This is a genomic window from Pseudomonas endophytica (assembly GCF_001411475.1).
Lineage (GTDB): Bacteria > Pseudomonadota > Gammaproteobacteria > Pseudomonadales > Pseudomonadaceae > Aquipseudomonas > Aquipseudomonas endophytica.
In genome coordinates, this window is record NZ_LLWH01000124.1 from 1 (window position 1) to 47,746 (window position 47,746).

42 protein-coding genes are annotated in these 47,746 nt (G+C 54.9%); 10 read left to right on the forward strand and 32 right to left on the reverse strand.

The window, feature by feature from the left end:
- Both AQS70_RS09490 and AQS70_RS09495 read left to right on the forward strand, forming a co-directional pair.
- On the forward strand, nt 1–1,103 hold a 1,103-nt coding region (locus AQS70_RS09490), incomplete at its 5' end, for an MFS transporter (protein ID WP_055102552.1).
- Between the two features lie 20 nt (nt 1,104–1,123).
- Nucleotides 1,124–2,173 (forward strand): alkene reductase, encoded by a 1,050-nt coding sequence (locus AQS70_RS09495; RefSeq protein WP_055102553.1) that lies wholly within the window; start codon nt 1,124–1,126, stop codon nt 2,171–2,173.
- A gap of 608 nt (nt 2,174–2,781) precedes the next feature.
- Here the strand turns inward: AQS70_RS09495 and rpoS are convergent.
- The 8 genes from rpoS to AQS70_RS09535 all read right to left on the reverse strand — a co-directional run bounded on the left by rpoS (nt 2,782) and on the right by AQS70_RS09535 (nt 9,963).
- Nucleotides 2,782–3,786 (reverse strand): RNA polymerase sigma factor RpoS, encoded by a 1,005-nt coding sequence (gene rpoS, locus AQS70_RS09500; protein WP_055102554.1) that lies wholly within the window; start codon nt 3,784–3,786, stop codon nt 2,782–2,784.
- A 108-nt stretch (nt 3,787–3,894) separates the two neighbouring features.
- Nucleotides 3,895–4,722, reverse strand: coding sequence for a peptidoglycan DD-metalloendopeptidase family protein (locus AQS70_RS09505; protein WP_055102555.1), 828 nt, complete (start codon nt 4,720–4,722; stop codon nt 3,895–3,897).
- A 208-nt stretch (nt 4,723–4,930) separates the two neighbouring features.
- The gene (locus AQS70_RS09510) at nt 4,931–5,566 is read right to left on the reverse strand and encodes a protein-L-isoaspartate(D-aspartate) O-methyltransferase (protein ID WP_187331803.1); all 636 of its coding nucleotides are present in this window, start codon (nt 5,564–5,566) and stop codon (nt 4,931–4,933) included.
- A 41-nt stretch (nt 5,567–5,607) separates the two neighbouring features.
- Nucleotides 5,608–6,357, reverse strand: coding sequence for a 5'/3'-nucleotidase SurE (surE, locus tag AQS70_RS09515; RefSeq protein ID WP_055102557.1), 750 nt, complete (start codon nt 6,355–6,357; stop codon nt 5,608–5,610).
- Nucleotides 6,345–7,403: a tRNA pseudouridine(13) synthase TruD gene (gene truD, locus AQS70_RS09520; protein ID WP_055102558.1), complete on the reverse strand. Its 1,059-nt coding sequence runs from the start codon at nt 7,401–7,403 to the stop codon at nt 6,345–6,347. The genes surE and truD overlap by 13 nt, the downstream gene beginning before the upstream one ends.
- A complete protein-coding gene (gene ispF, locus AQS70_RS09525; RefSeq protein WP_055102559.1) occupies nt 7,400–7,873 on the reverse strand; it encodes a 2-C-methyl-D-erythritol 2,4-cyclodiphosphate synthase in 474 nt (157 codons plus the stop codon). Before ispF ends, truD begins: the two co-directional genes overlap by 4 nt.
- Before the next feature lie 41 nt (nt 7,874–7,914).
- Nucleotides 7,915–8,760: an S-formylglutathione hydrolase gene (fghA, locus tag AQS70_RS09530; protein WP_055102560.1), complete on the reverse strand. Its 846-nt coding sequence runs from the start codon at nt 8,758–8,760 to the stop codon at nt 7,915–7,917.
- A 90-nt stretch (nt 8,761–8,850) separates the two neighbouring features.
- On the reverse strand, nt 8,851–9,963 hold the full coding sequence (locus AQS70_RS09535) for an S-(hydroxymethyl)glutathione dehydrogenase/class III alcohol dehydrogenase (RefSeq protein ID WP_055102561.1): 1,113 nt from the start codon (nt 9,961–9,963) through the stop codon (nt 8,851–8,853).
- A 108-nt stretch (nt 9,964–10,071) separates the two neighbouring features.
- Between AQS70_RS09535 and AQS70_RS09540 the strand changes: the two genes are divergently transcribed.
- Entirely contained in the window at nt 10,072–10,968 is an 897-nt protein-coding gene (locus AQS70_RS09540) for a LysR family transcriptional regulator (RefSeq protein WP_055102562.1), read from the forward strand.
- A gap of 141 nt (nt 10,969–11,109) precedes the next feature.
- Here the strand turns inward: AQS70_RS09540 and ispD are convergent, their stop codons facing one another.
- The 23 genes from ispD to rpsB all read right to left on the reverse strand — a co-directional run bounded on the left by ispD (nt 11,110) and on the right by rpsB (nt 37,257).
- Nucleotides 11,110–11,820, reverse strand: a complete 711-nt coding sequence (gene ispD, locus AQS70_RS09545) for a 2-C-methyl-D-erythritol 4-phosphate cytidylyltransferase (protein WP_055102563.1) — start codon at nt 11,818–11,820, stop codon at nt 11,110–11,112.
- Nucleotides 11,817–12,095, reverse strand: a complete 279-nt coding sequence (ftsB, locus tag AQS70_RS09550) for a cell division protein FtsB (protein WP_003440483.1) — start codon at nt 12,093–12,095, stop codon at nt 11,817–11,819. Before ftsB ends, ispD begins: the two co-directional genes overlap by 4 nt.
- Nucleotides 12,096–12,263: 168 nt before the next feature.
- Nucleotides 12,264–13,553, reverse strand: coding sequence for a phosphopyruvate hydratase (gene eno, locus AQS70_RS09555; RefSeq protein ID WP_055102564.1), 1,290 nt, complete (start codon nt 13,551–13,553; stop codon nt 12,264–12,266).
- A 153-nt stretch (nt 13,554–13,706) separates the two neighbouring features.
- Entirely contained in the window at nt 13,707–14,552 is an 846-nt protein-coding gene (kdsA, locus tag AQS70_RS09560; RefSeq protein ID WP_055102565.1) for a 3-deoxy-8-phosphooctulonate synthase, read from the reverse strand.
- A 5-nt stretch (nt 14,553–14,557) separates the two neighbouring features.
- The gene (locus AQS70_RS09565; RefSeq protein ID WP_055102566.1) at nt 14,558–16,189 is read right to left on the reverse strand and encodes a CTP synthase; all 1,632 of its coding nucleotides are present in this window, start codon (nt 16,187–16,189) and stop codon (nt 14,558–14,560) included.
- 272 nt (nt 16,190–16,461) lie between these two features.
- Nucleotides 16,462–17,778 carry a tRNA lysidine(34) synthetase TilS gene (tilS, locus tag AQS70_RS09570; RefSeq protein WP_055102567.1) on the reverse strand — a complete coding sequence of 439 codons (1,317 nt, stop codon included), beginning with the start codon at nt 17,776–17,778 and terminating at the stop codon, nt 16,462–16,464.
- Between the two features lie 140 nt (nt 17,779–17,918).
- A complete protein-coding gene (locus tag AQS70_RS09575; protein WP_055102568.1) occupies nt 17,919–18,866 on the reverse strand; it encodes an acetyl-CoA carboxylase carboxyltransferase subunit alpha in 948 nt (315 codons plus the stop codon).
- A 184-nt stretch (nt 18,867–19,050) separates the two neighbouring features.
- Nucleotides 19,051–22,572 (reverse strand): DNA polymerase III subunit alpha, encoded by a 3,522-nt coding sequence (dnaE, locus tag AQS70_RS09580; protein WP_055102569.1) that lies wholly within the window; start codon nt 22,570–22,572, stop codon nt 19,051–19,053.
- Between the two features lie 78 nt (nt 22,573–22,650).
- Entirely contained in the window at nt 22,651–23,277 is a 627-nt protein-coding gene (gene rnhB, locus AQS70_RS09585) for a ribonuclease HII (RefSeq protein ID WP_055102570.1), read from the reverse strand.
- Between the two features lie 14 nt (nt 23,278–23,291).
- Entirely contained in the window at nt 23,292–24,419 is a 1,128-nt protein-coding gene (gene lpxB / locus AQS70_RS09590; RefSeq protein WP_055102571.1) for a lipid-A-disaccharide synthase, read from the reverse strand.
- Nucleotides 24,420–24,421: 2 nt separating this feature from the next.
- A complete protein-coding gene (lpxA, locus tag AQS70_RS09595; RefSeq protein WP_055102572.1) occupies nt 24,422–25,198 on the reverse strand; it encodes an acyl-ACP--UDP-N-acetylglucosamine O-acyltransferase in 777 nt (258 codons plus the stop codon).
- Nucleotides 25,195–25,635, reverse strand: a complete 441-nt coding sequence (gene fabZ / locus AQS70_RS09600) for a 3-hydroxyacyl-ACP dehydratase FabZ (RefSeq protein WP_019411583.1) — start codon at nt 25,633–25,635, stop codon at nt 25,195–25,197. The genes lpxA and fabZ overlap by 4 nt, the downstream gene beginning before the upstream one ends.
- 109 nt (nt 25,636–25,744) lie before the next feature.
- Nucleotides 25,745–26,800 carry a UDP-3-O-(3-hydroxymyristoyl)glucosamine N-acyltransferase gene (lpxD, locus tag AQS70_RS09605; protein ID WP_055102573.1) on the reverse strand — a complete coding sequence of 352 codons (1,056 nt, stop codon included), beginning with the start codon at nt 26,798–26,800 and terminating at the stop codon, nt 25,745–25,747.
- A 2-nt stretch (nt 26,801–26,802) separates the two neighbouring features.
- Nucleotides 26,803–27,306: an OmpH family outer membrane protein gene (locus AQS70_RS09610; RefSeq protein WP_048368091.1), complete on the reverse strand. Its 504-nt coding sequence runs from the start codon at nt 27,304–27,306 to the stop codon at nt 26,803–26,805.
- A 45-nt stretch (nt 27,307–27,351) separates the two neighbouring features.
- A complete protein-coding gene (bamA, locus tag AQS70_RS09615) occupies nt 27,352–29,700 on the reverse strand; it encodes an outer membrane protein assembly factor BamA (RefSeq protein WP_055102574.1) in 2,349 nt (782 codons plus the stop codon).
- A 75-nt stretch (nt 29,701–29,775) separates the two neighbouring features.
- Nucleotides 29,776–31,128 (reverse strand): sigma E protease regulator RseP, encoded by a 1,353-nt coding sequence (gene rseP / locus AQS70_RS09620; RefSeq protein ID WP_055102575.1) that lies wholly within the window; start codon nt 31,126–31,128, stop codon nt 29,776–29,778.
- Between the two features lie 44 nt (nt 31,129–31,172).
- Nucleotides 31,173–32,360, reverse strand: coding sequence for a 1-deoxy-D-xylulose-5-phosphate reductoisomerase (gene ispC / locus AQS70_RS09625; protein WP_055102576.1), 1,188 nt, complete (start codon nt 32,358–32,360; stop codon nt 31,173–31,175).
- The gene (locus AQS70_RS09630; RefSeq protein WP_055102577.1) at nt 32,357–33,163 is read right to left on the reverse strand and encodes a phosphatidate cytidylyltransferase; all 807 of its coding nucleotides are present in this window, start codon (nt 33,161–33,163) and stop codon (nt 32,357–32,359) included. Before AQS70_RS09630 ends, ispC begins: the two co-directional genes overlap by 4 nt.
- Nucleotides 33,163–33,918: a polyprenyl diphosphate synthase gene (gene uppS / locus AQS70_RS09635; protein ID WP_055102578.1), complete on the reverse strand. Its 756-nt coding sequence runs from the start codon at nt 33,916–33,918 to the stop codon at nt 33,163–33,165. The genes AQS70_RS09630 and uppS overlap by 1 nt, the downstream gene beginning before the upstream one ends.
- Before the next feature lie 15 nt (nt 33,919–33,933).
- Nucleotides 33,934–34,491, reverse strand: coding sequence for a ribosome recycling factor (gene frr / locus AQS70_RS09640; protein WP_055102579.1), 558 nt, complete (start codon nt 34,489–34,491; stop codon nt 33,934–33,936).
- Nucleotides 34,488–35,231, reverse strand: coding sequence for a UMP kinase (gene pyrH, locus AQS70_RS09645; protein ID WP_048368099.1), 744 nt, complete (start codon nt 35,229–35,231; stop codon nt 34,488–34,490). The genes frr and pyrH overlap by 4 nt, the downstream gene beginning before the upstream one ends.
- Nucleotides 35,232–35,438: 207 nt before the next feature.
- Entirely contained in the window at nt 35,439–36,308 is an 870-nt protein-coding gene (gene tsf, locus AQS70_RS09650; RefSeq protein ID WP_055102580.1) for a translation elongation factor Ts, read from the reverse strand.
- Between the two features lie 205 nt (nt 36,309–36,513).
- Nucleotides 36,514–37,257, reverse strand: coding sequence for a 30S ribosomal protein S2 (gene rpsB / locus AQS70_RS09655; RefSeq protein ID WP_055102581.1), 744 nt, complete (start codon nt 37,255–37,257; stop codon nt 36,514–36,516).
- A 493-nt stretch (nt 37,258–37,750) separates the two neighbouring features.
- Between rpsB and map the strand changes: the two genes are divergently transcribed.
- From map to dapC, 3 genes are read left to right on the forward strand one after another with little or no spacing between them, the layout of a single operon-like run.
- A complete protein-coding gene (map, locus tag AQS70_RS09660) occupies nt 37,751–38,533 on the forward strand; it encodes a type I methionyl aminopeptidase (RefSeq protein ID WP_055102582.1) in 783 nt (260 codons plus the stop codon).
- 57 nt (nt 38,534–38,590) lie between these two features.
- Complete coding sequence (locus AQS70_RS09665) at nt 38,591–41,293, forward strand: [protein-PII] uridylyltransferase (RefSeq protein WP_055102583.1); 2,703 nt, start codon at nt 38,591–38,593, stop codon at nt 41,291–41,293.
- A gap of 23 nt (nt 41,294–41,316) precedes the next feature.
- Nucleotides 41,317–42,516, forward strand: coding sequence for a succinyldiaminopimelate transaminase (gene dapC / locus AQS70_RS09670; RefSeq protein WP_055102584.1), 1,200 nt, complete (start codon nt 41,317–41,319; stop codon nt 42,514–42,516).
- Between the two features lie 97 nt (nt 42,517–42,613).
- Here dapC and AQS70_RS09675 read toward each other — a convergent pair whose 3' ends face one another.
- Nucleotides 42,614–44,263, reverse strand: coding sequence for a Na+/H+ antiporter (locus tag AQS70_RS09675; protein ID WP_055102585.1), 1,650 nt, complete (start codon nt 44,261–44,263; stop codon nt 42,614–42,616).
- Between the two features lie 285 nt (nt 44,264–44,548).
- Between AQS70_RS09675 and AQS70_RS09680 the strand changes: the two genes are divergently transcribed.
- The 4 genes from AQS70_RS09680 to AQS70_RS09695 are packed head-to-tail and all read left to right on the forward strand — an operon-like array spanning nt 44,549 to nt 47,686.
- Nucleotides 44,549–44,938 carry an ArsC family reductase gene (locus AQS70_RS09680; RefSeq protein WP_187331802.1) on the forward strand — a complete coding sequence of 130 codons (390 nt, stop codon included), beginning with the start codon at nt 44,549–44,551 and terminating at the stop codon, nt 44,936–44,938.
- 47 nt (nt 44,939–44,985) lie between these two features.
- On the forward strand, nt 44,986–46,020 hold the full coding sequence (dapD, locus tag AQS70_RS09685; RefSeq protein WP_055102587.1) for a 2,3,4,5-tetrahydropyridine-2,6-dicarboxylate N-succinyltransferase: 1,035 nt from the start codon (nt 44,986–44,988) through the stop codon (nt 46,018–46,020).
- A gap of 59 nt (nt 46,021–46,079) precedes the next feature.
- Nucleotides 46,080–47,285, forward strand: a complete 1,206-nt coding sequence (locus AQS70_RS09690) for an aminotransferase class V-fold PLP-dependent enzyme (protein WP_055102588.1) — start codon at nt 46,080–46,082, stop codon at nt 47,283–47,285.
- Nucleotides 47,282–47,686: a SufE family protein gene (locus AQS70_RS09695; RefSeq protein ID WP_055102589.1), complete on the forward strand. Its 405-nt coding sequence runs from the start codon at nt 47,282–47,284 to the stop codon at nt 47,684–47,686. Before AQS70_RS09690 ends, AQS70_RS09695 begins: the two co-directional genes overlap by 4 nt.
- The last annotated feature ends 60 nt before the right edge of the window (nt 47,687–47,746 follow it).

Consider the following 47,746-nt stretch of genomic DNA (forward strand, 5'->3'; position numbering starts at 1 on the left):
TCATGGGTTTGTTGCCCGATGTCGCAGCCGACTTGAGCGTCTCCATTCCGGGCGCTGGCTGGCTGGTGACCGGCTACGCGCTGGGCGTGGCCATTGGCGCGCCGTTTATGGCATTGGCCACCGCCAAATTGCCGCGTAAGGCCGCTTTGGTGGCTTTGATGGGCATTTTTATTATCGGCAACCTGCTCTGCGCACTGGCCAGTGATTACAACGTCTTGATGCTCGCCCGGGTCATTACGGCCCTGTGCCACGGTGCATTTTTCGGTATTGGCTCTGTGGTCGCAGCAGGCTTGGTGCCCGCCAATAAGCGTGCATCAGCCGTGGCCTTGATGTTTACCGGTCTGACGCTGGCAAACGTACTGGGCGTGCCGTTGGGCACAGCCTTGGGCCAAGCCGCGGGATGGCGCTCTACATTTTTTGCCGTGACGGTGATTGGTGTGGTGGCGTTGATTGGTTTGATCCGCTTTCTGCCCGCTAAAAAAGACGAAGAAAAACTCGACATGCGTGCCGAACTGGCAGCCCTTAAAGGCGCTGGGATATGGCTTTCCCTGAGCATGACAGCGCTGTTTTCTGCCTCCATGTTCACTCTATTCACGTATGTCGCCCCATTACTCGGTGACGTGACGGGCGTGTCGCCCACTGGCGTGACCTGGACCTTACTCTTAATCGGACTGGGCCTGACGGTCGGTAACATCATTGGCGGCAAGCTCGCCGACAAACGTTTGGCTGCGACCTTGATCGGCGTCTTTATCGCCATGGCCGTGGTGTCGACGGTGCTGACCTGGACCAGCGTGGCTTTAATTCCAACCGAGATCACGCTGTTCTTGTGGGCCACCGCTTCGTTTGCCGCTGTTCCCGCCCTGCAAGTCAACGTGGTGACCTTCGGTAAAGCAGCCCCAAACCTGGTTTCAACGCTGAACATTGGCGCTTTTAACCTCGGCAACGCATTGGGCGCTTGGGTGGGCGGCAGCGTGATTGCTCATGGCTTCGGCCTCACTAGCGTGCCGCTTGCCGCTGCCGCATTGGCGGTGCTGGCGCTGCTGGTCACCCTGATTACTTTTCGCCAGAACGGTAACCCCGAGCTGGTTACTGCCACACATTGATCTCTGAGAAGGCTATATATATGACTACGATTTTTGATCCGATCAAACTAGGCGATCTCGAGCTTCCTAACCGCATCGTCATGGCGCCGCTTACCCGTTGCCGCGCCGATGAAGGCCGCGTTCCAAACGCGCTAATGGCTGAATACTACGTTCAGCGCGCTTCGGCAGGCTTGATCCTTAGCGAGGCCACGTCAGTCACGCCAATAGGCGTTGGCTACCCAGACACCCCCGGCATTTGGTCCAACGATCAGGTACGTGGTTGGAAAAACATCACCCAAGCGGTGCATAACGCCGGTGGGCGAATTTTCTTGCAGTTGTGGCACGTTGGGCGAATCTCCCACTCGCTGTACCTGAACGGCGAATTGCCGGTCGCGCCAAGCGCCATTGCGGCCAAAGGCCATGTCAGCTTAGTCCGTCCAAAAGTCGGCTTTGAGGTACCTCGTGCGCTGGAAACGGCAGAGATCGCAGACATTGTCGAGGCCTACCGCACGGGTGCAGAAAACGCCAAAGCGGCAGGTTTTGACGGCGTTGAAATACACGGTGCCAATGGGTATTTGCTCGATCAGTTCCTGCAAAGCAGCACCAACCAGCGTACCGACCAATATGGCGGCTCCCTAGAGAACCGCGCTCGACTCTTGCTTGAAGCCACTGATGCGGCGATCGACGTCTGGGGTGCTGGCCGCGTCGGCGTGCACCTGTCGCCACGCGCAGACTTGCACGACATGGGCGACGAGAACCTCGCTGAGACCTTCGGCTATGTGGCTAAAGAATTGGGCAAACGCGGCATCGCATTTATCTGCTCGCGTGAGCACGAAGCGTCTGACAGCTTGGGCCCACAGCTCAAAGCAGCCTTTGGCGGCCCCTACATCGTCAACGAAAGCTTCACCAAAGAAAGCGCCAACGCTTGGATCCAAGCTGGCAAAGCTGATGCTGTCGCGTTTGGTGTGCCTTTTATCGCCAACCCTGATCTACCTGCTCGCTTGAAAGCTGATGCACCGCTCAATGAAGCACATCCAGAAACCTTCTACGCAAAAGGACCTGTTGGCTATATTGACTACCCAACACTGTAAGTTGGCTTAGAGAACGGATTATTTGTAGACCGCTTCTCAACTAGCTAAAAAAACGCCCAAGGCATCACTGCCTCGGGCGTTTTTTTAAATATCGAAAAAGGCTTAAACGTTTAAGTCGCACATCCAAGCGATGTTTAGGGCAAAAAAGGGGCGGTTTGACCCGCCCACATTTTTTCCCTAATCCCTTTTGTTCCTTCTCATCATCCTGATGAATTGCATCCTGCAATGTCCTTAACGTTCCTCCTTGAACGCCGTGTCTATCCGTCGACACAGTTAAGATACTAGAGGCTTCTAAAATTGCTGCAAGCGCATCAGTTATAGATTTTTATTACGAAAAAAAGGCCAATAAAAACAAATAGTTCTTTATTTTCAACGACTTAAAAAATAAAAAAGGTAAGAAAAAGTCATCAGATACTGCGACTTTCGCTCTTGGCTTACAGAAAAAGTAAGTAAAGGCTTACAACCTATCGCAGATAAAATTCAACTTCGTACGTGACATTCCATTTCTAACCACAGGTTTTAAAGAACAGGCTGAAATTGAAGCGACGCAGAAAATAAAGTCCCATAAAAAAACCCCGAAATTTCGGGGTTTTTGTTATGAACTGTTCTTACTGGAACAGTGACTCGCTCGACAAACCATTACGTTCAAGTATCTCGCGCAAGCGCTTAAGACCCTCAACCTGAATTTGTCGTACACGCTCACGGGTCAGGCCAATTTCCAGCCCGACATCCTCAAGGGTGCTGCTCTCATGCCCGCGCAGTCCGAAACGGCGGATCACGACCTCACGCTGTTTGTCCGTGAGCTCGGACAACCACTCATCAATACTTTGCGACAAATCATCATCCTGAAGCAGCTCACAAGGATCTGTAGGGCGATCATCGGTCAGGGTATCAAGCAGGGTTTTGTCAGAGTCCGGGCCTAAAGAAACGTCTACTGAAGACACACGCTCGTTGAGCCCAAGCATACGCTTGACTTCAGAGACGGGTTTTTCGAGCAGGTTGGCGATTTCTTCAGGGGAGGGTTCGTGATCGAGCTTTTGCGTCAGTTCTCGCGCGGCTCGCAGGTAGACATTGAGTTCTTTAACAACGTGGATCGGCAGGCGGATGGTCCGGGTTTGATTCATGATTGCCCGTTCAATCGTCTGGCGAATCCACCAAGTGGCGTAGGTCGAGAAACGGAATCCACGTTCCGGGTCAAACTTCTCGACTGCCCGAATCAAGCCGAGGTTGCCCTCTTCAATCAGGTCCAGTAGCGATAGACCGCGATTGACGTAGCGTCGTGCGATTTTCACCACCAGTCGCAAGTTACTTTCAATCATACGTTTGCGGCCAGCAGGATCCCCACTTTGCGACAATCGCGCAAAATGGACTTCTTCAGCTGGGGAGAGTAACGGAGAGAAGCCAATTTCGTTGAGGTACAACTGAGTCGCATCAAGCGCCCGGGTGTAATCAATGTATTTGTGCTGTTTTGAAGCGTGTGCTTTTTTTGACTTGGTGCGAGCTGTAGGGGTTGAGTCGTTTTCTTCTGACATCAAGTCACTATCGATGCTGGCGTCCATAAGGAGCACCTCATCGTCGATGTCAAACCCCGGCGCTTCTTTGTTGAGAGCCATTGTTCTAGTCCTTTGGTGAGTTCGACCTCAAGCTCAAGCATCGCCTTTATCCCTGGCAACGCTGGAGCCTGTTCCTTTCGTCTACATCAGGAACAGGCTGGTAACTGATCAACGGCGTGGAAGGAATTGCAGTGGATCTACAGGCTTACCTTGACGGCGAATTTCAAAGTGAAGTTTCACCCGGTCTGTACCAGTTGACCCCATTTCGGCAATTTTCTGTCCGACCTTGACCTGCTGCCCCTCCCGAACCAAAAGCCTGCGGTTATGACCGTAGGCACTAACGTAGGTGTCGCTGTGTTTGATGATGACTAATTCGCCGTAGCCCCTCAATCCACTGCCAGCGTAAACCACTGTCCCATCTGACGCAGCTAAAACAGGCTGTCCCAAATCTCCGGCAATATCAATACCTTTATTCAAACTACCGTTTGAAGAGAATTTACCGATCAAAATCCCGTCTGCTGGCCATCCCCAGCCTTTAGGCGCTGGGCCTGCTGGCAAGGGAGCTGTGGTCACTGGTCTAGACGCACTGGCTACTGGGCGCTTAGTCACGGTGGTTTTACTGCCGGATGAAGACGACACCACTGTCGTCGTTGTGCCCCCTGCCGGAACTGTCCCTGCGCGCCCATCGAAGCGGATTGATTGCCCAGGCACGATCGTATACGGCGCGTTGATATTGTTTTTTGCAGCCAGCGCTTTCCAATCCCAACCGTAGCGAAAGGCGATCGAAAATAATGTATCGCCACGTTTAACGACGTACTGACCCGTGGTCACTGCCGGACGCTGGGCGACCCCATTACGATCAACGACACTTGCACCATTCCTTGACGCGCTGGAACACGCCGCCAACATAGCCAGGGAGGCACTTAACACCAGCCCGACCACTATTCTTTGATAGCTTTTGGCCCCCATACGCTGCGTAATGACTGTGAGACTCACCCGCCGCTCCCTTTGAAGATGGCAAAAAATTAGAACGCCAGTCACGGCGCTCATTGGCCGCAAGTATAACCGGCTGTACGGCTTTGCAGACTGCAAAGCGCTATCGCACACGTGCTGTTTAAAATCTAAACAGACGTTAGGCTGATCAGCCCATTGCGCTGTATGACCCGCACCCGGCTCTATAATTCAGCCGGTTCGCGTTAAAGAATCAGGCCAGAGGCCCATTAAGCAGCGGTACAAAACGAACATTGCCAATCACACGCCGAGCATAACCATGCTCTTCCCGTACAATCAGCATCAGTTGCTGGACGTCCCCGGCCCCCACTGGAATCACCAAACGCCCGCCCGGCGCCAATTGATCCAACAACGCTTGCGGCACATCCGTCGCTACTGCGGTCACGATAATGCCGTTATAAGGTGCAAGTGCTGGCCACCCTTCCCAGCCATCTCCCCAGCGAAAGACTACGTTGCGCAGGTTGAGTTCGAGCAAGCGCTCTTTGGCCTTGTCCTGCAACACCTTAATACGCTCAACCGAGAAGATCCGCTCAACCAGTTGCGACAGTATCGCCGTCTGATAACCCGATCCGGTGCCGATCTCCATGACCTTGTCCAGTGGGCCGTCCTCAAGCAGCAGCTCGCTCATGCGCGCAACCATGTAAGGCTGAGAAATAGTCTGGTTGTTACCAATGGGCAGCGCCGTGTCTTCGTAAGCACGGTGGGCCAAGGCTTCGTCAACGAACAGGTGACGGGGGGTGCGCCGAATGACCTCCAGCACTTTCTGGTTAACGATGCCCTCCTCACGCAAGCGCTGTATCAGGCGCTCACGTGTACGCTCCGAGGTCATGCCAATGCCACGATGCATCAGGCCGTCCTGCTCACGCGCCATCAGCCCAAGCCCTCCAGCCAGCCATTAAGGCTTTTAAAAGCATCACCCAAGGTGCGATCCAAGTGCAGCGGCGTGATCGACACGTACCCCTGCATCACGGCATGAAAGTCGGTGCCCTCGCCGCCGTCTTCAGCATTGCCCGCTGCCGCAATCCAGTAACCGGCCTTGCCCCGCGGGTCGACCATGCGAACTGGCGCCGCCGCACGCGCACGATGCCCCAAACGGGTTAGTTGGATCCCGCGGATTTTATCCAGCGGCAAATTAGGGATATTGACGTTAAGCACGGTACGCGGTGGTAGTTCAAGCTGACCATGAGCCTCTACCAGCTTGCGCGCAAAATACGCTGCGGTCGGCAAATTATCGACCTGGCGCGACACCAGCGAAAAAGCGAATGAGGGGTGCTGAAGAAAGCGGCCCTCTAGCGCTGCCGCAACGGTGCCCGAATACAGCACGTCATCACCCAGATTGGCTCCCAGATTAATCCCTGACACCACCATGTCCGGCTGCTGTTCTAACAGGCCATTGAGCCCCAGATGAACACAGTCAGTCGGCGTGCCATTGATACTGATAAAACCATTGCTCAAAGTGTGTGGATGCAAGGGGCGATCCAGCGTCAACGAGCTGCTGGCGCCACTTTTATCTTGATCAGGGGCGATCACTACACACTCGCAATAGTCAGCCATAGCCTCGTAAAGCGCGACAATCCCCGGAGCGTTTACCCCGTCATCATTTGAAATCAGAATACGCATAGGCTGTCCGTTTGCCCCAAAGACACCAGATCAACAAGTTCACGCACTAGAACAGTGGCGAAGGTTCCGGCCGGCAGTACAAATTCCAGTTGCAAAATATCTGGCTGCGGATAATGCCACGTCAATCGGCCAATGGGCAGCCGAAGAATGCGGCGCTCGTGGCTCATCCCAGCCCGAACCAGCCAATCGCGCAACGCCGCCTCACGCTCGGCGATGGATTGCTCCAGCGCGTGTGTGGCGCCGGTGGTCGGAGAGTCACCCTCGCCCCACTGCGGGCCGGTCGGATGCAGGTCAAGGATAGCCAGTCGTGGGTCATTGCATTCAGCTTCGCCCGCCGGGAAAAAACTACGGCTGTCAGTGAAGGCCAGTAGATCGCCCACTTGAGCGCGCTGCCAAGTGCCATCAGCGACTCGGGCTGCCAACACTTGGTTAAACAGATAACTGCGCGCAGTGGAGAGCAACCGCGAACGGACGTTGCGCTGCTCAGGCAGGGCTTTACGCGCAGCATACTCTCGCGCCTCACCCAGGTTGCCACCTTCCCAGCCAAAACGCTGAATGCCGAAATAATTCGGAACCCCCTGTTTAACGATCTGTTCCAAACGGAGCTGCAATGCCTCTTTGTCGGCGTTCAGTTGCGTAAGGCGCAGCGTAAAACCATTTGCAGCATGAGCCCCGCGTTGCAATTTACGCTTGTGACGTGAAGTCTTGAGGATCTTCAGCGTGTCATTTTCGGCACCCGACAGGTCGGGGTCTGCCTTGCCCGGCAGTTGCACGCTGAACCATTGTCGGGTCAGCGCCTGACGATCTTTCAAGCCTGCATAACTCACCGTACGCAAAGGCACACCCGCGGCCTTGGCAATACGCCGCGCGGCTTCTTCAGTGTTCAGACCGCGCTTCTCAACCCACAACCACAGGTGCTCGCCGTCGCCAGATAAGGGGATGTCGAGCACTTCGTCGACCTGAAAGTCTTCAGCGGTCGCCTTGAGCACAGCCGTGCCCAACCGCTCGCCGTAAGCAGTCGGACCCAGCAGATCAAACTCGTTCATGCGCGAACCAACAACGCGATGGAGTGCACCGCGATACCTTCTTCACGGCCAACAAAACCCAGCTTTTCAGTGGTGGTGGCTTTTACGTTTACTTGATCCAAATCAACCTCAAGATCTGCGGCAATCAACGCACGCATCGTTTCGATGTGCGGGGCCATCTTCGGCGCCTGAGCAACGATAGTATTGTCGACGTTGCCGACTTTCCAACCTTTGGCATGGATCAAACCCACAACGTGGCGCAACAAGGCACGGCTGTCAGCGCCCTTGAATTGCGGGTCGGTGTCTGGAAAATGCTTGCCGATGTCGCCCATCGCCGCCGCGCCCAGCAATGCATCACTGAGCGCGTGCAACAGCACGTCGCCATCAGAGTGGGCCAACAGCCCGAATTTATGAGCAATACGCACGCCGCCCAAGGTTATAAAGTCGCCTTCAGCAAAACAGTGCACATCATAGCCGTGGCCAATACGCATAAAAAAACGCCCCGATTAAGTCAGGGCGTGATTCTACCTACTTAGGCGCTTAGTGCACGCGCATGATGACGCAAGTGATCGTCAATAAAGCTGGCGATAAAGAAATAGCTATGGTCGTAGCCCGGCTGTAGACGCAAAGTCAGCGGGTAATTCGCCAATTTGGCCGCCTGTTGCAGCGCCTCAGGCTTAAGCTGGACGGCTAAAAAGTCGTCCCGATCACCTTGATCCACCAGCAACGGCAACTGCTCAGTGGCCTCACTGATCAGCACGCAGGCATCCCACTCACGCCAACGCGCACGTTCGTCGCCCAAGTAATGGGTGAATGCCTTTTGCCCCCAAGGGCAGTCCATTGGATTGCTGATAGGTGCAAACGCTGACACCGATTGATAGCGACCTGGGTTACGCAATGCACACACCAATGCACCGTGGCCGCCCATTGAGTGGCCGCTGATGCTGCGTTTTTGCGATGCAGGGAAATGAGCCTCAACCAGCGCAGGCAATTCCTGCACTACATAATCGTGCATGCGGTAATGCTGCGCCCACGGCTGCTGGGTTGCATTCACATAGAACCCCGCACCCAGACCGAAATCCCATGCACCATTAGGGTCATCCGGCACACCTTCACCACGAGGGCTGGTGTCAGGGCACACAATAATCAGGCCCAACTCGGCGGCCATCTTCATGGCGCCAGCTTTGTGCATAAAGTTCTCGTCGGTGCAGGTCAGCCCCGACAACCAGTACAGCACAGGTAATTTAGCGCCCTGCTCCGCCTGCGGTGGCAAGTACACGGCAAACACCATGTCGCAACCCAGCACGTGCGAGCGATGCTTGTAACGTTTGTGCCAGCCGCCGAAACTTTTCTGGCAGGTAAGATTGGTTAAGGGCATACGGGCAGCTCCAAGCCGCAAGTTCCAAGCCACAAGTGCAAGCGGATGAATCCCGCTTGCAGCTTGAGGCTTATCGCTTACCGCTATTGGTCAGAATTTAATAACAGTACGAATGCTTTTGCCTTCGTGCATCAGGTCGAATGCCTTATTGATATCTTCCAAGCCCATGGTGTGGGTGATGAAGGTATCCAGCGGAATCTCGCCGGTTTGCGCCATGTCGACATAGCTTGGCAGCTCAGTACGACCGCGTACGCCACCGAATGCCGAACCGCGCCAAACACGACCAGTAACCAATTGGAATGGACGGGTCGCAATTTCCTGACCAGCGCCGGCCACACCAATAATCACAGACTCGCCCCAACCTTTGTGGCAGCACTCCAGAGCCGCACGCATCAGTTGCACATTACCGATGCATTCAAAGGAGAAATCGACACCGCCATCGGTCATGTCCACGATGACTTCCTGAATAGGGCGATCGAAATCTTTAGGGTTAACGCAGTCAGTGGCGCCCAATTGCTTGGCAATTTCGAATTTAGCCGGGTTGATGTCGATCGCAATAATCCGCGCAGCTTTGGCTTTCACCGCGCCAATCACCGCTGACAGACCAATTCCCCCCAAACCGAAGATCGCCACGGTGTCGCCGGGTTTAACCTTGGCCGTGTTGAGCACCGCGCCAATCCCGGTGGTTACGCCGCAGCCCAGCAGGCAGACTTTTTCCAGCGGTGCGTCTTTTTGAATTTTGGCGACAGATATTTCCGGGAGCACGGTGTACTCGGAAAATGTCGACGTACCCATGTAATGGAAAATTGGCTGGCCCTTGTAAGAGAAGCGCGTAGTGCCGTCTGGCATCAAGCCTTTGCCCTGAGTCGAACGAATGGCTTGGCACAGGTTGGTCTTACCAGACAGGCAGAATTTACATTGACGGCATTCTGGGGTGTACAACGGGATCACATGGTCACCGACCGCAACTGAGGTAACGCCTTCGCCAATGGCTTCGACAATGGCACCCCCCTCGTGGCCAAGGATCGACGGGAAAATACCCTCAGGATCAGCGCCCGATAAAGTGTAAGCATCGGTGTGGCATACACCCGAGGCTACAACGCGCACAAGCACTTCGCCTGCCTTGGGCATGGCGACATCCACTTCTACGATTTCCAGTGGCTTTTTGGCCTCGAACGCTACGGCAGCACGTGACTTAATCATCCATCGTCTCCAGCTAAATAAAAACAAGATGCCAAGTGTAAATCAGCACTGTGTGATTAATAATCCGGTCAAAAGCAAAACATTATTGCTCTGTAGGGATAATCAACCGTGAACGAAAATCGCTGGGAAGGTATAGACGAATTTGTAGCGGTGGCCGAGTGCGGCCAATTCACGGCGGCCGCTGAGCGTCTCGCAGTGTCGTCCTCGCATATCAGCCGTCAGGTGGCGCGCCTTGAAGAACGCTTGCAGACCCGCCTGTTCTACCGCAGTACCCGACGTGTCGCACTCACCGAAGCAGGGCAAACCTTTTTACAGCATTGTCAGCGCCTACAAGATGGTCGCGAAGAAGCGCTGCGCGCTGTAGGTGATTTAGCTAGCGAGCCTAAAGGGATGCTGCGCATGACCTGCGCAGTGGCCTACGGAGAGCGGTTTATTGTGCCGTTGGTGACGCGTTTTATGGGGTTGTACCCACAATTAAGAGTCGACATAGAACTGACCAACCGCTCTTTGGACTTGGTCCACGAGAGTCTCGACCTTGCAATCCGGCTGGGCCGATTACAAGACTCCAGCTTGGTTGCAGCCCGCTTAGCGCCCAGACGCATGTACGTATGTGCGTCGCCGTCTTATTTAGAGCGCTACGGTCGACCGCACAGCGTGTCGGAATTAAGCCGTCATAACTGCTTAATTGGCAGCAGTGACATCTGGCAATTGAAACAGGATGAGCGAGAGTTTTCGCAGCGGATTCAAGGCAATTGGCGTTGCAACAGTGGGCAAGCGGTGTTGGACGCAGCGCTATTGGGGGTTGGCCTGTGTCAGTTACCGGATTATTACGTGTTGGAACACCTAAAGAGCGGGACGTTGGTGTCTTTGCTCGAAGCTCATCAACCGCCCAACACCGCCGTTTGGGGCCTGTACCCGCAGCAACGCCACTTATCGCCAAAGGTCAGAAAACTGGTGGATTATTTGAAGGAAGGGTTAGCCAAACGCGAGGAATATTTGAGCTAATCAAAAGATCGCAGCCTGCGGCAGCTCCTACGCATTGCACAAGCCCCATAACGCCACCAAACATGCACAGCCTCCCCCGTAGGAGCTGCCGAAGGCTGCGATCTATTGGTCTTCATAAACAAAAGATCGCAGCCTGCGCAGCTATCGACGCGATGTCGTCCAACGCAGCCGCAGCCACTCGAGGTCTTCAGGGCGGGTGACTTTGATGTTGTCTGAACGGCCTTCGATCAGGCGTGGCGCCTGCCCTGCCCACTCTATCGCCGACGACTCATCGGTAATGTTCGCATCGGCCACCAAGCTGTCAGCCAAGGCGCGATGAAGTGCACCCAAACGAAACATCTGCGGCGTGTAAGCCTGCCAGATCAAGCTGCGGTCTACGGTTTCTACCGCTCGCCCGTTTTTGTCTACGCGTTTGAGAGTGTCGCGCGCAGGAACAGCCAGCAAACCACCGACCGGATCATCCGCCAACTCAGCGAGCAGTTTGTCGAGGTCCTCACGTGACAGGTTGGGCCTGGCCGCATCGTGCACCAACACCCAATCATCATCGCCAGCCCCTTGCGCATGCAGGTACAACAAAGCGTTCAACACTGAGTCTGCACGCTCGCGACCACCATCGACCCTGGCAATTCGCGGGTCAGCAGCACATTGCAAGGACGGCCAGAATGGATCATCAAACGCAAGACTGACCACCAGACCTTTAAGGCCAGGATGATCGAGGAAACAGCCAAGGCTGTGTTCAAGAATACTGCGCCCGCCCAGTTGCAAATATTGCTTGGGACGGTCCGCGGCCATACGGGCACCCACGCCCGCGGCAGGAATCACGGCCCAGAAGGCCGGTGATGAGTTACTCATTGAGCCAACTGGTAGAGAGTTTCACCCTCTTTAACCATACCCAACTCATGGCGAGCACGTTCTTCAACGGTCTCCATGCCTTTTTTCAATTCAAGCACTTCCGCGTCCAGCACACGGTTACGCTCCAACAGCACTTCATTTTCAGCATGCTGGTCAGCTATTTGCTGAGTTAGATCAGTCACTTGCGCCAAACTCCCATTCCCCACCCACAGGCGATACTGCAGGCCAGCCAGAAGCAAGAGCAAAATGAGGAACAACCAATTGGGACTGCGCATCGAATATCAGGTATCCAGTAAAAAGACAGCCATGCCGACAAACTTAAACAACCAACAGTACAAAGCCTGGATAACCAGGCTTGTACTTGATGAGCATCAGATTAGTGTCAAAAGCCCCACGATAGCGAGCTTTCTGACACAACCTGTTGTCTTTTTACCACCAACTGCTTAGCCGCGGAACTCGCCACGACCGTTGTACGTGGCTTTAGTACCCAGTTGCTCTTCAATACGCAGCAATTGGTTGTACTTGGAAACGCGGTCTGAACGGCACAGGGAACCGGTTTTGATCTGACCAGCCGAAGTGCCCACCGCCAAGTCGGCAATGGTGGAGTCTTCGGTTTCGCCGGAGCGGTGCGAAATAACAGCAGTGTAACCAGCTGCTTTGGCCATCTGAATGGCTTCAAGCGTTTCGGTCAGGGTACCGATCTGGTTGAACTTGATCAGGATCGAGTTGGCAATGTTCTTATCAATGCCTTCTTTCAGGATCTTGGTGTTGGTAACGAACAAATCGTCACCGACCAGCTGAACTTTCTCACCGATTTTGTCGGTCAGGATTTTCCAGCCATCCCAGTCAGACTCGTCCAGACCATCTTCAATGGAGATGATCGGGTAACGCTGAGTCAGACCTTTGAGGTACTCGGCGAAACCTTCGGAGCTGAACACCTGACCTTCGCCGGACAGATTGTATTTGCCGTCTTCGTAGAACTCGCTGGCCGCGCAGTCCAGTGCCAGGGTCACGTCTGTACCCAAGGTGTAACCGGCGTTGGCGATCGCTTCAGAGATCACTTTCAAGGCATCTTCGTTGGACGCAAGGTTCGGTGCGAAACCACCTTCGTCACCCACTGCAGTGTTCAGGCCACGAGCCTTGAGCACAGCTTTGAGGTGATGGAAAATTTCGGTGCCCATACGCAGCGCGTCAGAGAAGGTCTTGGCGCCAACTGGCTGAACCATGAACTCTTGGATATCAACGTTATTATCCGCGTGTTCGCCACCGTTGATGATGTTCATCATCGGAACCGGCATCGAGTAAACACCCGGCGTACCGTTGAGGTTGGCGATGTGCGCGTACAGCGGCAGGTCTTGATCCTGAGCCGCAGCCTTAGCAGCGGCCAACGATACAGCCAAGATCGCGTTAGCACCCAAGGAACCTTTGTTTTCAGTGCCGTCCAGCGCGATCATCGCGTGGTCCAGCTCTTTTTGATTCACTGGGTCTTTACCCAGCAGCAGGTCACGAATCGGGCCGTTGATGTTGGCAACAGCTTTCAGAACGCCTTTGCCCAGGTAACGGCTCTTGTCGCCATCACGCAGCTCCAACGCTTCACGCGAGCCGGTGGAAGCACCGGAAGGCGCACATGCACTGCCGATGATGCCGTTGTCGAGAAGCACGTCGGCTTCCACAGTGGGGTTGCCACGGGAGTCGAGAACTTCACGACCTTTGATGTCGACGATTTTTGCCATTGTTGTGAACACTCCAAAGTTGACGAAAACGACGCAGCTGAGGGAAATAGTGTCATCGTCTGCAAGGATCTTAAGCGGGCAGCCTTGCGGACGATAAAACGCGGGCCCCAAGGGCCCGAAAAAGTGTGCGGTATTTTACCGGAGAACTGCGGGTTAAGCGGTTTCTATTGTCGGAAAACTTTTAACCAACTCATCCAGCGACTTTAACTGAGCCAAGAATGGCTCAAGCTTGTCCAAACGCAGGGCGCAAGGGCCGTCGCATTTGGCGTTGTCTGGATCCGGATGCGCTTCCAAGAACAGCCCCGCTAGACCCTGGCTAATACCTGCCTTGGCGAGGTCAGTGACTTGGGCACGTCGGCCACCCGCGGAATCGGCGCGACCACCAGGCATTTGCAGCGCGTGGGTCACGTCGAAAAATACCGGGTACTCAAATTGCTTCATGATGCCGAAGCCCAGCATGTCGACCACAAGGTTGTTGTAGCCAAAGCTGGAGCCACGCTCACAGAGGATCAACTGATCATTGCCCGCTTCTTCGCACTTGCTCAGGATGTGTTTCATTTCTTGAGGCGCGAGGAATTGGGCTTTTTTGATGTTGATCACGGCACCGGTCTTGGCCATCGCCACGACCAGGTCAGTCTGACGCGACAGGAAAGCCGGCAGTTGGATGATGTCGCAGACCTCAGCGACCACGGCTGCTTGCGCAGGCTCGTGGACGTCAGTAATCACCGGCACACCAAATGCTTGCTTGATATCCTGAAAAATCCGCATGCCCTCTTCGAGGCCGGGGCCACGATAGGAGGTAACAGATGAACGGTTGGCCTTGTCGAAACTGGCCTTGAAGACGTAAGGAATACCGAGCTTTTCGGTAACCCGCACGTACTCTTCGCACACCTGCATGGCCATATCACGGCTTTCTAGCACGTTCATGCCACCGAACAAGACCATTGGCTTATCGTTGGCAATTTCGATATTGCCTACGCGGATAATTTTTTGCGCCATGCTGTTTAAGCCTTCTTCTCGTGTTGAGCCAGTGCAGCTTTAACGAAACCGCTGAACAGAGGGTGACCGTCACGTGGCGTCGAGGTGAATTCTGGATGGAACTGGCACGCGACGAACCAAGGATGATTCGGTGCTTCAACCACTTCTACCAACGCACCGTCACCGGAACGACCCGTCACTTTGAGCCCAGCTTCGATCAGTTGCGGCAGCAGGTTGTTGTTCACTTCATAACGATGGCGGTGACGCTCAACAATCACGTCCTTGGCATAGCAATCGTGCACCAGAGAGCCGGCCTGAAGCTGGCAGTCTTGTGCGCCCAGACGCATGGTGCCGCCCAAATCAGAGGTTTCGGTACGGGTTTCAACTGCACCGGTAGCGTCTTCCCACTCAGTGATCAGGCCCACAACCGGGTGGCCGCTGCTACGATCGAACTCAGTCGAGTTAGCATCTTTCCAGCCCAGCACATTACGTGCGAACTCGATGACCGCCACTTGCATCCCCAAGCAAATACCCAGGTAAGGCACCTTGTTCTCGCGAGCATACTGAACAGCGGTGATCTTGCCTTCTACGCCGCGCAGACCGAAGCCGCCCGGAACCAGAATGGCATCAACGCCCTCAAGCAATTCAGTGCCTTTGTTTTCGATATCTTCGGAGTCGATATAACGCAGGTTAACTTTGGTACGGTTGGAGATACCGGCGTGGCTCATCGCTTCGATCAGCGACTTGTACGCGTCCAGCAGTTCCATGTACTTGCCAACCATCGCGATGGTGACTTCGCGCTCTGGGTTGAGCTTAGCGTCGACCACTTTGTCCCATTCGGACAAGTCGGCGCCGTTGCATTGCAAGCCAAAACGCTCAACGACGAAATCATCCAAACCTTGAGCGTGCAGCATGCCCGGGATCTTATAGATGGTATCGGCATCTTCCAGCGAAATAACGGCACGTTCTTCAACGTTGGTGAACAGCGCGATCTTGCGACGCGAAGACACATCAACGTGGTGATCGGAGCGGCAGATCAGAACGTCTGGTTGCAGGCCAATGGAGCGCAACTCTTTAACCGAGTGCTGGGTTGGCTTGGTTTTGGTTTCGCCAGCAGTGGCGATATACGGAACCAGCGTCAGGTGCATCAGCATGGCGCGCTTGGCGCCCACTTCAATGCGCAACTGGCGAATAGCCTCGAGGAACGGTTGGGACTCAATGTCACCCACAGTGCCGCCAATCTCGACCATCGCTACGTCGGCATCGCCGGCGCCCTTGATGATCCGACGTTTGATTTCGTCAGTGATGTGCGGAATCACCTGGATGGTCGCCCCCAGGTAATCACCACGGCGCTCCTTGCGCAGGACGTGTTCGTAAACGCGGCCCGTGGTGAAGTTGTTGTTCTGGGTCATGGTCGTGCGGATGAACCGCTCGTAGTGGCCCAAATCCAGGTCAGTCTCGGCGCCGTCGTGCGTGACGAACACTTCACCGTGCTGGAACGGGCTCATGGTGCCCGGATCAACGTTGATGTAGGGGTCCAGCTTCAGCATGGTGACCTTAAGTCCCCGCGCCTCCAGGATGGCTGCCAATGAAGCCGAGGCAATGCCTTTCCCCAATGAAGAAACAACACCGCCCGTGACGAAGATGTAGCGCGTCATGAAAAACCCTAGAAGTCTGCGTTAAAGCGGTCAGAGCCGCCGGGGAAAGCGAAGGAAGGCCGAAGCCCCCAATCACCAGCATTAGTCACAGTGCATCTTTCGAAAAACTGCTGCGTTGAAACAGACCGATGGAAACCAACGGTTCGATACAAGCCACACATTTTTTAAAAATCGCCCAGCAAAGACTGCTTGGTAATCGGCAACATCTGCAATTCTGGTGAATCTACAGAAGTTGTATCAAGAAGGGAGCGTAGTCTACCGGAAAGCCCCTTTCAGCTCAAACCTTGATCGCTCGAAGTTGGTAACCACTGCAATTGCCAACGCCCACAAGGGCCGCAAGCCAATCCATCGAGGTTTGCCACTGCTAATAACTGCTCGTCACGGTACAGCAGCGGCAATCTGCCACGAACAAAAGCTGGCACACCGTGTTCGTTAAGTAAGCGCTTGAGATCACGATGCCCGCGCTCAGCGACTTTCATCACTTCGCCTCCTTGACGATAGCTCACGCGCAAAGGGCCGTTGGGAATCTCGCCTATCACACGCACGTGGCCATTACCCGGCAAGGTTAAAGGCGAAGCGGGTTGCTCCCACAATGAGGGTGCAAGCGGTTGGCGAAGCCAATCTGCGGCCAACCACCAGAGGCGACCGCCAGCACGATGCAATTCACCAGCCTCCAACGCCCAGACGGGGTGCGCATCACCACGCGCATCGCGCAGCGCATCCCAGCCTGCCCAATGATCGGTATCGGGCAGCCGAGTGAAACCTGCCAGCCAATGGCGCAGTGCATTGCGCTGGCGGATTTCAGTAAGCCCAACTATGGGCGCGAGCGCTAAAGACGGCAGGCCAAGCCAAGCAAACTCGGAACCTGAACGCGCTGCGCCAAGGTCCTGTTGCGCCAATTCTTCGAGCAAACGTTGAGCTTCTGCACAATGCGCAGCAGTGCGCGCCAAGCTGGCAGTTGCTTGTGGCCAGCGCTTGGTTAGCCTCGGCAAGACTTCATGGCGTAAGTAGTTACGCGAGAAGTCGGTCTGCGAATTGGAAGGGTCTTCGACCCACGTCAGGCCCTGCGCTCGCGCATATGCTTCAAGCTGCGCACGAGACACATCCAGCAACGGACGCGCCAAGTACCCCTGCCCCAGCGCACGCTCAAGCGGCATAGCCGCCAATCCGTTCACCCCGGCCCCACGCATTAGGCGAAACAGCAACGTTTCCGCCTGATCGTCACGATGCTGACCGGTTAACAACACTTCGTGCGCCTGCGTGACCGCTTCGAACACCTGATACCGCGCCTCTCGCGCCGCACGTTCAAGGCTTGCACCACTGCGCACTTGTACGTGAAACACCTGCAACGGCACCGCTAGCGAATCACACAGTGCCTGACACTGGGCTGGCCACGCATCTGCAGCCACTTGCAAGCCATGATGAACATGGACAGCCGTCAGCGCAGGCAGAGAATGGGTATGACGCAGTTGTACGAGAAGGTGCAGCAGGACCGTTGAATCAAGCCCGCCGGAAAGTGCGACGTGCCAAGCCTTCGCGTTGCGCCAAGGTTTTAAAGCGTGAAGCAGTTGGATTGAAAGGTTGGGCATCAAACAATCCTGCCGAAAAGGTCAAAAGCTGCGCGACCGGCTTTTCGTAGAAGCTGCCGCTGGCTGCGATCTTTTGATCTTTAAAAGATCGCAGCCTTCGTGCCTCGGCAGCTCCTACGAGCTTACCTGTACACCTTTAATCAGAGACCGTAGCTCATCAGGCGGTCATAGCGACGCTTGAGCAGGGTTTCGGTGTCGAGCTTTTTCAGCACGTCCAATTGCGAGGCAAGCTCACCACGAATCGTCGCAGAAGCCGCTGCCGGATCACGGTGCGCGCCGCCCAATGGCTCGGTGATTACTTTGTCAACAATACCCAGACCTTTCAGGCGCTCGGCGGTAATGCCCATGGCTTCGGCTGCGTCCGGCGCTCTTTCAGCGGTTTTCCACAGGATCGAGGCGCAACCTTCAGGCGAAATCACCGCGTAAGTCGAGTACTGAAGCATGTTCAGTTGGTCACAGACGCCAATCGCCAATGCACCACCCGAGCCGCCTTCACCAATCACAGTGGAGATGATCGGCGTTTTCAGGCGCGCCATCACGCGCAAGTTCCAGGCGATCGCTTCACTCTGGTTGCGCTCTTCGGCGTCGATACCCGGATAGGCACCCGGCGTGTCGATGAAGGTCAGGATCGGCATTTTGAAACGCTCAGCCATCTCCATCAAACGGCAAGCCTTACGGTAGCCTTCTGGACGTGGCATACCGAAGTTACGGCGCACTTTCTCACGCACTTCACGGCCTTTTTGATGGCCGATTATCATAACTGGCTGGTCATCCAGGCGGGCGATGCCACCCACGATGGCGGCGTCATCTGAGAAGTGGCGGTCACCGTGCAACTCATCGAACTCAGTGAAGATGTGATCAATGTAGTCAAGGGTGTAAGGGCGGCGCGGATGGCGGGCCAGACGAGCAATTTGCCAGCTGGTCAGCTTGCCGAAAATATCTTCAGTCAGCGTTTTGCTTTTGTCTTGCAGGCGAGAGATTTCATCGCCGATGTTCAGCGAATTGTCATTACCGACCAAGCGCAACTCTTCGATTTTGGCTTGCAGGTCAGCAATCGGCTGTTCGAAATCAAGAAAATTCGGGTTCATAAGCATCCGTCTTCGGTCGGCGGCAAAGCATGCCAGCGGGCTTGAAACCCAGCAATTGCTGGTGAGTCCAACCCGACTGGGGCAGCCGGTTGTCTGTATCGCGCCTACCTTAAGGGACAGGCGCTCTCAGGTCGAGATTAAAAATTCAGGTCGAGATCAGGGCGCGCGAATCGCTCCCTGACCGTCAACGGTATTGGAGGAAGACGTTGTCTCGCCCAAACTGGTCACGCAACGCTTGAATCAAGCTGTCTGCCGGATCAATCCGCCAGGTTTCACCAAACTGCAACAACGCCTTGGCATCAGCGCCGGTGTAGTCCATGGTGATCGGGCACGCCCCACGATGTTTCTTGAACAATTCGCCTAAAAAGCGTAATTGATCACCTTTGAGTGCCGCTTGCGTCACTTTCAGACGTAAGCTTTCGGCCAAGCTGGTGCGGGCTTCTTCCATGCTCATCACCCGTTTAACCCGCAGACGCAGGCCGCCGGAAAAGTCGTCATTACTGACCTCCCCCTCAACCACCACCATTGCATCAGTCTGCAACAACGATTGCGCCGAATGGAAGGCTTCAGCAAACAATGAAGCTTCAATGCGCCCGGAACGGTCGTCCAGCGTGATAAAGCCCATCTTGTCGCCTTTTTTATTTTTCATCACCCGCAGCGCAATGATCATACCCGCGACAGTCTGGGTGTCTCGCGCTGGCTTCAGATCAATAATGCGTTGACGGGCGAAACGGCGAATCTCACCTTCGTACTCGTCAATCGGATGGCCGGTTAAATACAGACCAAGCGTGTCTTTCTCACCCTTGAGACGCTCTTTGAGTGTCAGCTCTTTCGCCTTACGGTGGTTCGCGTAAACATCTGCGTCTTCTTCGACAAACAAGCCGCCAAACAAATCAGCATGCCCGCTATCGTGGGTTCGCGCTGTTTGCTCAGCCGCTTTGATCGCCTCTTCCATAGCGGCCAGCAACACCGCACGGTTTTGGTCGATATGGGCTTGGTAGGCTTTTGGCTCGTCATAGAAATAAGGCCCCAGACGGTCCAGCGCGCCACTGCGGATCAGGCCGTCTAAGGTGCGTTTATTAATGCGTTTAAGATCAACACGCGCACAGAAATCGAACAGATCAGCAAACGGGCCTTCTTTGCGCGCTTCAGTTATCGCCTCTACCGGCCCCTCGCCCACCCCTTTAATTGCACCCAGCCCATAAATAATGCGGCCTTCATCGTTAACCGTGAACTTGAATTCCGAGGCATTCACATCCGGCGCGTCGAGACGCAGCTTCATGGTGCGAATTTCTTCGATCAAGGTCACAACCTTGTCGGTGTTGTGCATATCCGCTGACAGTACCGCCGCCATGAACGGCGCCGGGTAGTGCGTTTTCAGCCATGCGGTCTGGTAGGACACCAAGCCGTAGGCTGCGGAGTGAGATTTGTTAAAGCCGTAACCGGCAAATTTCTCTACCAGGTCGAAAATATTACCGGCAAGGTCCGCATCAATATTGTTCTGACCGCAACCTTCGATGAAACCACCGCGCTGCTTGGCCATTTCTTCGGGTTTTTTCTTACCCATGGCACGACGCAACATGTCGGCGCCGCCGAGGGTATACCCGGCCATCACCTGAGCAATCTGCATCACCTGTTCTTGATACAAAATGATACCGTAGGTCGGCGCCAAGACGGGCTTTAGCCCCTCGTATTGGTAGTCCGAGTGCGGATACGCCAGTTCGGCGCGACCATGCTTACGGTTGATAAAGTCATCAACCATGCCTGATTGCAGCGGGCCCGGACGAAACAGGGCGACCAGTGCGATCAAATCTTCGAGGCAGTCGGGCTTGAGCTTTTTGATCAGCTCTTTCATACCTCGCGACTCAAGCTGGAACACCGCAGTGGTCTCAGCCTTTTGCAGTAACTGGTACGTTGGCTTGTCATCGAGCGGGATAAAGGCAATGTCCAGCGGCGGCTCATTGAGCTTAGCGCGGTCACGGTTGATGGTTTTCAGCGCCCAGTCGATGACCGTCAGGGTCCGTAGGCCGAGGAAGTCGAACTTCACCAAACCCGCTGACTCAACATCATCCTTGTCGAACTGGGTGACCAGACCATCACCCTCTTCATCACAATAAATAGGCGAGAAGTCAGTCAGCTTGGTCGGTGCGATAACCACACCACCGGCGTGCTTACCGACGTTACGCACCACGCCCTCAAGCTTGCGCGCCATTTCCCAAATTTCTGCGGCCTCTTCATCCACTTTGATGAAGTCGCGCAGCACTTCTTCCTGCTCATAGGCTTTTTCGAGGGTCATCCCGACTTCAAACGGGATCATCTTCGACAGACGGTCCGCCAAGCCGTAAGACTTACCTTGAACCCGAGCCACGTCGCGGATAACCGCCTTTGCAGCCATCGAACCGAAGGTGATGATCTGGCTAACGGCATTGCGGCCGTATTTTTCTGCCACATACTCAATGACTCGGTCGCGACCATCCATGCAGAAGTCGACGTCAAAGTCGGGCATCGAAACCCGTTCGGGGTTCAGGAAACGCTCGAACAGCAGGTCGTATTCCAGCGGATCCAGGTCAGTGATCTTCTGCACATAAGCCACCAGCGACCCGGCGCCCGACCCCCGGCCCGGCCCTACCGGCACGCCGTTGCTTTTAGCCCACTGAATAAAGTCCATCACGATCAGGAAGTAACCGGGGAACCCCATCTGGATGATGATATCCAGTTCGAAATTCAGCCGGTCGACATACACCTGACGCTTAGCGTCGTAATCGTCGGTGGTGTCTTTAGGCAGCAGAACAGACAAGCGCTCTTCTAGCCCCTCAAACGAGACTTTGCGGAAATACTCATCAATGGTCATGCCATCGGGAATCGGGAAGTTGGGCAGAAAGTGAGTACCCAGCTTCACATCAATATTGCAGCGCTTGGCGATTTCAACCGAGTTCGCCAGCGCTTCAGGCAGGTCACTGAACAGTTCGGCCATTTCTTCGGCGCTTTTCAGGTACTGCTGATCGCTGTAGTTCTTGGAACGACGCGGGTCATCAAGCGCGCGACCTTCACCAATACAAACACGAGTTTCGTGAGCCTCGAAATCCTCTTGCTTGATGAAGCGCACATCGTTGGTGGCGACCAACGGTGCGCCGATCGCATCGGCCAACGCAACGGCCGCATGCAGGTGCTCCTCATCGTTGGGACGATGAGTACGCTGAACTTCTAGATAGAAACGCTCTGTAAACACCGCCATCCATTCAAGCGCAAGGGCTTTCGCCTCTTCGGCGTTACCGCTGAGCAGTGCAAGGCCGATTTCACCCTCTTTGGCCGCTGAAAGCATGATCAAGCCTTCAGCGGCCTCAGCCACCCACTCGCGCTCGATAATCACCTGACCATTGCGCTGGCCGTCGATAAAACCTCGGGAGATCAGCTCAGTCAGATTGCGGTAACCCACGGCATTCATCGCCAATAGGCTGATACGGCTCAACGGGCTATCTGGATCTTTATTGGACAGCCACAGGTCAGCCCCACAAATGGGCTTGATGCCACCGCCCATGGCCGTTTTATAAAATTTAACGAGGGAACACATGTTGTTCTGATCGGTGACCGCGACGGCAGGCATATTCATGCTCGCCAAGGTTTTGATCAGCGGTTTGATCCGCACCAGGCCATCGACCAGGGAGTATTCAGTGTGCAGGCGTAGATGAACGAATGAAGCCGGCATGGTGATCCTGTCTCTCAGCTTTGGAAAACAACAAGGCCCGGATTGTACCGGGCCTTGGCAAAAACATCAGCCTGGCGACTATACCTTGGCAAGGGCTTCTTGAGCTTCATAGGCACGACGCACCGGACCAAACGAACGCCTGTGAATAGGCGTCGGCCCCAAACGCTCAAGGGCTTGCAGATGGACCGAGGTCGGATAACCCTTGTGACCGCCAATGCCGTATCCCGGATATTGCAATTCAAAGGCTGCCATCTCACGGTCACGGCTGACTTTGGCCAAGATCGAAGCGGCGGCAATGGCAGGCACCTTACTATCGCCTTTGACCACCGCCTCAGCGGGCATGGCCAACTTGGGGCAACGGTTACCGTCGATCATCGCCAACTTAGGGGTAATGCTCAGCCCCTCCACCGCACGCTGCATGGCCAGCATGGTGGCATGCAGGATATTCAGTTCGTCGATTTCTTCGACTTCAGCCCGCGCAATGCACCAGCTCAAGGCTTTTTCACAGATCTCATCGAACAGTTTTTCACGACGCGCTTCGGTGAGCTTTTTCGAGTCGTTGAGCCCAGTAATGGGGCGCATCGGGTCAAGAATGACCGCTGCGGTAACCACCGCGCCGCACAATGGGCCACGGCCAACCTCGTCAACGCCGGCAACAAGGTCTTCGACCTGATTGACTAGGTTGAAGTCCAATCCGATTTGCATATTCACCGTTCTCATTAAGATTTTGCGATCAGACCCAGTACCGCGTCTGCGGCCTGATTGGAGGCATCGAGACGCAATGTGCGATGGATCTCATCGAAGCCTTGCGTCTGCTCTTCACCACCGTCTAGTAAAGGCAACAGTGTTTTGGCCAGCGCATCCGGGGTGGCCGCATCCTGCAACAACTCAGGCACCAAAAGCCGTTGAGCCAACAGGTTGGGCAATGACACGTACGGACTTTTAACCATACGCTTGAGTATCCAGAACGTCAGCGACGACAAGCGGTACGCAACCACCATCGGGCGCTTATACAGCAGCGCTTCTAGGGTGGCTGTACCGGACGCGATCAATACCGCATCGCAACCCGCCAGCGCCACATGCGACTGCCCGTCGAGCAACGTCAAGGGCAAGTCACGGCCTACCAGCAGGTGTTCAAGCTGGATACGACGTGCGTTGTTGGCACAGGGCAATACAAAACGCACGTCAGGACGTGCTTGATGAATTTTCTGTGCCGCGTCCAGAAATAATCCGCCCAACTTACCGACTTCACCGCCACGGCTGCCTGGCATCAACGCAACCAGCGGGCCATCTGGCAAACCCATCTCGGTGCGTGCTGCTGCACGGTCAGCTTCAAGCGGGATTGCATCTGCCAAAGGGTGGCCGACAAAGCGTACCGGCACGCCTTTCTCTTCATAGAATTTGGCTTCAAACGGAAACAACGCGAGCATCAAATCGCAGCCTTCGCGAATTTTGAGTACCCGCTTCTGGCGCCACGCCCAAACGGACGGACTGACGTAATGCACCGTTTTGATCCCGGCGCGGCGCAATTGCAGCTCGATATTGAGAGTAAAGTCAGGCGCGTCGATGCCAATAAATACATCGGGCTTTTCGGCAATCAGCGTCTGAACAAGCGCTTTGCGACGCTTGAGCAACTCTCGCAAGCGACCCAATACCTCAACCAGGCCCATCACTGACAGACGTTCCATCGGGAAGTAGGAGGTCATGCCCTCAGCTTCCATCAATGGACCGCCCACGCCTATAAATTCGATGTCCGAGTGACGAGCCTTGAGCGCACGCATTAGCCCTGAACCGAGAATGTCACCAGAAGCTTCACCTGCCACCAGCGCAACACGCAATCTAGCCATGATTAGCGCGTAATGCCGCGGGTGGAGGAGCGAATGGACTCAACGAACATGGCAACTTCCGGGAATTGCACAGCAGGCTCGACCAGTTCAGCAAGCGCCTGATCGACAGTAAGGCTTTGTCGATAGACCACTTTGTAAGCGCGACGCAGGGCCTGGATAGCCTCGTCACTGAAACCACGGCGGCGCATGCCCTCAAAGTTCATGCTGCGCGCCTCGGCCGGGCTGCCGAACACCGTCACAAACGCCGGGACATCTTTGCCAATAGCAGTGCCCATGCCCGAAAAGCTGTGCGCACCGATATGGCAGAACTGATGAACCAGCGTGAAACCGGACAAGATCGCCCAATCACCCATGTGCACATGGCCTGCCAAAGCGGCGTTATTAACCAAAATGCAATGGTTGCCAATGACGCTGTCATGCCCAATGTGGGCATAGGCCATGATCAAATTATGATCACCCAGCGTGGTTTCGGCTCGGTCTTGGACGGTGCCGCGGTGAATGGTCACGCCTTCACGAATAACGTTATGGTCACCAATCACTAGGCGCGTCTCTTCGCCCTTGTACTTAAGATCAGGCGTGTCTTCGCCTACCGAAGCAAACTGGTAGATGCGATTGTGTTTACCTATCCTGGTTGGGCCTTTAAGAATTACATGCGGCCCAATCACAGTCCCCTCGCCGATTTCCACACCTGCGCCGATGATCGACCAAGGGCCGACCTCGACGTCGTCGGCCAAAACGGCCGTCGGATCGATGATTGCGCGAGGGTCAATCAAACTCATAGTTTGCGTTCCGCACAGATGATTTCGGCCGAGCAGACTGGCTTGCCGTCAACCGATGCTTGGCACTCGAACTTCCAAATAGAACGTTTGCAACTCAGAAACTTGGCTTCGAGGATCAACTGATCACCCGGCAGCACTGGCTGGCGGAAACGCAGTTTGTCAGAGCCTACGAAATAATAGAGGGTGCCGTCTGCCGGTTTAACATCCAGCATTTTGAACCCCAAAATACCAGCTGCCTGAGCCATGGCTTCAATGATCAATACGCCGGGCATGATCGGGTGCGCCGGGAAGTGACCGTTGAAAAAAGGCTCGTTAATGCTGACATTCTTGTAGGCACGAATGCGTTTGTTCTCGACATCCAGATCTACCACTCGGTCCACCAACAGGAACGGGTAACGGTGGGGCAGATATTCGCGAATCTCGTTGATGTCCATCATTTGGTGGGGAAGCCTGTAATAAAGATTGGGCGCGCGCGACTAAGGCGCGCTCCTCTAGCAAATCAAGGAAGCAAACCAGTGGCTATGCACTCTTGATATGGAAAATGTATTAGCCTTCTGAAGAAGCTTTAGCGCTTGAGGTCACTTCCCCAACCTGCTTTTCCAGATGTTTAAGCCGTCTAGCGATGTCATCCAACTGACGAATACGTGCCGCACTTTTGCGCCACTGGGCAGCCGGTTGCATTGCAGTGCCGGAAGAATAGGCTCCTGGCTCGGTGATCGAATGAGTCACCATCGTCATGCCAGTCAAGAACACGTTGTCGCAAATTTCAATGTGACCTACCAAACCAACACCGCCTGCCAGCATGCAGTGCTTACCGATTTTAGTGCTACCGGAAATGCCCACACAGGCAGCCATCGCAGTATGGTCACCCACTTGAACGTTGTGAGCGATTTGGATCTGGTTATCAAGCTTCACGCCATTACCAATCAGCGTATCGGCCAAGGCGCCGCGATCAATAGCAGTATTGACGCCAATTTCGACATCATCACCAATGGTGACACCGCCGACTTGGGCAATTTTCTGCCAGACACCCTTTTCGTTGGCGAAACCAAAACCCTCACCGCCGATCACAGCACCCGACTGAATCACGACACGCTTACCGATGTGTACATCGTGATACAGAGTGACACGAGGGGCTAACCAGCCGCCTTCGCCGATCGAGCAACGAGCACCGATAAAGCAATGAGCACCCACTGTGACTCCGGCGGCGATTTGCGCACCGCTCTCAACCACAGCAAATGCACCAATGCTGGCCGTCGGGTCAATCAACGCATCTTCAGCAATGACCGCCGAAGGGTGAATCCCGGCAGAGGCTTTAGGTTTGGAATCGAATAAATGGGAGATCCGGGCATAGGCCAGATAAGGGTCGGGCACCACCAACGAATCCCCAGCGTACTCCTGCGCATCAGCCGCTTTGAGCAATACAGCCCCAGCGTGGCAGTCAACGAGGTATTTACGGTACTGAGGATTAGCCAGAAAGCTCAACTGAGATGGGCCGGCCTCTTGCAAAGTGGCCAGCCCAGTTATTTCTTTCTCTGCAGAACCACACAAGGTGGCTCCGAGGAACTCGGCCAATTGGCCGAGTTTAATAGTCGCGGTCATAGTTACTTCAGCTGATTCATGCGCTCAATGACTTGGCGAGTGATGTCGTACTGAGGTTTCACATCAATCACAGCACCACGCTCGAACACCAGGTCAAAGGCGCCCTTCTTGATGACTTCTTCAACAGCGCTGTCCAGTTTTGGCTTCAGCTGTTTCAGCATTTCACGGTCAGCAACAGCTTTGGCTTCGTTCAGTTCTTTGGACTGGAACTGGAAGTCACGGGCCTTTTGCTTGAATTCAAGCTCCAGACGCTCACGCTCGCCTTGCTGCATTTTGTCGCCACCACTGACCAGACGGTCCTGAATACCCTTAGCGCTGCTCTCTAGGTTTTTCAGTTTGGTCAGTTGTGGGCCGAATTTCTTCTCGGCATCCACGGCATAACGCTTGGCAGCGTCGGATTCAAGCAAGGCCATCTGATAGTTCAGCACTGCAATTTTCATGTCTGCAAATGCTGGGCCTGCTGCCAAAAGTGAAGCCAGGAGAACCAATTGAGTCAACTTACGCACGATGCACTCCTAAAAAATCCGTTGTCTGTATCTAAAGTCAGGCTTTTAGAAAGTCTGGCCGAGGGAGAATTGGAACACCTGAGTGTCTGCGTCATCCGGTTTCTTGATCGGCATAGCCAAGCTGAAGCTCAGCGGGCCAAGCGCAGTCACCCAAGTCACACCAACACCGACAGAACTGGCCATGTTACTAAAGCTGATATCGCAATCTTTGGTATCACCTTTGCAGTTGGTGTCAAACACGTTACCCACATCCCAGAATACGGAGGTGCGCAGGGAACGCTGGTCTTTCACGAACGGCATCGGGAACAGAACTTCCACACCACCTTGGATCAGAACGTTACCACCAAACGGTAGCGGGTCTTGATCAGGGTCGGCAATGGTACCTGGGTTGCGTCCAGAACTTGGGGTGCTGCGTGGGCCCAGAGCACTGTCTTTAAAGCCACGTACCGAGTTGAAACCACCCGCGTAGTAGTTCTCGTAGAACGGCAAACCTTCAGTTGAGCCGTATCCATCACCATAGCCCAGTTCTGTGTGCAGACGCATGGTGTAAGTGTCAGTCAACGGCTGGAACATTTGCGCACGGTAGTCCAACTTGTAGAACTGTAGATCACTGCCAGGAATCGTGGATTCCAGTACCAAGCTCTGCGAGGTACCACGCGTTGGCAGTACACCTTTGTTCAGAGTTGATTCAGACCAACCCACCGAAGCCTTGAAGTTGAGGTACTTGTCACCTTCACGGTTAACGAAGTCGAAGATCTCGTCAACAGTGTAGCGACCCGTGCTGATTTCATCCTGCTGAACGGTCAGACCGTAGGTCAGACGCGAGGTATCGCTGATCGGATAGCCCATGGTGATGCCAGCACCGAGGCTGTCCACCGAGTAGTTGGCTACGTCAACGTCCAGTTCTTTATAGTCAGTCGTACGGTAGAAAACGTTGTAACCCAAGCTCACGCCATCTGGCGTCCAGTACGGGTCAACATAGCTGAAGTTATAACGGCTTTGGTATTCGCTACGCGTCAGGCCAATGCTGACTCGGTTACCCGTACCCAGGAAGTTGTTTTGAGTAATCGAGCCACCGAGGATCAAACCTGCGCTCTGAGCAAAACCGACGCTGGCGGTGATCGAACCCGATGCTTGCTCTTCTACTGCATAGTTCACATCAACCATATCGTCAGTGCCTGGCACTGCCGGGGTTTCAACGTTCACTTCTTTAAAGAAGCCTAAACGCTCAAGGCGAACCTTGGACTGGTCAATCAGGTACGTCGACGCCCAACCGCCTTCCATCTGACGCATTTCACGACGCAGCACTTCATCTTCAGATTTAGTGTTGCCGCGGTAGTTGATACGGTTCACGTAAGCACGCTTGCCCGGATCGACGACGAAGGTGATGGCTACTGTGTGATTTTCAGGATCAGGTTGAGGTACACCGTTCACGTTGGCGAAGGTGTAGCCTTCGTTACCCAAGCGACGGGTAATCAGTTCGGAGGTCGTGGTCATCAGCTTGCGGGAGAAGACTTGACCCGGCTGAACCAGCAACAGCGATTTGATCTGATCTTCCGGCACCTTAAGGTCACCGCTCAGTTTCACTTCGCCGACATTGTATTTTTCGCCTTCATTCACGTTGACCGTGATGTAGACGTTCTTTTTGTCCGGAGTGATCGAAACCTGGGTCGAGGCAATATCCATGTTGATATAGCCGCGATCGAGGTAGTAGGAACGCAGACGCTCCAAGTCACCCGACAGCTTTTCACGCGCATACTTGTCATCGTTCTTAAAGAACGACAACCAGTTAGTGGTTTTCAGCTCGAACAGATCAATCAGATCCGATTCTGGGAATACCGTGTTACCCACCACATTGATGTGCTGGATAGAAGCAACGGTGCCTTCATTGATATTGACCTTCAAGGCAACGCGGTTGCGCGGCTCAGGCACCACTTCGGTGTCTACCGTCGCCGAGTAGCGGCCTTGGGCAACGTACTGGCGTTGCAGCTCGTTACGAACACCTTCAAGGGTCGCACGCTGGAAGATTTCACCTTCAGCCAGACCTGATTGCTTCAGGCCTTTCATCAGGTCATCAGTAGAAATCGCCTTGTTACCGTCAATGGTGATGCTAGAGACGGAAGGACGTTCGACAACCGTAATGACGAGCACATTGCCATCACGACCCAGTTGGATATCCTGAAAGAAACCGGTTTTGAACAACGCACGAGTGGATTCCACCAAACGGCGGTCATCCGCTACCTCACCCACGTTCAGCGGTAACGCGCCAAACACGCTGCCAGCAGAAACCCGCTGGAGCCCGTTGACACGGATATCAGAGATAGTGAAGGACTCGGCGTGAACTTCGGCGATCATCAGTACGGCGAGAACCGCAGTTAGCAGCAGACGTTTCATGAAGTCCTTTCTTATTCCAACTGGCAATAAACAAACTGCCGCAAAATGCGGCAGATTCGCAATTCAGCGAAGTGTTTACAGTCGTCCCAAATCGTTGACCAGAGCAAGCAACATCACTCCAACCACCAAGCTGATACCGATCTGCATCCCCCAACCCTGTACCCGATCCGACAAGGGGCGACCACGCACCCACTCAATCAGATAAAACAACAAGTGCCCACCATCCAATACTGGAATGGGCAACAAGTTCAGAACCCCAAGGCTAATACTCAGATAAGCCAAGAAGTTCAAGAAATCAGCAACACCCGACTGGGCAGAAGCGCCCGCCACTTTAGCAATGGTTATCGGTCCACTCAAGTTTTTTACCGAGAGCTCGCCGAACAACATTTTCTTGAGTGAGTCGAGGGTCAGCACACTCATGGTCCACGTACGCTTAACCCCCTCACCGATTGCCGCAAGCGGGCCATAGCTGACCTCGCGGATCATCGCAGGTGGCCAATCGACACCTTTAACCCCAGCCCCCAGATAGCCGGTAGCCGCTTCACCTTCACCGCGAGCCGCCAACACAACCGGTACATCTAACTGAGCGCCATCACGCTCAATGCGCAAATCAATTCGGGCAGCGGGCCGCAGACGAACCCAATCCACAACTTGCTGCCAATCGTTAACCGGCTGATCGTTCATAGACAGCAATTTGTCGCCTGTCTTAAGACCGGCAGCCTGGGCTGGCCCCTTCGGGTCCAACTCTGCCAGCACGGCCGGCAATTCTGGGCGCCAAGGCCGAATACCTAACGATCTAATAGGGTCTGGCTCATCGGCACCTTTAAGCCAGTCATGCAAAACAAGCTGATGGGACGTTTCGACATCGGAGTCTGGCCCGCGCACCGCTACCTGGATCGAGCCGCTTTCACCCAAGCGACGAACCAGTTGCAGGTTCACGTTCGACCAGCCCACGGTATTCTGGCCATCAATGGAAACAATTTCTTGGCCTGCCACCAGACCCGCTTTCGCCGCCAGACTGCCACTCTCGACAGCGCCGATGACAGGGCGCACCTGCTGGCTGCCCATCATTGCCAGCACCCAGAAAAACACAATGGCCAGCATGAAGTTGGCAATAGGCCCAGCCGCCACAATGGCTATGCGCTGCCCTACTGTTTTGCGATTGAAAGACTGATCAAGCTGATCAAGCGGAACGTCGCCCTCTCGCTCATCAAGCATTTTCACGTAGCCGCCCAAGGGAATAGCAGCGACTACAAACTCAGTGCCTTGGCGGTCATGCCAGCGAAGTAAAGGCGTACCGAAGCCCACAGAAAAGCGCAGAACCTTGACGCCACAACGGCGCGCCACCCAAAAGTGACCGAATTCATGAAATGTGACCAACACCCCTAATGCGACCAGGGTGCCAACAATCATATAGAGCGCACTCATCTACTTTCTCCGCAATTCTGTCCGGCTCCGACATGTACCATTTGTCAGTTATTACGGCTCAACCACTGCTCAGCCCGCAGTCGCGCTTGGGTATCTGCTGCAAATACAGCATCCAGCTCGTCGACTGCAACCACAGGCTCATTACTTAACACATCTTCTATAAGCTGAGCGATTTGCGGATAGCGGATTCGCCCCTCAAGGAACGCCGCCACCGCCACCTCATTCGCCGCATTGAGCATCGCGGGCGCACTGTTCCCCGCCTCAGCCGCCTCTCGACACAGGCGCAAACAAGGGAATCGCTGCTCGTCAGGACGCTCAAAGTCCAGTCGTGCAACGGCAAATAAGTCCAAAGGCGCAACGCCCGAGTCAATCCGCTCAGGCCATGCCAATGCATTGGCGATAGGCGTCCGCATGTCAGGGTTGCCGAGCTGCGCCAACACAGAACCATCCACATAGTCGACCAGCGAATGGATCACACTTTGCGGATGGATCACCACCTCAACCTGATTAGGCTTTGCATCGAACAGCCAGCACGCCTCGATCAGCTCTAAGCCTTTGTTCATCATGCTCGCTGAGTCGACAGATATTTTACGCCCCATCGACCAATTGGGATGAGCACATGCTTGATCTGGCGTTACATCCTGCAAATGCGCCAAGGGGGTTTCTCGGAAGGGCCCGCCCGACGCAGTGAGCAAGATCCGGCGTACGCCGACTGCACCCAAACCACGGGCATAGTCAGACGGCAAACATTGGAAAATTGCGTTGTGCTCACTGTCGATAGGTAACAACACCGAACCACTGCGACGCACAGCCTGCATAAACAGGTCGCCCGTCATAACCAGCGCTTCTTTGTTGGCCAAGAGGATTTTCTTACCTGCGTTGACCGCCGCCAACGTAGGACGTAAGCCCGCAGCGCCGACGATTGCAGCCATGACTGCGTCAACTTCTGGCGCAGACGCCATCTGACACAAGCCTTGCTCACCCACCCAGACTTCTGTGGCGAGCCCTGCCGAATGTAGATCTGCCTGCAATTGGCTGGCCGAACGCTCGTCCGGCACCACAGCCACTCGCGGCCTATGCTCAACACAGATGGCAAATAACTCAGCGAGACGGCTATACCCACTGACACCGAAAACCTGATAGCGATCGGGATGGCGCGCAATCACATCAAGCGTGCTCAGACCAATCGAACCTGTAGCCCCCAGCACCGTAATCTGTTGAGGTCGATTCATGATCCGGCGATCCATAGCAGTACCGCAAACAACGGGACCGCCGCAGTCAAACTGTCGATGCGATCCAGAACGCCGCCATGCCCTGGCAACAAGTTACTGCTGTCTTTGATACCCGATTGACGCTTAAACATGCTTTCGGTGAGATCGCCGACCACGGAAACAAGCACAATCATCGCCGCGCCGAACAGTGCAGCAACAATCTCGGAAACACTCCAGCCACGCACCAGGCCGACAACAGCCGTGATGATCAAACTCAGCAGCAAGCCACCATAAACCCCTTCCCAGCTTTTGCCCGGACTGACTTTAGGTGCCAGCTTGCGCTTACCGAACTTGCGACCGGAAAAGTAAGCACCAATATCTGCGCCCCACACCAGCACCATAACCGCCATGATCAGCCAGTTGCCCAACGGCATCGCCTTGATCAGCACCAAACCTTGCCAAGCGGGCAGCAAAATCAACAGCCCTATAACCAACTTGGTCGATGTGGCCGACCAGCGCTCAGCTGATTCTGGGAAGCTCAGTACCAACCAGGTGGCTACCCCCCACCATAAGACCGCAGCTCCTAGTACCCAAGGCGCGATATCAGGGAAGACATACAACCCAAACAGCAGCAGAGCGACTAATACTGCATAAGCCACCCGTGCAGGCTGAGCTTCAAAACCTGCCAGACGCGCCCACTCCCAAGCACCTAGGGTGACGACCAGGCCGATAAACAGCGCAAAGCCAAAACCTTGGAGCAGGAAAAAGCCGCATAGAGCGATGGGTAGCAATATAAGTGCAGTGATGATGCGTTGTTTAAGCATTAAACCCGGGCTCCAGCCTCAACCTGCTCGCTTGTTTTACCGAAGCGACGCTGGCGAGAAGCGAAATCAGCCAATGCATTACGCATGGCCTCGTGTTTGAAGTCCGGCCAGAACAGGTCGGAGAAGTACAGCTCGGCGTACGCCAACTGCCATAGCAAGAAATTGCTGATGCGATGTTCGCCACCCGTCCGAATACACAGATCAGGCAACGGAAGATCACCTGTCACCAAGCAACTTTGCAGCAAGCCCGGGGTGATCTCTTCAGGCTGCAAATGCCCAGCTTGCACTTCACGCGCTAATTGCTGCGCAGCCTGTGCTATGTCCCACTGGCCGCCGTAATTAGCGGCGATTTGCAACACAAAGCGATCAGCGCCTGCCGTCATCAGCTCTGCCTCACGCATCGCCGCCTGCAGATCAGGATGGAAACGTGAGCGATCACCGATGATCCGCAAGCTGATGTTGTTTTCGTTAAGGCGTTTGGCCTCACGCCGAAGCGCCTTGAAGAACAACTCCATCAAGGCACTGACTTCAGCTGCAGGGCGTTGCCAGTTTTCACTGGAAAACGCGAATAACGTGAGCACCTCGACGTTAGCCTCGACGCACACCTCAATCACTGCGCGAACAGCATCCACTCCCGCTTTATGCCCGGCAACACCGGGCAGAAAGCGTTTTTTCGCCCAGCGATTATTACCATCCATGATGATCGCAACGTGTCGCGGCACCGATGAAGGCTCTGTCTGCTTGGTCTTTTCCATAAAACGCCCAGACCCTTATACGGCCATCAGGTCCGCTTCTTTAGCCTTGGTAGCCGTATCAATATCTGCTTCGGCCTTATCGGTCAGCTTCTGAATATCAGCGGCGGCACGACGCTCTTCGTCTTCGCTGATTTCTTTATCTTTAACCAGCTTTTTCAGCTCGCTCAACGCATCGCGACGAATGTTGCGAACGGCAACACGAGCATCTTCAGCGGCGCTACGCGCTTGCTTGGTGAAACCTTTACGGGTTTCTTCAGTCAAGGCTGGCATGGAGATCAGCAGCAGTTCACCCAAGTTCGTCGGGTTAAGGTTCAGACCTGCGCTTTGAATAGCCTTATCAACAGCCGCCAACATGTTGCGCTCAAAGGCCACAACCTGCAGGGTACGGGAATCTTTGACGGTGACGTTGGCTACGCCGCTCAGTGGGGTGTCTGCGCCGTAGTAAGGCACCATTACGCTGCCCAGAATGCTTGGGTGCGCTTTACCTGTGCGGATCTGGCCAAATGCATGAGCCAATGATTCCAGCGACTTTTGCATGCGCGTTTGAGCGTCTTTTTTGATTTCGTTGATCATTGTTGAACTTCCTCGATCAGAGTTCCTTCAGCGCCGCCGTGGACAATATTTAGCAGGGCGCCGGGCTTGTTCATATTAAACACACGCAATGGCATTTTATGGTCACGGCACAGACAGATAGCCGTAAGGTCCATAACCCCCAGTTTGCGATCCAGTACTTCATCGTAAGTCAGATGATCGAACTTCTCTGCATGCGGGTCTTTAAATGGATCTGCGGTGTATACACCGTCAACCTTAGTTGCTTTGAGCACTACATCAGCGTCGATTTCAATAGCACGTAAGCAAGCAGCCGAATCCGTTGTGAAGAAAGGATTGCCGGTACCCGCAGCGAAAATCACCACATCTTTAGCGTTCAAGTGACGCATAGCCTTGCGACGATCATAGTGATCAGTCACGCCAACCATTGAAATAGCCGACATGACGATGGCAGAGATATTCGCACGTTCCAGCGCGTCGCGCATGGCCAAGGCGTTCATTACAGTTGCCAACATGCCCATGTGGTCGCCAGTAACACGATCCATACCGGCCGCACTTAGCGCAGCACCACGGAACAGGTTGCCACCACCAATCACCAAACCTACTTGAACGCCGATGCCGACCAATTGGCCCACTTCCAGCGCCATACGGTCGAGTACCTTGGGGTCGATCCCGAACTCTTCAGAGCCCATCAGGGCTTCGCCGCTTAGCTTGAGTAGGATGCGTTTATAGCGAGTTTGATAACCAGCGCCCTGCTGAGCCATTACGAATCTCTCCTGCCGCGTTTTTGAAAAAATCTGTGCGAAGCTACGTTCAGCCCGCGCTTACTCTAGCGTGGCGCTGCACAGCAGCACCATCGGAACACGACTTTATCAATCGGTTCCGCAAGAAAAGGGAAAACCCTCTCCCATTTGAAAAGAGGCTGCGCGCGTGAGCGGGCAGCCTCTTCGGGTCGACAGTGTAAAACCGTCTTATTGCTTAGCTGCAGCCAGTTGAGCAGCAACTTCTTCAGCGAAGTTGTCGACTGGCTTCTCGATGCCTTCACCTACTTTGAAGTAAGTGAAGGAAACGATTTCAGCGCCGGCTTTCTTGGCCAGTTCGCCAACCTTGATTTCAGGGTTTTTAACGAACGCTTGCTCAACCAAGCTAGCTTCAGCCAGGAACTTGCTGATACGGCCTTTAACCATGTTTTCAACGATGTTTTCTGGCTTGCCTTTGATTTTCTCTTCGTTGAGGCTCAGGAACACGGCTTTTTCGCGTTCGATTGCTTCAGCAGAAACTTCGCTTGGCAGCAGGAATTCAGGGTTGCTTGCAGCTACGTGCATAGCGATGTCTTTGGCCAGCTCAGCGTTACCGCCTTTCAGAGCAACCACAACACCGATTTTGTTGCCGTGTAGGTAAGCGTCTACAACGTCACCTTCAACACGCACCAGACGGCGAATGTTCACGTTCTCGCCTACTTTAGCAACCAGTGCTTCACGCGCTGGCTCTTGAGCAGCGATCAGCGGAGCTGCGTCGGTCAGCTTCTCTGCGAACGCTTTATCAATGCTGGCAGCAACGAAGTTTTTGAAGTCGTCTTGCAGAGCCAGGAAGTCGGTTTGCGAGTTAACTTCAAGGATAACGGCAGACTTGTTATCGTCAGCAACTTTAACCGCGATAGCGCCTTCAGCAGCAACGTTACCTGCTTTTTTGGCAGCCTTGATAGCGCCCGAAGCACGCATATCGTCAATGGCTTTTTCGATGTCGCCGCCAGCCTTGGTCAAGGCTTTCTTGCAATCCATCATGCCTTCGCCAGTACGCTCACGCAGTTCTTTAACCAACGCTGCAGTAATCTCTGCCATTTCAAAAATCCTCTTGGATAGGTTTTCAACCATTCCACCCGACCGAACGGGCGTTCAATTCGTATGAAGCCTGCCTCGATACTCCCTGTCAGCCGCAATCTGATACAGCAATGACGGGAGCATGTCCAACAAATGGATTTCGAGGTGGCAAAAAGGGGGCCAAGCCCCCTTTTTGCGCACTGAGTAAACGCTAGGCGTTAGTTACTCAGCCTTCAACTACCGCTGCAGCTGGAGCTTCTTCGACGAAAACGTCGGTGCCGCCAGCAACGTGGTTGCGACCACGGATAACAGCATCAGCCATCGCACCCATGTACAGCTGGATAGCGCGGATTGCGTCATCGTTGCCTGGGATGATGTAGTCAACGCCTTCTGGGCTGCTGTTGGTGTCGACAACGCCGATTACCGGGATGCCCAACTTGTTAGCTTCGGTGATCGCGATGCGCTCGTGGTCAACGTCGATAACGAACAGAGCGTCTGGCAGACCGCCCATGTCTTTGATACCACCCAGGCTACGATCCAGCTTTTCCAGATCGCGAGTGCGCATCAGCGCCTCTTTCTTGGTCAGCTTAGCGAAAGTACCGTCTTCTGCTTGGATTTCAAGATCACGCAGACGCTTGATGGAAGCACGGATGGTTTTGAAGTTGGTGAGCATGCCGCCCAACCAGCGGTGATCCACGTACGGCGAACCGCAACGTGCTGCTTCTTCAGCAACGATCTTGCCAGCGGAACGCTTGGTGCCGACGAACAGAATCTTGTTTTTGCCCTGGGCCAGACGCTCTACGAAAGTCAGAGCTTCGTTGAACATTGGCAGGGTTTTTTCAAGGTTGATGATGTGGATCTTGTTACGCGCGCCAAAGATGTATTTACCCATCTTTGGATTCCAGTAACGGGTTTGGTGACCGAAGTGCACACCGGCCTTCAGCATATCGCGCATGTTGACTTGGGACATGGTAGTTCCTTAATAAGTCGGGTTAGGCCTCCACGTATCCCAACGACCAACCAGCAGCTTCAAGCTGAAGGCACCCAGGTCATCGTGTCGATACGTGTGTGGGTTTGTGCTCTGCGGGCTATACCCGCAAAGCGGCGCATTTTATACCACAAGGTGCTTTAAAAACGAAGCGCGAATTCAAGTTTTATTGCTAAGTCGCTGTAGCACAAGGGTTTGCGCCCTACCCCGAGGTTCAAACCCAACACTCACGCTATATATCAACACCCTGAGCGAGCTTACTCGCGATTTTTTAGTTTGCCGGTGGGTCGGCGTACATATCCATTAACTGCGCAACGGCTTTTACGGGTTACGTTGCGCTCTGGTGATCCTCGCTCAGGCCTGCCGAAGGGGCGGGAAGATCAAAAGTAAAAGCTTTATGACGGTGTGTAGCTGAAATGTCTCGTCACACACCTGCAATCCTGATGATGAGCGCTAACGCGCGAAGAGAGCCTGTATGACCGTCACCCTCAAAACGCCCGAGGACATCGCAAAAATGCGTGTCGCCGGCAAACTGGCCGCCGACGTACTGGAAATGATCGCCGAGCACGTTAAACCTGGCATCACTACTGAAGAATTGGACCGTATTTGCCATGACTACATCGTCAATGTGCAACAGGCCATTCCTGCACCACTCAATTACAAAGGTTTCCCCAAGTCGATCTGTACCTCGATCAACCACGTGGTTTGCCACGGTATTCCAGGTGACAAGGCACTGAAAGAGGGTGACACCCTCAACATTGACATCACCGTAATTAAAGACGGCTATCACGGCGATACCAGCCGCATGTTCCACGTCGGCAAAGTTCCGGTCTGGGCTGAACGCCTGTCGCAAGTGACTCAGGAATGCATGTACAAAGCCATCGAACTGGTTAAACCTGGCTGCCGCCTAGGCGATATCGGCGAGGTGATTCAGAAGCACGCCGAAAAAAACGGTTTCTCTGTGGTTCGCGAGTTCTGCGGTCACGGTATTGGCAAGGTGTTCCACGAAGAGCCACAAATCTTGCACTACGGGCGCGCAGGCACCGGCATGGAGCTCAAGGCCGGTATGACCTTCACCATCGAACCGATGATCAACCAAGGTAAGGCCGACACGAAAGTGCTGGGCGATGGTTGGACGGCTATCACCAAGGATCGCAAGCTGTCAGCCCAATGGGAACACACCCTGCTAGTGACTGACACCGGCTATGAGATCTTCACCCTGCGCAGCGATGACACCATCCCGCGCGTTTCGGCCTGATAGTTGCTTCTTCTAGCGACTCACTAGAAACAAACCCGACAACAGGAATGCCAAACGATGCCGCAGGTGGATCCCGAACTTTTTGACCGCGGCCAGTTCCAGGCCGAACTGGCTTTAAAGGCAAGTCCGATTGCCGCTTTCAAAAAGGCGCTCCGCCAGGCAAGAGAGGTACTCGACGAACGCTTTCGTAAAGGCCGCGATATTCGCCGCCTGATCGAAGACCGCGCTTGGTTCGTCGATAACATCCTGCAACAAGCATGGGACCAGTTCAGCTGGAGCGACCAGGCCGATATTGCCTTGGTCGCGGTGGGCGGTTACGGGCGGGGCGAACTGCACCCCTACTCCGACATCGACTTGTTAATCCTGCTCGACAACGCTGATCACGAGATTTTTCGCGATTCAATCGAACGGTTTCTGACACTGCTTTGGGACATTGGCCTTGAAGTTGGCCAGAGCGTTCGCTCTATTGAGGAATGCGCAGAGCAAGCCCGCGCTGACCTGACCGTCATTACCAATCTGATAGAAAGCCGTACCATTGCTGGCCCCGAGCGTTTGCGACAACGCATGCTGGAGGTCACCAGTACCGAACACATGTGGCCCAGCAAGGAGTTCTTTCTGGCCAAGCGTGCCGAGCAAAAAGCTCGGCACCACAAGTACAACGACACCGAGTACAACCTAGAACCCAACGTCAAAGGCTCACCCGGCGGCCTACGCGATATCCAAACTATTTTGTGGGTAGCGCGTCGCCAGTACGGCACCTTGAATTTGCGCGCGCTGGCCGGTGAAGGGTTCCTCGTCGAAAGCGAACACAGCCTGCTGTCTTCCAGCCAAGAGTTCCTGTGGAAGGTGCGCTACGCCTTACATATGCTCGCCGGGCGCGCTGAAGACCGCCTCCTGTTTGATCATCAACGCAGCATTGCCGAACTACTCGGTTTTACCGGCGAAGACACCAAACAGATCATTGAAAACTTCATGCAACAGTACTACCGGGTAGTCATGAGCATTGCTCAGCTCAGCGACCTCATCATCCAACACTTTGAAGAAGTGATTCTGGCCCCGGAAGACGAAGCGCCACCGACACCGATCAACTCGCGCTTTCAACTGCATGACGGCTATATAGAAGCCACCTGCAACAATGTGTTTAAACGCACACCGTTTGCCATGCTCGAAATCTTCCTGTTAATGGCTCAGCACCCCGAAATCAAAGGCGTGCGCGCTGATACTATCCGACTGCTGCGTGAGCACCGATACCTGATCGACGACGAATTTCGCAACGACATTCGTAATACCAGCCTGTTTATCGAGCTGTTCAAATGCAAAATCGGTATTCATCGCAACCTGCGCCGGATGAACCGCTACGGCATCCTAGGGCGTTACCTGCCCGAGTTCGGCTTTATCGTCGGGCAGATGCAGCACGACCTGTTTCACATTTATACCGTCGATGCGCACACCCTGAACCTAATCAAGCATCTGCGTAAATTGCAGTACACCCAAGTTTCAGAGAAATTCCCGCTGGCCAGCAAGCTGATGGCCAAGCTGCCCAAGCCGGAACTCATTTATCTAGCAGGGCTGTACCACGACATTGGCAAAGGCCGTCACGGCGATCACTCCGAGATTGGCGCAGTGGACGCAGAAACGTTCTGCATCCGCCACCACCTTCCCGCTTGGGATACGCGGCTGATCGTGTGGCTGGTACAAAACCATCTGGTGATGTCGACCACCGCCCAGCGCAAAGACCTGTCCGATCCGCAAGTGATCCATGACTTTGCTCAGACCGTGGTCGATGAAACCCACCTCGACTATTTATATGTACTGACCGTGGCCGATATTAACGCCACCAACCCGACGTTATGGAACTCATGGCGTGCCAGTCTGTTGCGCCAGCTGTACACCGAAACCAAGCGCGCTTTGCGTCGCGGCTTAGAAAACCCGGTGGATCGCGAAGAACAGATTCGCCAGACTCAACGTGCCGCGTTAGACATCCTGGTGCGCAACGGCAACGATCAAGACGATGTGGAACAGCTGTGGTCGCAGTTGGGTGACGACTACTTCCTACGCCACACATCTGCCGATGTGGCCCTGCACACCGAAGCCATCTTGCAACAACCGGCCGATGGCGGCCCGCTGGTACTAATCAAAGAAACCACCCAGCGTGAGTTCGAGGGCGGCACTCAGATTTTCATCTATGCCCCCGACCAGCACGACTTCTTCGCCGTGACCGTGGCGGCCATGGACCAGCTCAACCTCAACATCCATGACGCACGCATTATTACCTCCAGCAGCCAGTTCACCCTCGACACCTACATCGTGCTCGACAACGACGGCGACTCGATCGGCAACAACCCGCAACGCATCGAAAAGATCCGCAAAGGGCTGACCGAAGCCCTGCGCAATCCAGACGACTACCCCAACATCATCCAGCGCCGAGTGCCGCGCCAGCTCAAGCATTTTGCTTTCCCGCCGCAGGTAACGATTCACAACGACGCACAACGCCCGGTCACCGTGCTGGAGCTCAGCGCCCCTGATCGGCCGGGGTTGCTAGCACGCATTGGGATGATTTTTTTGGAGTTTGATCTGTCGTTGCAAAACGCCAAGATCGCCACCCTCGGCGAGCGCGTCGAAGACGTTTTTTTCATCACCGACGAAAACAATCAGCCCCTGTCTGATCCACAACTGTGCATACGTTTGCAAGAAGCCATCGTGGAGCAACTAACGGTCAACAAAGACTCAACCCCAGAACCCTGGCGCCTGAGCATCTAGCCGCCGAGTGAGATCCGCACCCAATGAACAACGCTCTAAATCAGTTGCAACCTTACCCGTTCGAAAAACTGCGCGCCCTGCTGGGTAGCGTGCAACCTAACGCCGACAAACGCCCAATTGCCTTGTCGATTGGCGAACCGAAACACCGCTCGCCGGACTTCGTGGCCAAAGCGTTGGCAGATAACCTTGATCAAATGGCGGTTTACCCGACCACTCTGGGCCTGCCAGCCCTGCGCGAAGCGATTGCTGGCTGGGCTGAGCGCCGCTTCAAGGTGCCGGCTGGCTGGCTCGATCCTGCGCGCAACATCTTGCCCGTCAACGGGACCCGTGAAGCGCTGTTTGCCTTCACCCAAACCGTGGTTAATCGGGGCGAAGATGCGCTGGTAGTAAGCCCGAACCCGTTCTACCAGATCTACGAAGGGGCCGCGTTTTTGGCCGGCGCCAAACCGCATTACCTGCCGTGCCTGGCCGAACAGGGTTTCAACCCGGACTTCGACGCTGTTTCAAGCGAAACCTGGAAGCGCTGCCAGATTCTGTTTCTGTGCTCACCGGGCAACCCAACCGGTGCACTGATCCCACTAGAAACGCTGAAAAAACTCATCGCCCTAGCGGATGAGTACGACTTCGTCATCGCGGCGGACGAGTGCTACAGCGAGCTGTACTTCGATGAGCAAACGCCACCCGCTGGTTTGCTCAGTGCCTGTGCGGCGTTGGGCCGTCAAGACTTCAAGCGTTGCGTGGTGTTCCATAGCCTGTCCAAGCGCTCCAACTTGCCGGGGCTGCGCTCAGGTTTTGTGGCCGGTGATGCCGATATCCTCAAAGCTTTCTTGCTGTACCGCACTTACCACGGCTGCGCCATGCCGGTGCAAACCCAACTGGCGAGCATCGCGGCTTGGAACGACGAAGACCATGTTCGTGCCAACCGCGACCTGTACCGCGCCAAATTCGATGCCGTGCTGGAGGTTCTAACCCCGGTGCTGGATGTGCAGCGCCCGGATGGCGGCTTTTATCTGTGGGCGAACGTACAAGGTGATGACGCTGAGTTCTCCCGCGACCTGTTCGCTGAAGAACACGTCACCGTGGTTCCGGGTTCTTACCTGTCGCGCGACGTAGACGGCTTTAACCCAGGCGCTGGGCGCGTGCGCATGGCCTTGGTCGCCCCCTTAGCCGAATGCGTAGAAGCCGCCGAGCGGATTCGCGACTTCATCCAACGCCGCTGCTAACCCCTTCTCTGTGGCGAGCTTGCTCGCGATCTTTTGACCGCTAAAGTCAAAAGATCGCAGCCTGCCGCAGCTTCTACAGCAAGTCAGTGTTTGCGGTTTATTTCACCGCCCCCAAATTCGCTTCGCTCAAGTCCAGATCACGCAGAATTTCACTGAGCACGTCATCGCCAATCTCATGATGGCGACGCAGGCTGTACAGCTCCAATCGCTGCGCCCTGAGCGCCTTGATCCGCAAACGACTTTCCAGCGCATCCATTTGCGAGGCCAATGCTTGCGCCTCCTCGGAGTCATTGAACACTTCGAGCTGATGCCTGTACTCAGACATGATTCTGGCCTTCAACTCAGCCGCCAATGCCGCTTGAGCCGCATCTTGCGGGCTGTCTGTAGGCTCAACCACCTCTTCTGCTTCCAGCGCATGAATCGCCGCTTCAGCCGTGCGTCGCCATGCTTCTTTAACTTCTTTACGCATGGCGTCGTCTGGGGTTTTCTCTATGCCGCGCAACAGCAATGGTAAGCCGATACAGGCCGCGACCAACGACAACAAAATCACCCCAGCGGCAATAAAGATCAGCAAATCGCGCTCAGGAAAATCAACGCCCTTGCTCATCAACAAAGGCACCGACATCACACCGGCCAGCGTCACCGCCCCGCGCACGCCGCCGACCGTCAATAGCCCGCACGAGCGAGCCGTCGGTAGCAGAGCCAGCTCGCCCTTGCCCCGCCAGCGGCGCAGCAACGCAAATAAACGCCAAATGCTTTGCACCCAGATAAAACGCAACGCCACCAGCACCAGAAAGATCGCGATCACATCCAGGCAGCGATAAAACAAGGTTGGCCACAGGGTCGTTTCGTGGCTGACAACCGCCTTTATGATGTCTGGCAGTTGCAGGCCCAATAACAAGAAGATCAGGCCATTAAACGCAAACTCCAACAGCCCCCACACGCTGCGATTGAGCAGACGGGTGCTGGTTTGACGCGGCAACAGATCAAGCCAGCTTTGCATCATCCCCGCCGCCACCGCCGACAAAATGCCCGAAGCGCCCAGGCGCTCTGCCAAGACATAAGCGGCAAACGGTAGCAACAACATAAATACCACGTGGGTGGCCGGGTCATCCCAACCGCGACCAATCATCCAAGCACGCATGCGCCCGACCAGCCAGCTCAAGACCACACCTGTGGCTAAGCCACCGCAAGCCACCAGCACAAACGTCACGCTGGCATCAGTCAGCGAAAAAAAGCCGGTGATCGCCGCCACCAAGGCAAATTTGAAGGTCACCAAACCCGATGCGTCGTTCATTAACGCTTCGCCCTGAAGCATATGCATCAGTGGAGCTGGCAGGCGGTCCTGTGAAATGGCCGATACGGCCACCGCGTCAGTGGGTGACAGCACTGCGGCCAAGGCGAATGCCACAGGCAACGGAATGGTCGGCATAAGCCAGTGAATGAAGTAACCCGCACCCACCACGGTAAACAACACCAAGCCGACGGCCAGGGTCAGAATCGGCCCCCGCAACTGCCAGAGTTGACGCTTGGGCATCCGCCAGCCATCCGAGAACAATAGAGGCGGCAAGAACAGGAACAAAAACAGCTCCGGGTCCAGCGCAACGTGCAAACCCAGGGTCGGCCACGCCAACACGGCACCGGCAGCGATTTGCACCAACGGCAGAGGTAAAGGGATCACACGCCCTAATAAACGCGAGACTCCTACTAACATCAGCAAGATGAGTACGGTGTAGGCGGTTTGCATATCTACAGAATTCCCAAACGATCAGCTTTGGCTAACAGCAATGATTCAAACACAGCGCGAGACTCAGTACGAAACGTTTTCAACGCCACGTTAGCGATATGTACATACATTTCCTACAGTGCTTGGTTAGAGCTTCTGACTAAGCCTCATAGTAGCTTCAAACGTCTAAAGCACAGCTTGAACCTAAGTCGTACGACGATTACATGTCACAAGAAGCTGCCAAGGTTACAGGCAGCCTGCGCTCAAGCGCTTCGCCCGTGGCATAATCTGCCACCGCTTATTTCCATGTATCCCCAAAGGAAGGGCAATTCAGTGACCGATTCGAGCAAGACGTTGCACCTTTTCGGCATCAAAGCCTGCGACACCATGAAAAAGGCTCGCACCTGGCTGGATGAACATGCTGTTCGTTATGACTTCCATGATTACAAAACCAGCGGTATCGACCGTGAGCACCTGACCCAATGGTGCGACGAGCACGGCTGGCAAATCGTGCTTAACCGCGCTGGCACAACCTTTCGCAAACTCGAAGACGAACAAAAAGCCGATCTCGACCAAGCGAAAGCCATTGAGCTAATGCTCGCCCAACCCTCGATGATCAAGCGCCCAGTGCTCGATCTCGGTAACAAAACCCTGATTGGCTTCAAGCCTGATCTTTATGCGGCGGCCCTTCTCTAAGCCCAATGGCTAAAGCCCGCCCATTCATTTTTGTAAGAGGTAATTGCATGTCTACTACCCTATTCAGCGCGGCCTTCGGTGTCGGCACTCAAAACCGCCAAGGCGCATGGCTGGAAGTGTTCTACGCACAACCGCTGACTAACCCATCGGCCGAGCTGATCGACGCTATCGCACCGATCTTAGGCTACACCGGCGGCAATCAGGCAATCACCTTCACCAATGCTCAAGCCGCGCAACTGGCTGAAGCCCTAAAGCCGGTAGACGCAGCCCAAGCCGCATTGCTGACCCGTTTGGCCGAAAGCCACAAGCCGTTGGTGGCCACTCTGCTGGCTGAAGACACCGCACTGACCTCGACACCAGAGGCGTACCTGAAGCTGCACCTGCTGTCCCATCGTCTGGTCAAGCCGCACGGTCTGAGCTTGGCAGGCGTGTTCCCGCTGCTGCCAAACGTGGCATGGACCAGCCAAGGCGCCATCGACCTCAGCGAACTGGCTGAACGTCAACTTGAAGCGCGCCTGCGTGGCGATTTGCTGGAAGTGTTCTCGGTCGACAAATTCCCGAAAATGACTGACTACGTTGTACCCGCTGGTGTGCGTATAGCTGACAGCGCGCGTATTCGTCTGGGCGCCTACATCGGCGAAGGCACCACCGTGATGCACGAAGGTTTTGTTAACTTCAACGCAGGCACCGAAGGCCCAGGCATGATCGAAGGCCGTGTATCGGCAGGCGTCTTCGTGGGTAAGGGGTCGGACTTGGGCGGCGGCTGCTCGACCATGGGCACACTGTCTGGCGGTGGCAACATCGTGATCAAAGTCGGCGAAGGCTGCCTGATCGGCGCCAATGCGGGTATCGGTATCCCACTGGGCGATCGCAACACCGTTGAGTCGGGCCTGTATGTGACCGCGGGGACCAAAGTCGCGCTGCTGGATGAAAACAACCAATTGGTTAAAGTGGTTAAAGCCCGTGAACTGGCTGGCCAACCTGACCTATTGTTCCGTCGCAACTCTGAAACCGGCGCTGTGGAATGTAAAACCCACAAGTCGGCCATTGAGCTGAACGAAGCGCTGCACGCTCACAACTAAGCGTTTATCTGCAACTGACGAGGCTGGCGTCCGGCCTCGTCAACAGAGCCTTGAACACCATGCTTTTGCCTTCTCCCTGGCGCGCTGACTTCCCGGCCATCGCCGCCTTGCAACGTCAGGACCAGACCTATCTGGACAACGCTGCTACTACGCAAAAACCTCAAGCCCTGCTCGACGCACTGACGCATTACTACGCCAGTGGCGCCGCCAACGTGCACCGTGCCCAGCATTTACCGGGCGCCCATGCGACCCAAGCGTTTGAGAACACACGCCACAAAGTCGCCCAATGGCTCAATGCCACCCACTGCGGGCAGATTGTATTCACCCACGGTGCCACCTCGGCACTTAATCTTCTGGCTTACGGGCTGGAACACTTATTTAACCCGGGCGATGAGATCGTTATCAGCGCTTCGGAACACCACGCCAACTTGCTGCCGTGGCAACAACTGGCCCAGCGCAAACACCTCTCGCTGATCGTGTTACCACTGGATGCCAGCGGCGTAATCGACCTCAACGCCGCCGCGCGCCTGATCACCCCGCGCACCCGCCTGCTGGCCGTCAGCCAGCTCTCCAACGTGCTGGGCGTCTGGCAACCCTTGCCGGCGTTGCTGGCTTTGGCTAAAGCGCACAACGTGCTGACCGTGATTGATGGCGCCCAAGGCATCGTTCACGGTCGCCAAGACATAGAAGCGCTCGGGTGTGATTTCTACGTATTTTCTAGCCACAAGCTCTATGGCCCAGACGGTGTAGGCGTTCTCTTTGGTCGCCACGCAGCGCTGGCCAACCTTAAACACTGGCAGTTTGGCGGCGAGATGGTGCAAGACGCTGATTACCAGCACGCCACTTTCCGCTCGGCGCCGCTGGGCTTCGAAGCGGGTACCCCACCGATTGCCAGCGTGATTGGCCTGGGCGCGACCCTGAATTACCTGAGCAGCCTCGACCAAAGCGCCGTAAACGCTCACGAAGCGGCATTGCATGCACTGCTGGTTGAGGGTTTGCAGCAACGCCCCGGCGTTCGGCTGTTGGGCTCGCCGCAACTGGCCTTGGTGAGCTTTGTGGTTGACGGCGTGCACAACGCCGACCTCGCCCACTTATTGACCGAACAAGGCATTGCCGTGCGGGCTGGGCATCACTGCGCCATGCCACTGCTGAAAAGTCTAGGCTTGGCGGGGGCGATTCGCGTGTCGTTGGCGCTGTACAACGACTCTGATGACCTGGCGCGTTTTTTTGATGCGCTTGATCGAGCGTTGGAGTTGCTGCAATGACCCTACCTGTCGACGCCCAAGCTGCCCTCGCCACCTTTAAACACTGTGCAAGTTGGGAGCAGCGCGCACGCCTGCTGATGCAATGGGGTCAACGCCTGCCGGAGCTGGCTGACGCTGACAAAACTGACGCCAACCGCGTGCATGGTTGTGAAAGTCAGGTGTGGTTAGTGGGTGAGTTGAAAGACGGCCATTGGCAATTTACTGCCAGTAGCGACGCACGCTTGATCCGCGGGCTGGTGGCATTGCTGCTGGTGCGAGTCAATGGCTTGTCTCGCGAGGTGTTGCAGCAAGTAGACCTACCCGACTGGTTTAACCAGTTGGGCCTGAGCCGCCAGTTGTCACCTTCGCGTAGCAATGGGCTGAATGCCGTGTTGCAACGGATGCGTGAGTTAGCCCTTTAGCCAACCCCGCAGGCTGCGATCTTTTGATCTTTAAACGCAAAAGATCGCAGCCTTCGGCAG

What these genes read in the sequence shown, in the direction of transcription:
- AQS70_RS09495 (WP_055102553.1), top strand. Translation starts at nt 1,124, where the DNA reads ATGACTACGATTTTTGATCCGATCAAACTAGGCGATCTCGAGCTTCCT.
- rpoS (WP_055102554.1), bottom strand. Translation starts at nt 3,786, where the DNA reads ATGGCTCTCAACAAAGAAGCGCCGGGGTTTGACATCGACGATGAGGTG.
- AQS70_RS09510 (WP_187331803.1), bottom strand. Translation starts at nt 5,566, where the DNA reads ATGACCTCGGAGCGTACACGTGAGCGCCTGATACAGCGCTTGCGTGAG.
- surE (WP_055102557.1), bottom strand. Translation starts at nt 6,357, where the DNA reads ATGCGTATTCTGATTTCAAATGATGACGGGGTAAACGCTCCGGGGATT.
- truD (WP_055102558.1), bottom strand. Translation starts at nt 7,403, where the DNA reads ATGAACGAGTTTGATCTGCTGGGTCCGACTGCTTACGGCGAGCGGTTG.
- ispF (WP_055102559.1), bottom strand. Translation starts at nt 7,873, where the DNA reads ATGCGTATTGGCCACGGCTATGATGTGCACTGTTTTGCTGAAGGCGAC.
- fghA (WP_055102560.1), bottom strand. Translation starts at nt 8,760, where the DNA reads ATGCCCTTAACCAATCTTACCTGCCAGAAAAGTTTCGGCGGCTGGCAC.
- AQS70_RS09535 (WP_055102561.1), bottom strand. Translation starts at nt 9,963, where the DNA reads ATGATTAAGTCACGTGCTGCCGTAGCGTTCGAGGCCAAAAAGCCACTG.
- ispD (WP_055102563.1), bottom strand. Translation starts at nt 11,820, where the DNA reads ATGAGTAACTCATCACCGGCCTTCTGGGCCGTGATTCCTGCCGCGGGC.
- ftsB (WP_003440483.1), bottom strand. Translation starts at nt 12,095, where the DNA reads ATGCGCAGTCCCAATTGGTTGTTCCTCATTTTGCTCTTGCTTCTGGCT.
- eno (WP_055102564.1), bottom strand. Translation starts at nt 13,553, where the DNA reads ATGGCAAAAATCGTCGACATCAAAGGTCGTGAAGTTCTCGACTCCCGT.
- kdsA (WP_055102565.1), bottom strand. Translation starts at nt 14,552, where the DNA reads ATGGCGCAAAAAATTATCCGCGTAGGCAATATCGAAATTGCCAACGAT.
- AQS70_RS09565 (WP_055102566.1), bottom strand. Translation starts at nt 16,189, where the DNA reads ATGACGCGCTACATCTTCGTCACGGGCGGTGTTGTTTCTTCATTGGGG.
- tilS (WP_055102567.1), bottom strand. Translation starts at nt 17,778, where the DNA reads ATGCCCAACCTTTCAATCCAACTGCTTCACGCTTTAAAACCTTGGCGC.
- AQS70_RS09575 (WP_055102568.1), bottom strand. Translation starts at nt 18,866, where the DNA reads ATGAACCCGAATTTTCTTGATTTCGAACAGCCGATTGCTGACCTGCAA.
- dnaE (WP_055102569.1), bottom strand. Translation starts at nt 22,572, where the DNA reads ATGCCGGCTTCATTCGTTCATCTACGCCTGCACACTGAATACTCCCTG.
- rnhB (WP_055102570.1), bottom strand. Translation starts at nt 23,277, where the DNA reads ATGCAAATCGGATTGGACTTCAACCTAGTCAATCAGGTCGAAGACCTT.
- lpxB (WP_055102571.1), bottom strand. Translation starts at nt 24,419, where the DNA reads ATGGCTAGATTGCGTGTTGCGCTGGTGGCAGGTGAAGCTTCTGGTGAC.
- lpxA (WP_055102572.1), bottom strand. Translation starts at nt 25,198, where the DNA reads ATGAGTTTGATTGACCCTCGCGCAATCATCGATCCGACGGCCGTTTTG.
- fabZ (WP_019411583.1), bottom strand. Translation starts at nt 25,635, where the DNA reads ATGATGGACATCAACGAGATTCGCGAATATCTGCCCCACCGTTACCCG.
- lpxD (WP_055102573.1), bottom strand. Translation starts at nt 26,800, where the DNA reads ATGACCGCGACTATTAAACTCGGCCAATTGGCCGAGTTCCTCGGAGCC.
- bamA (WP_055102574.1), bottom strand. Translation starts at nt 29,700, where the DNA reads ATGAAACGTCTGCTGCTAACTGCGGTTCTCGCCGTACTGATGATCGCC.
- rseP (WP_055102575.1), bottom strand. Translation starts at nt 31,128, where the DNA reads ATGAGTGCGCTCTATATGATTGTTGGCACCCTGGTCGCATTAGGGGTG.
- ispC (WP_055102576.1), bottom strand. Translation starts at nt 32,360, where the DNA reads ATGAATCGACCTCAACAGATTACGGTGCTGGGGGCTACAGGTTCGATT.
- AQS70_RS09630 (WP_055102577.1), bottom strand. Translation starts at nt 33,163, where the DNA reads ATGCTTAAACAACGCATCATCACTGCACTTATATTGCTACCCATCGCT.
- uppS (WP_055102578.1), bottom strand. Translation starts at nt 33,918, where the DNA reads ATGGAAAAGACCAAGCAGACAGAGCCTTCATCGGTGCCGCGACACGTT.
- frr (WP_055102579.1), bottom strand. Translation starts at nt 34,491, where the DNA reads ATGATCAACGAAATCAAAAAAGACGCTCAAACGCGCATGCAAAAGTCG.
- pyrH (WP_048368099.1), bottom strand. Translation starts at nt 35,231, where the DNA reads ATGGCTCAGCAGGGCGCTGGTTATCAAACTCGCTATAAACGCATCCTA.
- tsf (WP_055102580.1), bottom strand. Translation starts at nt 36,308, where the DNA reads ATGGCAGAGATTACTGCAGCGTTGGTTAAAGAACTGCGTGAGCGTACT.
- rpsB (WP_055102581.1), bottom strand. Translation starts at nt 37,257, where the DNA reads ATGTCCCAAGTCAACATGCGCGATATGCTGAAGGCCGGTGTGCACTTC.
- map (WP_055102582.1), top strand. Translation starts at nt 37,751, where the DNA reads ATGACCGTCACCCTCAAAACGCCCGAGGACATCGCAAAAATGCGTGTC.
- AQS70_RS09665 (WP_055102583.1), top strand. Translation starts at nt 38,591, where the DNA reads ATGCCGCAGGTGGATCCCGAACTTTTTGACCGCGGCCAGTTCCAGGCC.
- dapC (WP_055102584.1), top strand. Translation starts at nt 41,317, where the DNA reads ATGAACAACGCTCTAAATCAGTTGCAACCTTACCCGTTCGAAAAACTG.
- AQS70_RS09675 (WP_055102585.1), bottom strand. Translation starts at nt 44,263, where the DNA reads ATGCAAACCGCCTACACCGTACTCATCTTGCTGATGTTAGTAGGAGTC.
- AQS70_RS09680 (WP_187331802.1), top strand. Translation starts at nt 44,549, where the DNA reads ATGTATCCCCAAAGGAAGGGCAATTCAGTGACCGATTCGAGCAAGACG.
- dapD (WP_055102587.1), top strand. Translation starts at nt 44,986, where the DNA reads ATGTCTACTACCCTATTCAGCGCGGCCTTCGGTGTCGGCACTCAAAAC.
- AQS70_RS09690 (WP_055102588.1), top strand. Translation starts at nt 46,080, where the DNA reads ATGCTTTTGCCTTCTCCCTGGCGCGCTGACTTCCCGGCCATCGCCGCC.
- AQS70_RS09695 (WP_055102589.1), top strand. Translation starts at nt 47,282, where the DNA reads ATGACCCTACCTGTCGACGCCCAAGCTGCCCTCGCCACCTTTAAACAC.